The organism is Methylobacterium sp. NPDC080182 (genome assembly GCF_050281105.1).
Classification (GTDB): domain Bacteria; phylum Pseudomonadota; class Alphaproteobacteria; order Rhizobiales; family Beijerinckiaceae; genus Methylobacterium.
This window is the reverse complement of sequence record NZ_JBNNWO010000005.1, coordinates 56139-110392: the sequence shown is the minus strand read 5'-3', so window position 1 is coordinate 110392 and position 54254 is coordinate 56139. Positions and strand designations below refer to the sequence as shown.

The window sequence follows — 54254 nt, the reverse complement described above, 5'->3', positions numbered from 1 at the left end:
CTGCCGGCCTGGGGCCTCGGCGCGCGCCGGGCAGGCGGCGCAGCGCCGGTCGAGGGCCGCGAGGCAGTGCAGGTGGCCGCGGCGCACGAGGCTGCACACCAGGGCGCGCGAGACCCCGAGCCGGGCCGCGATCTCGATCTGCGGCACGCCCTCGACCCGGTGGAGCTGGAAGGCCGTGCGCACCGGCTCCGGCAGCTCGGCCACCGCGGCCTCCACCTGCCGCAGGGATTCCCGCGACGCCGCGGCCGCCTCGGGGGTCCCGGTGCCGGGATCGGCCGGGTCCGGCGCGGCGTCGAGGCCGGTGAACAGGCGCCGCTCGAGGCCCTGCCGCCGCGCCCGGTCCAGGGCGAGGTTGCGCACCATCCGCCCGACATAGGCGGCCTGGATCGCGGTCTCGGCCGGGGGCGGATCGGCGATCAGCCGGAGCAGCACGTCCTGGACCACGTCCTCCGCCTGGGCCGGGCAGCCGAGGATGCGGCGCGCCCGCGCCAGATAGGCGGCGCGATGGCGCTCGAACGCCGCGAGGTTCCATGATCCGCCGGGCGGAGGGCGGCCGGGCCGGCCCGGCGGGACCGCGGCGATCCCGTGGCCGGAGGGACCGGCGTCGCTGTTCCAGGTCGCCACTGTCCCGCTCACAATGTCCCATCGGCACGGCGCGTGCGGGCGGGACGCGTAACACGCGGCTCTTCTGTGTAACAACGTCTATCTTCATGGATTGGAATTATTAAAACTCGAAATATCGACATCGGTTCGAGAGAATAGATGAAAGATCTGGACGTTCGCCCCGGCGCGGGGCGAGAAATCGTTCCGGATTCTGCATTCCACGGTGCCACGCCCGGGATCGGGCCGGCGGCCGCGCCGGATTTCCGGTCGCGCCAGGGTCCGTCGGCGCGTGTATGCTGGCGCTTCCTCGATTCGGCGCGCGGTGCGCGCGGCCGAACCCTTCCCCGCAGGATCGCGGCAGGAGAGCCAGCGCCGCGATGCCGTCCGTCGATACGCTCGTCCCGGTGAGTGCCTTCGCGCTGCTGGTCCTGGCGTTCGCCGTGAAGCACCTCGCGGCGGACTTCTTCTTTCAGACCAACTGGATGGCGCAGGGCAAGCAGCGGTCGTCCGCCTGGCTCGCCCCCCTCTGCGCCCATACCGGCCTGCACGGCCTCGGCACGCTGCTGATCGCGCTGGCGGTGAAGCCGGCCCTGTGGTGGCTGGCGCTCGTCGATTTCGCGATCCACACGGGGATCGATCGCGGCAAGGTGCTGGTCGGTCGGCGGACGAGCCTGCCGGCCACGGACGCCCGGTTCTGGTGGCTGATCGGCATCGACCAGTTCCTGCACCAGGTCACCCATCTCGGGCTCGCCGTGGTGCTGGCGGCAGCCTGACCCCTGACCGGGAGAGCGGGCGCCGCCGGGCGCCTCACTGCATCTCGGCCTCGAGCAGCCGGTTCGTGTCGGAGACCTTGCCGGCCAGTTCCAGGATCAGGAAGCGCTGGAAGGCGAGCGCGAGGTCCGGGCGCTCCCGCTCCATCCGCGCGAGGGCGGCGCGATCGATGACGACCACCCGGCAGGGGCTCTCGGCGACGGCGGTGGCGGTGCGCCGCCCGCCCTGGACCAGCGCGATCTCGCCGATCACCGTGCCGGCCGTGGTGGTGCGCAGGCGCAGGTTGCCGCGGCCGGGGACCTCCATCTCGATGGAGACGAGGCCCTGCTCCAGGAAGTAGAGGGCATCGGCCGCCTCCCCCTGGCGCATCAGCGCCGCGCCCGCCGCGAGTTCGCGGACCGTCAGGTAGGGCGCGAAGTCGTCCGGGCCGAACGTGCTGCCGAGCCGGTCGGCCATGTGCCGGGCGAAGACGGCGACCTCCCCCGGGCCGGCGCCGCCGGCCTCCGCCAGGAGCGTCGCCTCGGCGGCGCGCAGGGCCTCGTCCAGCGTGTCGAGGATTCGGACACGCGGGTCGGCGGTGAGGCCGTTGCGGGTGATCAGCAGGCGCGCGATCGGATCCACGTGGACCAGCAGCACCTCGAAGCGCCGCTGCTCGGCGAGCTGGCCGACCTTGCGGAACGCGATCAGCGCCGAGCTGTCGAGTCCCACGGTCTCGCGGAAATCCAGGATCAGCACGCGCAGATCCCCGGCCTCCGCGGCGGCCCGGCGGAAGATCGCCTGCGCGTTGAGGAAGAACAGGTAGCCCTGCAGGGTGTAGATCCGGGTCCGGCCGCCGGCCGCCTCGAGCCGCGCGGCGGCGTCGGGGCCGCGGATCACGCTGCTGCGCCGGTCCGCCCCGGAGAGCGACCGGCGGATCGCGCCGATCTGCCCGTACTGGACCCCGAAGATCAGGATCGCCAGCAGGACGCCCACGAGGAAGCCCGTGGTGGCCCCGAAATACGCGGTGGCGGTGCACACGACCAGCGCGATGGCGATCTCCCAGCCCGGCAGGGTCCGGCTGGCGACGCCGAGGTTGAACAGGAGCCCGATGCCGATGGCGATCAGGGCGCCGCCGGCCAGCGGGCGGGGCAGCAGCGCCAGGGGACTCGCGCCGACGATGAGGAGCGCCGCCATGACCGCGAGGGTCAGCCACCAGCCGAGCCAGTGGCCGCCGCCGATGTTGTGCAGCAGCAGCGTCGAGGTCCGGCCGAAGCCCATCGCGGAGCTGCCGAACACGCTGCCGACCAGGTTGGTGGCGCCCGAGGCGACGAACATCCGGTCGATGTCGAGGTCGCGCCGGATCTCCAGCTCGACGCTCACCACGTAGAGGATCTGGATGATCACCGCCACGACGACCAGGGTGGCGATCTTGGGCCAGATCGGCAGGAGCAGGTGCGGATCGAAGGCCGTCAGGCTGCCGATGGCGGGCGGCCGCAGCAGCGTGCCCGTCGGCAGCGGCTCGATCAGCCATCCCGATGCCTGCCCGGCGGCGACGCTGGTGCCCGTCCAGGCCAGCCCGATATGGACCACCGCGAGGCTCGACAGGATCACCGTCGGGTAGGTCCCCCAGTGCCGAACGATCCGGGGGAGGTAGAAGGCGCAGAACCCGATCACGAGGGTCAGGGCGATGCGCGCGAGCGCCCCGGCATCGATCCGGCCCGGATCGAGGTTCGCCGGATCGACGGCGTGGAGCAGGGCCGCGAGCGGGTCGTCGACATGGCCGCCGATCTGCACGCCGCTGCGCAGGAACAGCAGGCCGACGCCGCCGAGGAAGCCGGCGAGCACCGGGTAGGGCAGGAGCTGCACCAGCAGGGAGGCCCGCAGGGTGCCGAGCAACGCGAAGATCACGCCGGTAGCGAAGGTCGAGACGCCGCAGGCGACGAGCACGAGCTGGCCGACCGTCTCCGGATCGGTGACGCCCGCGGCCTCGAGCTGCCCGGCGACCGCCGCGGCGATCGCCGCCTGCACGATCGCGGCCGCGCCGATGAAGGACAGCGAGATCCGCGCGGTGCGGCGGAGCGCGATGAAGACGAGGCTGCCCAGCACGTAGGCCGCGAGCAGCGCCGACAGGCCGGCCGCGCGGCTCTCCGCCAGCGGCCCCGAGAAGATGAGCTGGGAGTAGCTGATGAGGTCGAGGAGCAGCACCATCACGGTGACGGCCGCCGCCGCTCCGATGCGGGCCCCGCGCAGGATCGCCGCGCGGCCGCCGACCGGGGATGCGGTCCCGGCGGACGTCAGGTCGGTTGTCGTCATCGGCACGGTACCCGCGTCTCGAAATCCCGATGGGCGCGGAGATCGCAGATCCCGGGGCAGATTCCGTGCGATCACGCGCACGGATCGTCGCCGAATCGCAGGACCTGACCTTGGCCACGCCAGTTCTCAACCGATGGCAGGCGCCGGCTTAAATTATCGTGCAGGCCGCTTCCGCGCGGCAGCATTGTGGGATCGCCGCGGTGGATCGCGCGGCGGATCGGCCGATCCGCCGCGCCGTCGGGGGCTCCCGGGTCGCGGCCGCCGCGACGGGCGTTCGGCCCTCAGCGCGCCTCGCTGACGCGCTTGGTCGCCCGCTGCTCCTTCTTGTAGGCGGTGATCGCCGCCGAGCAGTTCGGGGAGAGCTTCTTGAGGTTGGCCTTGAAGCAGGCCTCGACCTCCGGGCCGCCCGGCGCGTAGGCGCTGCAGAAATCCATGTAGTCGCCGGTGCAGTACTGCTTGAGGGCTTCCCGGGCCGGGGATTGCTCCGCGAAGGCCGCGGCGGGGCCGAGGCACAGACCGATGGCCAGGAGGGCCGTCTTGGTCGAAGTCATCGAAATCCTACGCTCGTCCAGGCCGTGCGAGCGGGTCGCGCGGCGATGGGCGGTGCGGATGGGCGCCAAGGATGGCATGACCATGACGCCCGGGCTGCCCGAACGCAGATCAGCCATGCCCCGTGCCGGCGGGGCCGCCGGTCAGTGCGCGCTGACGCGGCGGGTCGGCACGAGGTCGTTGGCGATGATCTCGCCGAACGGGCCGTCGTTGCGGGCATTGCCGGCCGGCCGCCCGGTCGTGGCGCGCAGCGGCAGCTTCGGGAAGACCAGCTCGGCGAACCGGTAGGCCTCCTCCAGGTGCGGGTAGCCCGAGAGGATGAAGCGGTCGATCCCGAGATCGATGTACTCCTTCATCCGGTCGGCGACCTGGTCGGCCGAGCCGACCAGCGCCGTCCCGGCGCCGCCGCGGACGAGGCCGACGCCGGCCCAGAGGTTCGGCGCCACCACGAGCTTGTCGCGGCTGCCGCCGTGGAGCGCCATCATGCGGCTCTGGCCGACGGAATCCTGCCGCTTCAGGGTCTCCTGCGCCTTGGCGATGGTGGCGTCGTCGAGCTTCGAGATCAGCTGCTCGGCGGCCTCCCAGGCCGCGGCCTCGGTCTCGCGGGCGATGACGTGCAGGCGGATGCCGTACGAGAAGGTCTTGCCCTTCGCCTCGGCGGCCTCCCGGGCGGCGGTGATCTTCTCGGCGACCTGGGCCGGGGGCTCGCCCCAGGTCAGGTAGACGTCGCAATGCTCGGCCGCGACCGCCATGCCGGCCGCCGACGAGCCGCCGAAATAGAGCGGCGGATAGGGCTTCTGCACCGGCGGGAAGATCAGCCGGCCGTTCTCGGTGCGCAGGTGATCGCCCCGGAAGGTCACGGTCTCGCCCGCGAGCAGGCCGCGCCAGATCGTCAGGAACTCGTCGGTGACGGCGTAGCGTTCGTCGTGGGACAGGAACACGCCGTCGCCGGCGAGTTCCACCGGGTCGCCGCCGGTGACGACGTTGATCAGGAGGCGTCCGTCCGAGATCCGGTCGAGGGTCGCGGTCATGCGGGCCGCCGCGGAAGGCTCCATCAGGCCCGGCCGCACCGCCACGAGGAAGCGCAGCTGCTTGGTCAGCGGCGCCAGCGCCGAGGCGACGATCCAGGAATCCTCGCAGGAGCGTCCGGTGGGCAGCAGCACGCCGTAATAGCCGAGCTCGTCCGCCCCCTGCGCGATCTGCCGGAGATAGCTGAGCGAGACGTCCCGGGCCCCCTCCCGCGCGCCGAGATAGCGGCCGTCGCCGTGGGTCGGCAGGAACCAGAGGACGTCGGCGCGCCCGTCATTGGCTGCGGTCATCGGAATCTCCTGTGCGGCCCGGTGGCCGGATGCGGAAAAGCCGGACCCGACTGCGCGGATCCGGTGATCGTCGAGAGCTAGGGCGGGCCGCCGCTTCCGGGAAAGGGCGGCCCCGCGTTCAGGCGGTCGGCTGCGATCCGAGCAGGTGATCGAGGATGCGGCCCTCGAGGCGGGCGAGGTCCGGATCCCCGCGCCGGCGCGGCCGCGGCACGTCGACCCGCAGGTCGAGGGCGATCCGTCCGGCCTCGACCACGAGGATGCGGTCGGCCAGCGCCACGGCCTCGGTGACGTCGTGCGTGACGAGGAGCGCGGTGAACCCCTGCGCCCGCCAGATCCGCTCGATCAGGTCCTGCATGCCGATCCGGGTCAGGGCGTCGAGGGCGCCCAGCGGCTCGTCGAGGGCGAGCAGGCCCGGCCGGCTCACCAGCGCCCGGGCCAGGGCCACGCGCTGGCGCTGGCCGCCCGATAGGGTCGCGGGCCACTGCCCGGCCTTGTCGGCGAGGCCGACCTCGGCGAGCGCCGCGAGCGCCCGCTCCCGACGCTCGGCCCGGGAGCCGTGCCCAGATAGGCCGACCGCGACGTTGTCGACGACCCGCGCCCAGGGCAGCAGCCGCGGCTCCTGGAACATGATCCGCTTCGGCGGCTCGGACCGGCGCGGGGAGCGCTCTGGCCCCTCCAGGTCGATCCGCCCGCCCGTGGGCGTGTCGAGCCCGAGGATGAGGCGCAGCAGGGTGCTCTTGCCGCAGCCGGAGCGGCCGACCACCGCGGTGAACCCGCCGGCCGGCAGGAACAGGTTCAGGCCCTCGATGACGGCGGTGCCGTCGAAGCTCTTGTCCAGGTCGCGGACGGTGACGGCGATCCCGCGGGCTGGCGGCGAGGGGGGCGAATCCGCGGGCAGATCCGCGGGCAGATCCGCTTGCCTGTGCCCCGGGGCGGGGCCGGGCGCCGGGCGCGGGTCCGTGCCCGGGTCGGGAAGCGCCTCGCGGCGGACGGCGTCGAGCAGCATCAGGCGCTCCTGTAGGCGGGGTTCCAGGCGAGGCAGGCGCGCTCGAGCTGGCGGGTCAGGGCGTCGGCGAACTTGCCGAGGGCGGCGTAGATCAGGATCGCCAGCACGACGACGTCGACCAGCATGAACTCCCGGGCCTGCATGGCCATGTAGCCGAGCCCCGACGAGGCCGAGATCGTCTCGGCGACGATCAGCGTCAGCCACATGATGCCCAGCGCGTAGCGCAGGCCCACGAAGATCGACGGCAGGGCGCCGGGCAGCACCACGCGGGTGAACAGCTCGGTGCGGGACATGCCGTAGACCCGGCCCATCTCCACGAGGCCCGGATCTACCGAGCGGATGCCGTGCAGGGTGTTCGCGTAGATCGGGAAGAACACGCCGAGCGCCACGAGGAACAGCTTGGCCTCCTCGCCGATGCCGAACCACAGGATCACCAGCGGGATCAGCGACAGGTGGGGCACGTTGCGCACCATCTGCACCGAGGTGTCGGTGAGCCGCTCCGACAGGCGCGACAGGCCGTTGGCGAGGCCGAGCCCGAAGCCGATGCCGCCGCCGATCACGAAGCCCGCCAGCGCCCGCAGGGTGCTGACGCCGAGATTGGTCCAGAGCTCCCCGGTCCGCCCGGCCTCCCAGCCGGCCCGGACCACGTCGAGGGGCGCCGGCATGAAGCGGTTGGAGACGAGGCCAGCCGAGACCGCGGCCTGCCAGCCCAGCAGGATGGCGGCCGGCAGCAGCCAGGGCACCGCGGAGTCGCGCAGGCGAACGAGCTTCGAGGGGCGCATCAGCGGTTCTCCGTCCGCTTCTCGGACTTGAGGGCGTCCGCGGGCCGGGGGGGCGTCCAGACCGCGTCGGCGACCCGGACGGGCTTCGGCAGGAGCCCGAGACGGTGGAAGCTGTCGGCGACCTTCTGCTGGTCGGCGATCGCGGCCGCGTCGAGGGGCGCGACGCCGTAGGACAGGCGGCCGAGCGCCACGGCGAGGACCGGCGCGGGGATGCCCACCGAGGGCGCCAGTTCCGCCGCCACGGCGTCGGCATGGCCCTCGGCCCAGGCGTCGATCTCCCCGATCGCCTTCAGCACGGCCGAGACGATCGCGGGGCTGGTGTCGGTGAAGCCGCGCCGGGACAGGTAGAACTGGCGGTTGGGGGCGAGCGCGTGCCCGTCGACCCCGCGCCCGTCGACCAGCACCCGGGCGCCCGTGGCGCGCTCGGCGGCGGCCTGGAACGGGTCCCAGATCACCCAGGCATCGACGGAGCCGCGCACGAAGGCGGCGTTGGCGTCGGCCGGCGCGAGGTAGGCGAGCGTCACCGCGTCGTAGGGGACGCCCGCCTGCTCCAGGGCGCGCACCAGCAGGTAGTGGACGTTCGAACCCTTGTTGAGGGCGACGGTCTTGCCGCGCAGGTCGGCGACGCTGCGGATCGGGCTGTCCTTGGGCACGAGGATCGCCTCGCCCCGCGGCGCCGGCGGCTCGGCGGCCACGTAGCGCAGCTCCGGGCTCGCGGCCTGGGCGAAGATCGGCGGCGCCTCGCCGGCCGAGCCGAGATCGATCGCCCCGGCATTCAGCGCCTCCAGGAGCGGCGGGCCGGACGGGAACTCGGACCACGCCACCGCGGTGCCGAGGGGCTGGAGGGCCTTCTCCAGGGTGCCGCGGGCCTTCAGCAGCACGAGGGACCCGTATTTCTGGTAGCCGATGCGGATGGTGCCGGCCGCGCGGGCCGGCCGCAGCAGCGCGGCCGCCGCGAGGCCGAGGCCGGCGGACAGGAGGAGGCGGCGGTTCGGGGCGCCGTCGGATGACAGGGACAGCGCGCGGGGCGATCGGTCGGTCATGGCTCTCTGCAGTCGGTCTCAGCCGTTGCGGGCGGGGGGCGTCCAGACCGCGTCGGCGATGCGGATCGGCTTGGGGATCAGCTTCAGGGCGTGGAAGCGGTCGGCGACCCGCTGCTGCTCGGCGGCGACGCGGTCGGTCATCGGTCCGATCACGTAGTCGGTCCGGTCCACCGCCCGCCGCGTCGCGGCCAGCGGCACGCCGGTGCCCTGCGACAGGAGGTCCGCCACCGCGCCGCGATTCTGCGTGCACCAGGCCGCCACCTCGCCCAGGGCGTCGATCGCCGCGGTGAGGACCGGGGCCCGGCTCTCCGCGAAGGGCCGGCTCGCCAGGAAGAAGTTGTTCTGCGGGGTGACGTCGGTGGCGCGCACCAGCACGCGCACGCCCTCCCCCTGCTCGGCGATGGCGAAGTACGGGTCCCAGATCGTCCAGGCGTCGATGCTGCCCCGGGCGAAGGCGGCCGCGGCATCCGCGGGCGCCAGCGTCACCGGCTCGATGTCGGCGTAGCTCAGGCCGGCCTTCTCCAGCGCCGCGATGGTCAGGTTGTGGGAGCTCGACGCCTTGGCGAAGGCGACGCGCTTGCCCTTGAGCTCGGCGAGGCTGCGGATCTCCGAGCCCTTCGGCAGCAGGATCCCGGCGCCGGAGCCGCCGGCCTCCTGGGCGGCCGCGTAGACGAGGTTGGAGCGCGCGGCCTGGGCGAAGATCGGCGGGGCGTCGCCGGTCTGGCCGAGATCGATCCCGTCCAGCGACAGGGCCTCCAGCAGCGGCGGCCCGAAGGAGAACTCGACCCAGCGCACCGCGTATCCGAGGGGCTCCAGGCGCTTCTCGATGATCTTCTGCTGCTTGGCGACGACCAGGATGCCGTTCTTCTGGTAACCGATCCGCAGCACGCCGGGCTCGGCCGCCCGGGCGCCCGGGGCGAGGGCCGGCGCGAGGGCCGGTGCTAGGGGCAGGGCCGCGAGGGCGGCCAGCAGGGCGCGACGGTCGAGCATCGGCCGGCTCACTCGGCGGCGGCGAGGGTGAGCGGCGCCGCGGCCGCCCGGTGCACGAGCAGCGCGGCGAGCTGCCCGCCGGCCTCGCGGGCGCGGGCGCGCACCCCGGCCTCGGTCAGCGCGCCGTCGCTGAAATCGGGATCGGAGGCGTAGACCGCGGTCGGGATCTGGAGCGCCCCGAAGAAGCCGAAGAGCGGCCGGAACGCGTGCTCGACCACGAGGGCGTGGCGCGCGCCGCCGCCCGTGGCCACGATCGCCACGGGCTTCCCGGCGAGCGCCCCCGGATCGACCAGGTCGAACAGGTGCTTGAACAGGCCGGTATAGGCGCCCTTGTAGACCGGCGAGCCGACGACCAGCCCGTCCGCCTCCTCGATGGCCGCGAGCACGCCGCGCGCGGCCGGCGCGAGCTGGTCGCGGGTCCAGGCGGCGCCGAGGCCGGTCCCGGCATCGACGAAGTCGAGGATCTCCGCGTCGAGGGAAGCCTGGGCGCTGGCCTCGCGGAGCACGGCATCCACCAGCGTGCGGGTCTTCGAGGGCCGCTGCACGTTGGCGCTCAGCCCGACGAGTCTCGGTCGTGTCATTCCGGATGCCTTGCTGTGAGACAGGATGACGGACCGCCCCGTCTCCGAAGAGCGGAGGTTGCGCGGCCGGACATCCGAACAGGCCGCTAGAATTGATGGCTGCGACTTCCGCCGTCAATGAAACGGCGTTCCCAATTGCCCGGTGAAGGAAAAACGTTCTCCCCGAAATCGGGCGTCCAATATGGACTTTCATCTCGACCGCCGCGCGGGATGGGCGCGAGATCTTGCGTGTCGGCGGTTCATCGACGCGAGAGACGGGGTTTTATTCTCTCAACGCGCCCGGCGGGAGAAGCGTGTTCTCGATACGTGGGCGGACTCGGAACCGAATCGCCAGGCCCGGGATCCGGGGCGGCGGGGGAGGCCGAGGCGACCGGAACGCCGCCCGCGCTGACACCCTCGCGGTCGCCAGCGTCGTCGTCGTCGACCCGCCCTGCGGCTCCGGATCGACAGGCGGTGCCTACTTGCGGACGAGGAGGTGCTGCACGGTGCCGTCGTCGCCGTACTTGGTCCACATCTGCGCGCAGGCCTCCTCGGGACGCTCGCGGAGCTGCGCCAACTCCGCGTCGAGGTCGTGCTGCAGGGCGACCGAGCGCTTCTTCGTGAAGAAGTCCGCGTGGTTCAGATGGTTCTCGCGCGAGAACTGACGGAAGCGCTCCGTGTCGATCCGGACGGCCGCACAGTGTCTCGCGGCCAGATCGGCCTCGATCCCCGGGCGGAGTGCCGGAATGTCCTTCTGCAAGGACGAGCGACGGGCTTCGGCCCAGGTGCCGAACACGGCCCAGGCCAGTGCGGCCGCCACGAGAGGAGCAAATCTATTCATCGCAAGACGTATCGCTGTGCTGCGACATCCCAAATCTCGCACCTGCGATAAGTTCGATCAGGACCGCAGAACGCAAGACACTTCTGTGTGAAAGCGCACACCCCGCGACAGGCGCGGCGTCGGGTCCGGAACCCTGACCGCCTCAGTACGCCGGGACGACGCGCGTCTCGGGCAGCGGCGCCCGCATGGTGAAGTGCAGCCCGGCCGGCTGGAAATCGAAGGCGATGTCCGCCTGGCACTGGACCTTCAGGACACGCTGCAGCAGCGTCGAGCCGAAGCCCTTCCGCGTCGGCACCGCCGTGGCCGGACCACCCCGCTCGGTCCAGTCGAGGTGCAGCATGCGGGCGGCCGGCGTCTGCTCGATATCCCACCGGATCGCGATCCGGCCCTCCGGGACCGACAGGGCGCCGTGCTTGGCCGCGTTGGTCGTCAGCTCGTGGATGGCCATGCCGGTCGGGACCGCGAGGTCGCCCATCAGGTCGATCGCGGGGCCCTCCAGCTGGATGCGGGCGCCCTCGACGTCGTTGTAGGGCCCGAGCTCGTTCATCAGCATCTCGCGCAGGGGCGCCTGCTGCCAGTAATCCTCGGTCAAGAGATTGTGGGTCTTGGCCAGCGAGATCACCCGCGCCGAGAACGACGCGTAGAAGGCGTCGACGCTGGTCGCGGACCGGGCCGAGGCCCCGAGCAGCGCCTGCACGGTGGCCAGCGTGTTCTTCACCCGGTGATGCAGCTCGCGGATCAGGAGCGCCTGCCGCTCGGTCGTGCGCTCGCGCTCCTCGAGATGGGCGCGCGCCTCGAGCTGCCGGCGCTTGGCGCGATGGGCGGAGCGGGCCGCCATGACCAGCGTCGCCGGGTGGAACGGGCGTTCCAGCACGCTGACGTTGCCGAGCATGTCGGTCAGCTGCGCGTTGGGCTCGGCGCCCCGCAGCCGCAGGAGGATGAACGGGAAATCGGACCAGGGCGGCTGCGCGGCGATCCAGTCCGCCAGGGCCTGGCGGTTCGAGGACAGCAGCGCCTCCTCGGTGAGCACCGCGCAGGCGGCCGCGTCGAGCCGGGAGACCACGTCCGCGAGGCTGGCGCACACCTGTGCCGCGATCCGCGCCTCGCCGAGGATCGCCGCGGCGACGGCGGCGTCGCGGCCACCCGGCGCGAAGATGAGAACCGGCAGTTCAGCCTCGGTCATCAGCCGCGCGGGTTGGCAGGAGCGACGACCGCTCACCCTCGAATGTCGGAACGCCGGTCATGATACCTCGGAACGCGCTGAGCGGTTCGCCAACGCGGATCCCGCCGGAGTCGATCCGCAATTCGCGGATCGTGTCCTCGTGGCTGCCGGTCCGCTTCTTCACGACCGAGATCGCGCGCCGCAGCCGCCCGTCGGCCTCGAAGGTGCGGAACAGCAGGATCGTGTCGCTGAGGTAGGTGAGGTCGACAGTCGCGCCCATCGCCCCGATCATGCCGTGCTGGGCCAGGACGAGGAGCGAGAGCACGCCCTGCTGGTTCAGGTAGGTCAGCATCTCGTGCATCTGCAGGAGCAGGTAATTCTCCTCCGGCATGGCGTTGTGATAGCCGGTCAGGGAGTCGATCACGACCGTTGTCACGCCCCGGTGCTCGACCGCGTTCTGGACGATGTCGGCGAGTTCGCCGGGCGAGACCTCGGCCGGGTCGATCTGCTCGACGATGAGCGATCCGGCGGCGATCGCGTCGTCGACCGGCATGGCGAGGCCGCGGGCCCGGCGACTGAGGACGCCGGTGGTCTCGTCGAAGCTGAGGATCAGCGCCCGCTCGCCGCGGGCGATCGCCGCGGTGACGCAGGTGAGCGCCACCGTGGACTTGCCGACGCCGGACGGGCCGATCAGCATGGTGCTGGTGCCCCGGTCGAGGCCGCCGCCGAGCAGCTGGTCCAGTTCGGGGCTGCCCGTGCCGCACCGGTCGTCGGGGAAGGTGCCGAGATGCTCGGCCGCGACGAGGCGCGGGAACACCGTGAGCCCGCCGCGCCGGATGACGTAGTCGTGGAAACCGCCCCGGAACGGCGTGCCGCGCATCTTGATCACGCGCAGGCGCCGCCGCTCGCCGCCGTACAGGGGCGCGAGCTGCTCCAGCCGGATCACGGCGTGGCTGAGGCTGTGCAGGTTCAGGTCGTCCGTCTCGGCGGTGAGATCGTCGAGGAGCAGCGCCGTGGTGTTCTGGATGAGCAGGAAGCTGCGCAGGGCGTGGACCTGCCTGCGGTAGCGCAGCGATCCCTGCGAGAGCAGCCGGATCTCCGAGAGGCTGTCGAACACCACGCGCTGCGGCTTGAGCCGCTCGATCTCGGCGATCGCCATCCGGACGGTCTCGCCGAGCTCGAGGTCGGACGAGTGGACGAGGCTCTGCTGCTGCCCGGGGTCGAGGCTGAGTTCCGGCGCGACGAGCTCGCAGATCTCGATGCCGTCGAGGGACCAGCCGTGGCGCTCCGCGACGTTCAGGAGCTCGCGCCGGCTCTCCGAGAGCGTGATGTACAGGCAGCGCTCGCCCCGGCGCACGCCGTCGAGGAGGAACTGCATCGCCAGCGTCGTCTTGCCGGATCCGGGCCGCCCCTCGATGAGGTGCGAGCGCTGGGACGCGTAGCCGCCGGCCAGGATGTGGTCGAGGCCGGTCACCCCGGTGGAGACCGGTGCCGCGTCGTGATCGGTCACTGCCATGTCGAGGTCTCTGCCGTCGTCCCACGGGCGGGCGGCCCGTCGACCGCGCGACGGAACGCGGAGCCCGGTCTCGTACACGAAGCCGCGCGCGGCGCGAAACGCCGCCGCGCGGCCGGCACGGCGCGCCTGCCCGACGGGCGCGCGGCGAGGCGCTGCCCCCGCAGGTCCGGGAACCGGCGCGTACGGGCCTCGCGGCCGCGGGACGGCTCCTCCCCCGGTCAGGTCGGTAGGCCCGGCGTCCGCAGGGAGCGGGCGCCGGGGCGGTCAGGGCGTCACTGGCTGCCCGGGCCCTTCGCGAGGCCGGCCAGGGTGAACAGGTCCACCGACAGCTTCGCGCCGATCACGAAGGCGTCCGGGATCGGCTTCGGGCGGAACGGGAAGCGGGTCTGGTCCGGGTCGATCACGTATTGCAGGTTCGGCATCAGCCGCACCGCCGGGGTCAGCTGGATGCCGTAGCTCAGCTCGAGGATGGTCTGCAGGGACTCGACGGTCCGGGTGCCGAGCCCCAGCGACGCGCGCGCCGCCCGGATGTTGGCCGTGCCCAGTGGCGAGAGCTTCTCCATGGCGAAGACGAGGCCGAGGGTGTCGTAGGGCCGGCCCGGGAAGGTGCCGGTCAGCACGGCGCCGCCCTCCAGGAAGTAATCCTGGGTCTGCCGTCCGCCGGTCCCGCCGATCGCGACGCCGAACACCGACAGGCCCTGGACGCCGTTCGGATCCGGCCGCCAGACCATCTGGTCGAAGCGGGCGTAGACCGCCGACCGCCCGAACCGGGTCAGCGGATCGAGGCCGCTGAAGACCTGCGCGCCGCCCCGCCGGTCGAGCACGGGATCCGTGTAGTCCGACCGGTCGAACACGGCGCCGATGCTGTAGTTGCGCGGCAGCGGGTCGTTGCCGAAATTGGTCGAGTAGCCGACCTCCACCGGCACCAGGTATCCGGTGGCGCCGCTGGTCGACCAGTCGACGCCGTTCCGGGTCGGCAGCTGGTCGCGCGGGTTCACCTCGTAGATGCCGGCGTGCAGGAACACCGTGTCGGTGACCCAGGCCTTGGCATGGCCGCCCCAGGTCGCGATCGGCCAGTAGGTGAAGTTCGTCAGCTTGAAGATGGACTTGGGCGCGCCGCAGGTCGCGTTGTTCTGGAAGTTGCAGTAGAGCGGCGAGGCCAGGAAGTTGGGGTTGGCGAGCAGGCGGCCCACCTCGATGTCGAGGCGGTTGTCGAGCAGCTTCTGCTCGTAGGACAGCAGCGTCAGGTGGGCGGTCTGGCCGCCGCCGTAGATCTCCTGCACGCTGCCGTTGAAGCCGATGTCATCCTGCGCCAGGCTCCGGCCGTGGCGCTGGGTGACGATCGTGTGGACCGAGCCGCCGTCGATGCCGGCGAGGCGGCCGAGATCGGCGTCGAGGCCGAACGCGATCTGGCCCGCATAGGCCGATCCCTGCCGGATGCCGCCGGACGGGTTGGCGGCGAACTCGCCCGTGTAGTTCAGGACCATGCTGATCCCGTTGCCGAGATCGAGGGTGCCCGGCGGCAGGCTGGGCGGCGTCGCGCTGCTGCCCTGCACGTCGAGGCTGGCGGCGGCGCTGCTAGCGCCCGAGAAGCTCCGCGCCTCCCGGATGACCCGCCGCCGGGCGCGGTTCGCCCGGTACCGGGCCTTCTGCGCCGGGCTCGCCTTCGGTCCCGGATTCACCGGGGCCGGTCCCCCGTCCGGTGCCGTCGCCTCGACCTGCGCGACCGCCGGGCCCGCGCCCGCCGTGACCGACGCGGCGCAGAACGCCAGCGCGGCCCATCGCCAATGCTTTGCCCGATGCTTGCCCCGATGCTTGCCCCGATGCTTTCCCCGATGCTTTCCCATGTGTGACTCCCCCTTAACCGCGCGGCCTTGCCTGGCTCTGTCGCGTTCGTGTCCCGCAGGGGGCCTCCCGGTCAGTCCGTGAAGGCCTCCACCGTGCGGCGCTCGCCGCGCATGAAGGCGTCGGCGGCGTGGATCAGCGGATTCAGGTCGACGTCGCTGGTGCCGGAGCGGACCAGGGCGGCGAAGCGGTCGTAGAGGCCGCGGTACTCCGCCTCGGGCGGGAGCGGCTGGTCGCGGCCGGCGATCGTGAGGGCGGCCCCGCCCCGCGACAGGACCAGGGGGCCGTCGTCGGTCTCGACGCGGATGTCCCAGGTCTGCGGCCCGGTCTGGCGCCAGTCGAACCGGGCGCGGATCGGAGTGCCGGCGGCATCCGCGAAGTGCAGGTCGGCGGCGATCGGCGCCTGCCGGTTCTCCGGCACCGACAGGGTCGCGCCGGTCAGGAAGAACGGCGGCAGGATGTGGGTGGCGATCGACAGGGCGTTGATCCCCGGATCGAACACGCCCATCCCGCCGGTATCCCAGATCCAGTCCTGGCCCGGGTGCCAGTGCCGGACATCCTCCAGCCACGCGATCTCCACCGACCGGATCCGCCGGCCCGACAGCCACCGGCGGGCGGGCTCCACCCCCGGCGCGCAGCGGGAGTGCCAGCTCGCGAACAGGCTCACGCCCCGGTCCCGCGCGGCCGCGACCAGGAGCCCGACCTCGGCCAGTGTCGCGCCCGGGGGCTTCTCGAGGAAGACGTGGCGGCCCGCCGCGATCCCCGCCAGGGCCGCCGCGAACCGCGCCTGAGGCGGCTGGCACAGGGCGACGGCGTCGAGGTCGCCGTGCGCCGCCAGCATCGCCTCCAGGGTGGCGTAGCTCGGCACCCCGTCGAGGCCGCCGTGCCGGCTCGCCACCGCCACGAGCGCGTAGTCCGGCGAGGCGGCGATGGCCGGCAGGTGCTGGTCGCGGGCGATCTTGCCGACGCCCACGAGGCCGATACGGATCGGGGCCGCCATGTCAGAGCACCCGCACGGACGGCGCGTCCGCCGGCGCGATCGCCAGCGGGTTGCGCAGGGGCCGCGTGAACGGCGCCGCCGCGATTTCGAAGACGTCGCCCGGCCGGGTCGCGACGCCGTCGCTGAACGACAGGGTCGCGGTCCCGAAGAAGTGGACGTGCACGTCGCCGGGGCGCCGGAACGGCGCGTATTTGAAGTGGTGCCGCTCCAGGTTGTCGATGCTGTGGGACATGTTGGCCTCCCCGGACAGGAACGGCTTCTCCCAGAGCACGGCGCCGTCGCGCAGGATGCGGCTGGTCCCGCGCACGTCCGGCGGCAGGGCCCCGAGCCACAGCTCCGGGCCGAGGGCGGCCGGGCGGAGCTTGGAATGCGCGAGCCACAGGTAATTGCCGCGCTCGGTCACGTGGTCGGAGAACTCGTTCGCCAGGGCGAAGCCGAGGCGCACCGGGGTCCCGTCGGCGTCGATCAGGTAGATCCCGGCGATCTCCGGCTCCTCGCCGCCGTCGCGGGCGAAGGCCGGCGAGACCAGCGGCTCGCCGGAGGCGACCAGGCAGGAGCCGTCGCCCTTGTAGAACCATTCGGGCTGCACGCCGTCCTCGCCCGGCGCCGGCTTCCCGCCCTCGACGCCCATCCGGAACATGCGCATCGAATCGGTCGGCGCCGGGTCGGTCGCGGCCGCGCGGTGCATCGCGTCGCGGCCCTCGGCGGAGCCGAGATGCGTCAAGCCGGTGCCGCTCAGCAGGAGGTGCGCGGGATCGGCGTGATCGACGGGCGGCAGGAGCCGGACCGCGTCGAGATCGACGGGCGCGCCGAACCCCGCGCGCTCCGCCGTCGCGGCCAGATCGTCCCCCGCGGCGAGGGCCCTGTGCGCCAGGGCGAGCACGCTGTCGACGCCGAGCACCCGCCGCGCCCGGCCGTCGGCGAGCAGCGCGACGGCCCGCTGCCCGTCGGCCGCGCGGAATTGTAGGAGTGATCGTCCCATCTGTGTCCTCCCGGGGATGCCCGCTTCGGGGCGTCCTGAACGCGCGGCCGTCGAGGGTCGCGCGGCGGCCTGTCAGCGGCCGGGTTGCGGGGCGCGAGCGCCGTCGATCCGGCGCGCGCGGTGCCGGGGATTGTCCGGGCGCAGGGGCGGCGGCGCGTCGGGCAGGTCCTGGGGGCGGACCGGGCGCAGGAAGCGCTCGATCGCCGGCGGTCCGACCGCGCTGCTGCGGCCGTCCGAGGTCGCCGGGAACGGGCCGCCCTGCACCGTCGCGGGGGCGACCTCCGCGCCGGTCGGCCAGCCCTTCGCCAGGACCCGGCCGGACCTGCGGGCGGAGCGGACCGGATCCGCGAACAGGCGCGGCTGCCCAACCGCGCGGGCGCGCTCGCCCTCGACCCGCGCGCGCGGCTGGCCCGCCTCGGCCATCGCCCGCTCGATCGGCGGCGCACCGAGTTCGGCGATGCCGTCGGCGACAGCCTCGCGACAGCGCGCGCGTGTTTCCAGGGGCGCCCCGGAGACGTGCGGGAACGCCGCCTCCGCCGGGGCGCAGGCGGCCTCGACCTCCGCGGGGCCGGCGGCCCGGAAGACCGCGGCCGTGGCCGATTCGGCGGCGCCGCTCGGGACGCCGCCGCGGACCGAGACGGGCCCAGGCGGTTCACTACTCATACAAATAAGCTAGAGCAGTTCGCTCCCGGCCGCAAGCGCGCCCGCGGTCCCGGTGCGGCGGGCGTTCCTCTTTGCGCTCCTACAACTTCAGGATACGATCACGCCGTTCCTGCCCCGACCCGGTGGCCCGGACCGGAGGTGGATGCGGTGAGGCAGGAGCGGAGCTCGGAGAACGTGACGCTGCCCCTCGCCTCGGGGTCGCGCCGCATCCACGGCTCGGTCGCCCGCGATCTGGGCGCGGCGATCCTCGGCGGCCGCTACGCGCCCGGGGACGTGCTGCCCGGCGAGATCGAATTCTCTGAGAAATTGAACGTCTCGCGCACCGCCTATCGCGAGGCGATCCGCATCCTGAGCGCGAAGGGGCTCGTCGAGAGCCGCCCGCGCACCGGCACCCGCGTCAGCCAGCGCAGCCGCTGGAACCTGCTCGATCCCGACATCCTCGCCTGGGCCTTCGAGTCGGAGCCGAGCGAGTCCTTCATCCGCGACCTGTTCGAGCTGCGGATGATCGTCGAGCCGGCCGCGGCCGCGCTCGCGGCCGAGCGGCGCTCCGGCCTCGACATCGCCCGGATGGGGCACGCCCTGGAGGAGATGGGCCGCCACGGCCTCGCCACCGAGGCCGGGCGGGCCGCCGACCAGGCCTTCCACAACACGATCCTGGAAGCGGCCCGCAACGGCGCGCTGATCGCCCTGTCGAGCTCCATCGCCGCCGCGGTCACGTGGACGACGATCTTCAAGCACCGCCGCCAGGGCCTGCCCCGGGACCCGATGCCGGATCACCGTGCCCTCTACGACGCGATCGTGGCGGGCGACCCGGACGCCGCCCGCGCGACGATGACCGAGCTGGTCCGCCTCGCCCTCGCCGACACCGAGCTGGCGATGCGGCCCTGACGGTGCCGGCGGCGGGGTGCCGCCGGCCCGGACATTGCCCGAGTGGCCCGAGTGGCCTCAGTGGTTGTCGCGTGGCACGCCCCGCGTCTGCGCGATGCGCTGGAACGCCTCGGCGCCCTCGAGGATGGCCCCGGTGTGCATCTGCCCCACCGCGGCGCGCTGCATCGCCTGCCAGGGGGTCTGCGAGGCCGGATAGGCGTAGCCGCCGGCCGCCTCCAGGGCCGCGCGCCGCCGCGCGATCTCGTCGGCGTCGACCAGCATGTCGGCGGTGCCGCGGCGCAGGTCGATCCGCACCCGGTCGCCGGTGCGCAGGAGGGCGAGGCCGCCGCCGGCCGCCGCCTCGGGCGAGGCGTTGAGGATCGACGGCGAGCCGGAGGTGCCGGACTGGCGCCCGTCGCCGAGGCAGGGCAGCGCGTGCACGCCGGCCCGGATCAGCTGCGCGGGCGGGCGCATGTTCACCACCTCGGCCGCCCCCGGGTAGCCCACGGGCCCGGCCCCGCGCATGACCAGCAGGGTCTCCTCGGTGATGCCGAGGCTCGGGTCGTCGATCCGGGCGTGGTAATCCTCCGGCCCGTCGAAGACCGCGACGGGGCCCTCGAAGGCGTCCGGATCCTCCGGGTTCGACAGGTAGCGGCTGCGGAACTCCGCGCCGATGACGCTGGTCTTCATCACCGCGGCGTCGAACAGGTTGCCGCGCAGGACCAGGAAGCCCGCCGCCTCCTTGAGCGGCCGGTCGATCGGCCGGATCACGTCCTCGTCCTCGATCGCGGCGCCGCGGCAATTGTCGCCGAGGGTGCGCCCGTTCACGGTGAGGGCGCCCTCGCGGATCAGGCCGCGGCGCATGAGCTGCGCCACCACCGCGGGCAAGCTGCCGGCGCGGTAGTAATCCTCGCCGAGATAGGTACCCGCCGGCTGCAGGTTGACGAGGAGCGGCACGTCGAGCCCGTGGGTCTGCCAGTCCGCGATGTCGAGCGCGACCCCCATGTGGCGGGCGATCGCCGCGAGGTGGATCGGCGCGTTGGTCGAGCCGCCGATCGCGGAATTGACCGCGATGGCGTTGAGGAAGGCGTCGCGGGTCAGGATGTCGGAGGGCTTCAGGTCCTCGGCCACCATGGCGACGACGCGCTTGCCCGTCAGGTAGGCGGCCTCCTGCCGGTCGCGGTAGGGCGCCGGGATCGCGGCCGAGCCGGGCAGCATCATGCCGAGCGCCTCGGCCAGCGTGTTCATCGTGGTGGCGGTGCCCATCGTGTTGCAGAAGCCGGTCGAGGGCGCCGACGAGGTCACCAGCTTGATGAAGCCGTCGTGGTCGATCTCGCCGGCCGCCAGCATCTCGCGGGCCTTCCAGACGATCGTGCCGGATCCGGTGCGCTGGCCCTTGAACCAGCCGTTGAGCATCGGCCCCACCGACAGGGCGATGGCCGGGATGTTCACGGTGGCGGCCGCCATCAGGCAGGCCGGGGTGGTCTTGTCGCAGCCCGTGGTCAGCACGACCCCGTCGAGGGGGTAGCCGTAGAGCAGCTCCACGAGCCCGAGATAGGCGAGGTTGCGATCGAGGCCCGCGGTCGGCCGCTTGCCGGTCTCCTGGATCGGGTGGACGGGAAACTCCAGGACGATCCCGCCCGCCTCGCGGATGCCCTCGCGGATCCGCTCCGCGAGGACGAGGTGGTGGCGATTGCACGGGGACAGGTCCGAGCCGGTCTGGGCGATGCCGATGATCGGTTTGCCCGAGCGCAGCTCCTCCAGGCTGAGGCCGAAGTTCAGGTAGCGCTCCAGGTAGAGCGCCGTCATGTCGATATTGTCGGGGTTGTCGAACCACGCGCGCGAGCGCAGGGGCCGTGCAATCGGTCGGTCGGTCATTTCTGGGTCCGGTGGGCGGGGCTGGTCGAGAAGCGGTAGGTGATCACGTTCCGGTAGGTCTTGCCGGGATCGAGCCGGGCCGAGCCGAAGGCCGGCTGGTTCGGCGTGTCGGGGAAGAGCTCCGGCTCCAGCGCCAGGGCGTCCGACTGGCGGTAGGCGAGGCCGGACTTACCGACCGCGGTCCCGTTGAGGAAGTTGCCGGCGTAGAACTGGAGGCCGGGCTGGTTGCTCGCCACGTCGAGGACGCGGCCCGATCCCGGATCCTCGACCCGCGCCACCGGGTGCGGCTCGGCCGTGGGCGCGTCGGTCACGACCCAGTTGTGGTCGTAGCCGCGCCCGCGCACGATCTGCGCGTCCCGCCCGTCGCGGATCCGCGCGCCGATCACCGCGGGCTCGCGGAAGTCGAAGGGCGTGCCGGCCACCGGCAGGTGTTCCCCGGTCGGGATCAGGGTGGCGTCGACCGGCGTGAAGCGCTCCGCCGGGATGGTCAGAATCTGGTCGAGGATCGAGCGTCCCGAGCCCTCGCCCGCGAGGTTGAAGAAGCTGTGGTTGGTCAGGTTGACGATCGTCGGCTTGTCGGTGGTCGCCTCGTAGGTGACCGTGAGGGTGTTCGTGTCGTCCAGCGCGTAGGTGGCGGTCGCCGTCAGCGTGCCGGGATAGCCCTCCTCGCCGTCCGGGCTGACGTAGCGCAGGGTGACCGAGGGGGCCGCGCCGCCCTTGACCGCGGTGATCGTCCAGAGCCGCTTGTCGAAGCCGGTCGCGCCGCCGTGCAGGGCGTTCGGGCCGTCGTTGGTGGCCAGCGTGTAGGTCCGGCCGTCGAGGGTGAAGCGCCCGGCGCGGATGCGGTTGGCATAGCGCCCGACGCTCGCGCCGAAATAGTTGCCCTTGGCCAGGTAGGAGGCGAGGTCATTGTAGCCGAGCACGACGTCCGCGGCCTTGCCGGAGCGGTCCGGCACGTCGAGGCTCCGCAGGAGCGCCCCCCACGACAGGATCCGCGCCGTGACGCCCTTGCCATTCGTCAGCGTCACCTCCTCCACCGTCCGGCCGTCCGGCAGCGTGCCGAACACCGCCCGGGTCGGCTCGGCCGCCCGGGCCGGTGCCGGCGTCAGGCCCGGCAGGGCCGCACAGGCGCACAGCGCCAGGGATCCCACTCCACGCATCGCGCTCTCCCCCTTCGTGATTCCGCCCGCCGCGCCGGTCGTGCGCCGGACCGCGACGGGCCTCGCGGTTGACGTCCGCGAACCCGGTATATACTCAGACAAATAAAAGGAACAACACGGGACCCCGACAAGGTGGCCCGAGAGGCAGAGGACAACGCCGGATGGCAGGACCGATCGCGACCGCGGGGACCGCGGCGCCCCGGACGGGGGCGGAGGCCGCGCGCGACCGGGGCGGCTACCGCCCGGCCCTGTCGCTGCTGGCGAGCCTGTTCTTCATGTGGGGCTTCATCACGGTCATCAACAACACGCTGCTGCCGCACCTGCGCAGCGTGTTCGACCTCGACTACACGCAGACCACGCTGATCGAGTCCGTCTGGTTCATCGCCTACTTCGTCGCCTCGATCCCGGCGGCCAAGCTGATCGAGCGCGTCGGCTACCAGCGCGCCCTGGTGACGGGACTGGGCATCATGGCGCTGGGCACGCTCGGGATGATCCTGGCCGCCCACCGGGTCTCCTACGCGATCACGCTCACGGCCCTGTTCGTGATCGCCAGCGGCATCACCCTCCTGCAGGTCGCCGCGAACCCCTACGTGGCAGTAGTCGGCCCGGCCGGGAGCGCCCCGGCGCGGCTCAACCTCGTGCAGGCGTTCAACTCCCTCGGGACGACCCTGGCGCCGCTGTTCGGGGGCTACCTGATCCTCGGCCGCTCGGCCTCGGGCAACGCCGCGGCCGGGGCCACCCTGACCCCGGCCGAGCGCCTGGCCGACGCGCAGTCGGTGCAACTGCCCTACCTGATCGTGGCGGTGGTGCTCGTCGTCCTCGCCGCGGTCATCGCCCGCTTCCCGCTGCCCGCCATCAGCGGTTCCGGCGGCACCACCGCCCGGGCCGCCAGGGCCGAGCGCGCCGGCCTGTCGCTCTGGCGCCACCGCAACCTCGTGCTCGGCGTGCCGGCGATCTTCATCTACCTGATCGCCGAGATCGGGGTGTCGAACCTGTTCATCAACTTCGTGTCGCAGCCCGAGATCGGCGACCTGACCCACGCCCAGGCCTCGCGCTACCTGTTCCTGCTCTGGGGCGGCATGATGGTCGGCCGCTTCGTCGGCAGCTACCTGATGCAGCGGCGCCCGGCCGAGACCGTGCTGGCCGGCGCGGCGATCGGCGCCTGCGCGGTGATGCTGGTGGCGACCTTCGCGACCGGCCACCTCGCCCTGTGGGCGCTGATCTCGGTCGGCCTGTTCCACGCGATCATGTTCCCGACGATCTTCACCCTGGGCATCCGCGGCCTCGGTCCGCTCACCGAGGAGGGCGCCGGGCTGCTGATCATGGCGATCGCGGGCGGGTCGCTGGTGGTGGTGCAGGGCTGGGCGGCGGACCGGTACGGGCTGCAACACTCCTTCCTGATCACCGCCGCCTGCGAGCTCTACGTCCTGTTCTACGCGCTCTGGGGTTGCCGGACCGGCGCCGCAGCGCGGCCGGCCGGCGCCTGAGCGTCGGCCAGATCGGGGAGCCCGCCATGGACCCGCGGATCCGCGTCCTGGACCGGCCCCGGCGCGACCGGCTCGGCGAGGGCCCGGTCTGGGTTCCGGAGCGGGGCGCGCTGTTCTGGGTCGATATCGAGGCGCCGGCCCTGAACTGGCTGGACCTCGCCGACGGCGCGACCGGCACGCGCCCGTTCCCGGAACCGCTCGGCTGGATCATCCCCCGCGCGGGCCGGCGCGACTTCGTCGTCGGGCTGAAGAGCGGCTTCGCGACCTACGACCTGGAGGCCGACCGCCTCGCGCCGATCGGCGACCCCGAGCCCGACGATCCCGACAACCGCCTGAACGACGCCAAGGTCGATGGCGCCGGCCGGATCTGGGCCGGGAGCATGCACCAGGCCGAGACCGCGGTGTCGGGCGCCCTACACCGGCTCGACCCGGACCTGACGTGGCGGCGGATGGATACCAGCTACGGCGTCGCCAACGGGCCGACCTTCAGCCGCGATGGCCGGATCCTCTACCACAGCGACAGCGCCGCCCGGACGGTCTACGCCTTCGACCTCGCCGCCGACGGGGCGCTGACGGGCAAGCGGCCCTTCCTCCGCTTCCCCGACGATTGGGGCTGGCCCGACGGCATGACCACGGACGAAGAGGGCTGCCTGTGGATCGCCCACTGGGGCGGCGGCCGGCTCAGCCGCTTCGATCCCGCGGGGCGCCTGCTGCGCGCGATCCCCCTGCCCGCCCCCAACATCACGAGCTGCGCCTTCGCGGGTCCCGGCCTCGACCGGCTGTTCGTCACCTCGGCGGCGCAGGGGGCGGAGCACGTGCCGGAGGCCGGCGCGCTGTTCGAGCTCGACGTCGGCGTCGCCGGCCTGCCGCCCCGCGCCTTCGCGGGCTGACCGACCCGGCGCCGAGGACGTGAGTCCCCTGCGCAGATCTTTCCTCCAGCGGGGCGGGCCCTCCGGCGGCCGGGCTGCCGCGGCGGGCGGTCGCGGGTCGGCAGTCGCGGGCAGGCGGTCGCGGGATCGTGCGTCGGCGTCCTCCGGATGGGGGATGCGGTCGCCCTGTGGCGGGTCTACGGTCGGGCCTTCTCCGAGACGAGATCACCTTCAAGCCCGCCCGGCCAGGCCGCGGCGGGCTTCTTGTCGGGCGCTACCGCCGGATCGGCAGCCGGTGGCGGGCGTACCCGGCGGCGTCGCGCACGACCAAGCTCCAGGACCGGTCGGGATCGGCGGCGCAGACCTCGTCGGCCATCTCGGCGATGACGCTGCGCGCCTCGGCCATGGCCTCGGCCAGGCTGCCGACCTCCACGCCGTCGTCGTCCCGGATCGTCTCCTCGCCGCTCTCGAGGTCGAAGTAGAAGCGCTCGGACACCGACCTCCCCCCTGCTGCAGCCCCGCGGCGATCGTCCGGATATCTCTACGTAGTGCGATACACGACTGGGAAAGGTCTTCGGTCGGATAAACCTTAATGCATCTAAAACATGGAGTTTGCTCGGATCTGCGCCGTCCTCCCGAGATTCCGCTCACGTTATCAAGTACAAGAATCCCCAGCGTCCCCCCGCCGTCGTCCGACGGCCCGGAGCGGTGGCGCGCCTGAGCCGGGGCCCCGTGACATGTCGACCTCCGCCAACCCGCCAGACCCGTGCGCCGAGACGGCCGCGCTCCGCAAGGACAAGCTGCGCGCGCACATCAGGAGCGTGCTGTCGACGATCCGGTCCCATCATACGGGCCGCGGGGCGCCGTCGATCCGGGCCACGGGCTACGTCCTTGGAGGGTGGTTCTGCGGCTCGGCCGCGGCAACGATCCCGCTTTTTACGTAGCAACGGTCCGTCCAAGGGATGTGTTTCTCGAGGTGCCGCGATCCGGCGCTTCGAACGGCGTCCCATGGCAGAGAACACCCAGCTTCGATCCCATATCCGCGGCGTGCTGCTCAGATTGGTGCGGCGCCTGCGCGATCGGGCCGGCTGACGGGGTCCTGTTCGAGGCCGGTGGGACAATTGCGAGACAACTGCGAGACAACCGCGAGGAGGCCGGTGCGCCGCGCGGCGCACCGACCCCGTCGTCCGGCCGCTCACCCCGCCTGAGCGCCCATCATCGCCTGCATCCGATCGAGCCGGGCGATGTGCAGGTTGATCAGCGGCAGGGCGCCGCGGGCGATCGCGCGCAGGCCGGGATCCTCGCCCGACCGGGCGTAGGCGCCGTGGATGCCCAGCGCCTCCCGATGGCCCTGGAGCGAGGCGTTCACGAAGGTGGCGTCGTATTGCGGCCCCGGCGGCATGGCGCTGAGCTGCGCCAGGATCTGCGCCTTCTGCGCGTCGGTGGTCATGCCCTGGGCCGGAGCCGGTCCGCCGAGCACGCCGCCGACGACACCGCCGGCGACGCTGCCCGCCGCATTCACGGCCGTGCCGGCCACCGCCACCGGCGCCGCGACGAGGCCGCCGATCAGGCCACCCGGGCCCGCCGCGGCCGGGCCCGGGATCGGGGCGCCGCCCGTGTAGGCGCTGATCTTGCGGGCGAGGTTCACCTGTTCGACCACCTCCGCGCGGGCGAACTTCTTGACGGCGGGATTGGTGGTCTTCGCGTGGGCGTCGCGGGCCGTGTTCTCCAGGAACAGGCCGCCGCCGGTGGCCATCTGGAGATAGGCGCCGGTCGGAATCGCGCCGGCCGGCGTGACCTGCGCGAGGGCTGTGCGGGTGACCGCCAGGGCCGCGGTGGCGCCCAGCATCGTGGTGAGGAGAGCGCGTCTGTGCATGCGACGGTGCATCATGGGAATGGCATCCGGATTGGGTGAGGCACCCGACGCCCCGATCATCGCTTGAGGTGCTGCCCGGCGAACCGCACAGGGGGGACAAGGTTCCTGCCCGGCGGGCCGTCCGAACGGCGGGATCGGGGCACCGAGAAACCGCAGGATGGATCGGATTTCGCGCGCGAATGACCGGTCCTGCGCAGCCTTTGCGCGGGAATACGCCGTCTTCGCCGCCCGGCCCGCGGCTTTATCTCCGATCGATACAGATCTAGATTGGCGCACCGAACGAGGCGGCGCCGCGCGGGGGGCGCGGCCATCCGGACCGGCTCTCGAGGTGACGATGGGCCAGACGACGATCAAGGACGTCGCCCGACGGGCCGGCGTGAGCTTCCAGACGGTCTCGCTGGTCCTGAACCACCCGCAGAAGGTCGCCCGGACCACGCGCGAGACCATCGAGACGGCCATGCGCGACCTGGACTTCGTGCCCAGCCTCGCCGCCCGGTCCCTGCGCAAGAAGCCCAGTCGCAGCATCGCCTGCGTGTTCGCTCCGGCGCCGGAGCCCGCCGCCGACGGGGGCCGCCCGGGGGAGACGGCCGATCACGGCCACGTCCTCCGGACCTTCGGCACCGTCACCGATCGGCAGGGCTACACCCTGGTCCACCGCTGCCGCCGCGCCGACGACCCGGACGGCCCGGGCCGGATCGCCGGCCTCGTCAGCGAGGCCCGGGTCGACGGCCTCGTGGTCTTCGCCGAGGATCGGGACGACCCGCTGATCGGCCTGCTCCAGGCCAAGCGATGCCCGTTCGTGGTGTTCGGCCTGGAGGTGCCCGGCACGCACTACGTCGCGCTGGCGGAGCGCGACGCGGTCCACGGGGCCGTCCGCCACCTGATCGCGGCGGGGAGCCGGTCGATCTGCCTGCTCGCGGGCGACGCGCGCCGGCCCGCCGCCGCCACCGAGCGGTTCCGCGGCTACCGGGATGCCCTCGCGGAGGCGGGGCTGCCCCTGCGCGACGCCCTCGTGGTCTCCTGCGACGGGACCGGCGCGGGCGGCTACCGGGCCGCGCGGGCTCTCCTGGAGGCCGGACCCGGCGCCCGGCCGGACGCCGTCGTGGCCGCCAGCGACCGGGTGGCGTTCGGCGTGCTGCGGGCGCTGCACGAGGGCGGCGTGCGGGTCCCCGCGGAGATCCGCGTCGTCGGCTTCGACAACCTCAGCCAGGGGGCCTACGCGGTCCCGAGCCTGACCTCGGTCGATGTCCCGGTGCTCGACATGGTCCGGTCCGCCTTCGCGACGCTGGTCGAACTGATCGAGGGGACGCGGGCGCCGGACGACCTCGCCCAGACGCTGTTCCCCGCGCGCCTCGTCGTGCGCGAGTCGAGCGCGCCGGCGGCACCCTAGCGAGGCCGGCTCTCACTCCGCCGCGAGGACGCCCGCGCCGGCTTCGCCGCGCCCGAACTGCGCCGCGTGCAGGCGGCTGTAGGGGCCGCCGGCGGCGAGCAGAGCCGCGTGCCGGCCCTCCTCGACGACCCCGCCCTCCCCCAGGACCACGATGCGGTCGGCGTCCCGGATGGTGGCGAGGCGGTGGGCGATCACCAGGGTCGTGCGCCCGCGGGCGAGCTCGGCGAGCGCCCGCTGGATCTCCCGCTCGGTCTCGGTGTCGAGCGCCGAGGTCGCCTCGTCGAGGATCAGGATCGGCGGGTTCTTGAGGAAGACCCGCGCGATGGCGATGCGCTGCTTCTGGCCGCCCGACAGGCGCACGCCGCGCTCGCCCACCACGGTGTCGAGGCCCTCCGGCAGGCTGTCGATCAGCCCGCCGAGACGGGCGCGCCGCGCGGCGGCGTCGATCTCGGCCTCGGCGGCGTCGAGGCGGCCGTAGGCGATGTTCTCCCGGATCGTGCCGGCGAACAGGAACACGTCCTGCTGGACGATGCCGATCTGGCGGCGCAGGCTCGCCAGGGTGATGTCGCGGATGTCGATCCCGTCGACGGTGATGCGGCCCGCCTCGACCTCGTAGAAGCGCGGCAGCAGGGCGCAGAGGGTGGTCTTGCCGACCCCCGAGGGACCCACGAACGCCACCGTCTCGCCGGCCGCCACCGCGAGGTCGAGGCCGGCGAAGACCGGGCGGCCGGGCCCGTAGCCGAAGCCCACCCCCTCGAAACGGATGTCGCCGCGCAGGGCGCCGACCGCGCGGGCGCCGGGCCGGTCGGTGATGTCGGGCTCGGTGGCCAGCAGTTCCTGGTAGCGGCGGAAGCCCGCGACCCCCTTCGGATACGTCTCGACCACGGCGCCGATCTTCTCCAGCGGCCGGTAGAACACGCCCACCAGCAGCAGGAAGCCCACGAAGCCCCCGGGCGTCAGGTCGCCCCGGACCACGAAGGCGGCGCCGCCGAGCAGCACCGCGATCTGGACGAGGCGCAGGCCCAGGTAGTTGATCGACAGGCCGGCCGCCATCAGCCGGTAGGCCTCGAGCTTGGTGTCCCGGTAGCGGGCGTTGTCGAGGGCGAAGAGGGCGCGCTCGTGGGGCTCGTTGGCGAAGGCCTGCACCACCCGCATCCCGCCGACATTCTCCTCGATCCGCGCGTTGAAGGCGCCGACCCGGCCGTACTGGGCCTGCCAGTTGCGGGTCATGCGGCCGCCGTAGCGGATCGACACGAACGCGATCAGCGGCAGGATCGCCGCGGTGATCAGCGCCAGCGGCGCGTGGACGTAGAGCATCAGCGCGAAGGCGCCGAACAGCGTCATCACGGCGATGAACAGGTCCTCGGGCCCGTGATGGGCGACCTCGCCGATCTCTTCCAGGTCCTTGGTCACCCGGGCGACGAGGTGGCCGGTCTTCTGGCCGTCGTAGAACCGGAAGGAGAGCTTCTGCAGGTGGTCGAAGGCCCGCGCCCGCATCGTGGTCTCGATGTTGATGCCGAGCACGTGGCCCCAGTAGGTGACGACCACCATCAGGCCGGCATTGGCGACGTAGACCAGCGCCAGCGCGGCCGCGGCGAGCAGGATCAGGCCCCAGTCCTGCCGGGGCAGCAGGCTGTCGATGAAGCCCTTCACGGCGATGGGGAAGCCGAGCTCCAGCAGGCCCGACAGCACCGCGCAGCCGAAATCGACCAGGAACAGCGTCCGGTACGGCCGGTAATAGGCGAGGAAGGCCTTCAGCATCGCGCGGCTCGGATCAACGTTGGGCGGCGCACTCGACGGGGCAGAGCGCGCCGCAGGACGGCACCCCCGGCAGGCGGTGGCGCAGGCAGCAGACGCGCCGCCGCCGGCAGCCCGAAGGTCCCGGGCAGAGCGCCTGCGCAAGAGGACTCTCGAGCGGGCTCCTAGCGCAGCCGGGGCCGGCGCGCCATCCGAGGCAGGCCGCGACGTCGTCACAGGCGGCGGCGCGGGCGGCGGATCGGGCAGTGGGGCAGGCCGTGGGGCAGGCGCTCGCGCAGGCGGTGCCGGGCCCCTCCCCGTCCCCGAGTTCCCGGGCGACGTAGTCGAGGATCACCGCGGCGTTGCCCCAGAGGACCCTGGGGGCGATCCCGCACCGGGCGTGGCAGAGTTCGACGAACGGGCGCAGATGCGCCTCCACCAGCCCGGTCAGGCCGGGCGCCGGGCAGGCCGCGCGGGCCGGCCCGTCCGCGGGCAGGCGGAAGCGGCGCGGCCGGCCGGCCGCGTCGAGCTCGAGGCTGACCGCGTCGAAGGCGAGCGGCAGCGGCCGGCCGAGGCGCACCAGGGCGGTCAGCGCCGGCGTCGCCAGGGCCGCGAGGTAGAACTGGCTCCAGTAGGAGACCTGGACCCGCGGGTCGGCGGTCCGGAACGCCGCGCCGAACCCGGCCCCGAAGGCGGCCAGCGTCGCGTCGAACACGGCCCCGTCGCGCAGGGCGCCGAGGGGCAGCGCCTCCGGGCCGCCGGGGCCCTCGGCGATCCCGTCCCGGTAGGCCGCGAGCGTGTCGGGAACCTGGGCGGCGACCTCGGCGATCATCGCGCCGCCCCGTCGTCGCGCAGGGTCCGGTCCACGGCGACGGCGAGCCACGCCACCGCGGCGGCGTAGAGCGGCAGGGTGGTGGCGAAGTAGCCCGGCCAGCCGATCCAGCCGGCGAGCGCCGGGGCCGCCACCCGCAGCGGCATCGCGGCGAAGAAGGCGGCGCCGAACAGCAGCGCGTAGTCGGTGGCGGGCTTCGGCCCCTGGGCCCAGCGGTAGATCATGTTGAAGACCGGCACGCCCAGGAACCCGCCCGCGACGAAGCCCAGCACGGCGGCGGTGATGCCGAGATCCGGCACCCGGCCCGCGCAGGCGACGACCATCAGGCCCCCGGAGGCCAGGACGCCGAGGGCCCCCACGGCGATCAGCCGGACCGTGCCGAACCGCGCGGCCAGCCATCCGGCCGCCAGCGCCATGACGAGGTTCACGGCCGGGAGCACGGTGCCGGTGAGCGTGCCGACCTGCCCGAGCGGGACGCCGAGATCGAGGAGCGCCAGGGTGTTGGGCCCGCCCACGAGGTAGGAGGCGGCGAAGTAGGCGCCGAGCACCAGCACGCGACCGCCCAGGCGGCGCAGCCGCGCCAGGGAGCCCGACCAGCGTTCCGGGCCCGCACCGGCCGCGGTGCCGGCACCCGCGCTCCGGATCTCGCGCAGGCGCGACTCCCGGTAGCCCAGGATCGGCAGCAGGCAGAGGGCGTCGAGGGCCGCGCAGGCCAGGACCGCCCCGCGCCAGCCCAGGCTGTCGTAGGAGCCGACCAGCACGCCGACCCCCAGGATCCCGCCGAGGGAGGCGCCGCACAGCTTGGCCGAGGCCACGAAGGCGCGCCGCTCCGCCGGCACGGTCTCGACCACCAGGGCCTCGAGGGCGATGTCCATGGTCGCCACGCAGGCGCAGGCGGCGATCGCCAGGGCGAGCAGCGCCGGGAGCGGCCAAGCTTCGCCGAGGCTCAGGACGACCAGCAGGAGCACCGAGGCGGCCTGCGCGGCCGCGATCCAGCCGATCCGGTGGCCGAGGATCGGCAGGCGGAGCCGGTCGAGCAGGGGCGCCCACAGGAAGGTGAGCCCGACCGGCAGGTTGATGAGCTGCAGCAGCCCGACCTCGGCCAGCTCCACGCCCCGCGCCCGCAGGATCAGCGGCGCCCCGCCGGACAGGAAGCCGAGCGTCGCCCCGAAGGTCACGTACAGGCAGAAGAACGGCGCCAGCGGCCGCAGGGCCGCCAGGGTGTCGACGACCCGGGTGCCGATGGCGGGTCCGGCGGAACCGGTCATCGCCCCCCGCACGCCGTACCTCGACCGGTGCCGCGATCCGGGCCGGTCCGGAGACCGCAGTTTATAATCACACTAATCTATTGATTTACCTCGGTTTTCGCTGTTTAGAGAGGCCTGTGCCGGGGATCAAGCCGGCGGGTATTCGCGGCGCGCCGCCCCGCCGGATCCGGCGTTAACCTTTCGTCAACCATGCCCCCGACAGAGTCCCCGGCGGAGGGCTGAGCCATGACCCGACGCCGGGATTTCGACGCGCTGAGCGAGGCGCAGATCGCCGCGGACCGCACGCAGGGACGCTGGGTCGAGCCGAGGGCGGGCTTCCGGCCGGCCGGGCCGCGGGCCGTGTCCGATCTGCTCGACACGATCCAGCACGTGGCCGAGGCCGCGACCGGCGAGCGCAGCTTCCTGCACCTGCGTCCGGAGGCCGGCCGGCCCCGCGGGCGCTGAGGCGAGCCGGCCCACGCTCCCGCCGCCCCGACCGCGCGGCGCACTGGCAAGGGCCGACCGGTTCTGCAACAACGCCGACATGAGACGGCGTCCGGCCCTCGAATCCGCCAACGCGCGCGCCGATCGCATCCGCCCGATCCGGCGCCGCCCCATGGGCGCGGACGCGGCGGCCGGGCGGCTGGTCGGCCATGGCGGCCTGCCCGGTGGCCGCGACCCCCGGATCCGAGGGGCCTGCGCGTCGCCGGCTCCGCCGAGAACGCGACCTTCGCCACCTGCGGACTCGAATCGGGGATTCGGATGATCACCGAGCCGTGCTCCGTGGAGACCCTGGCCGCGCGGGCGCCCGCGCCGATCGCCGGTCGCGACTGACCGCCGATGCCGCTGTCACTGACGACCCGCATCCTGCTGCTCGTCCTGCTCGCCCTCGCCCCGGCGCTGGCGATCCAGGGCTACAACGAGGTCGCCCTGCGGGCGAGCCGCGACGCGGCCGTGCGGGCCGACGCCCGCGCCACAGCGCGGGACGTCGCGGAGGATTTTGCCCAGATCTCCGAGCGGATGCAGCAGGCCCTCGACCTGATCTCCGAGGATGCCACCGTGCAGGTGCGGGAGCCGGCGGCCTGCACCGCCTACCTGCGGCGGGCTGCCGCGCGGCTGCCGCACGTGCTGCTGATCGCCCTCACCGACCCCGACGGGGCCGTGATCTGCGACAGCGCCGGCGCGCCCGCGGGCTCCTACTCGAGCCGCGGCCGGGCCTATCACCGCCGCGCCCTGGAGCGGGGCGGCTACGCGATGGGCGGCTACGCGGTCGGCTTCCAGACGAAGCGGCCGTCGATCCACTTCGCCCGGGCCGTCCATGTCGGCGAGTCGGCGGGGGCCCCGGCGGGCGTCCTGCTCGCCGCCGTCGACCTCGACTGGCTCTCCGATCACCTGGAGCAGGCGCTCCATCAGCCGGAAACGGCGATCACCGTGACGGACCGGGACGGCCTGATCATCGCCCGCCGCCCGGACGAGGCGGCCTGGATCGGCAGGCCGATCCCGCCCGACCGGGCCGCCATGCTGGAGGCCCAGGGCAGCGACGTCCGCGTCGCCGCCGGCCTCGACGGCCGGAAGCGGATCATCGCCACCGCGATGCCGGACGGCCCGCTGGCCGGGGTGCGCGTCGTCGTCGGGCGCGACTACGCCACCGCCTTCGCGGATATCGACGCCGCCACCCGCCGCGGGCTGGTTCTGATCGCCTTGGGGGCGGCCCTGGCGCTCGCCGCCGCCCTCGTGGCCGGGCGGGTGTTCATCCGGCGACCGGTCGACCGGCTCCTGCGCACCGCGGCGGCGTGGCAGGCCGGCGACCTCGCCGCCCGCACCGGCCTGCGCGGGGCCGCGGAGTTCGACAGGCTCGGCAGCAAGCTCGACGCCATGGCCGGCACCCTCCAGCGCAGCACCGCCGAGCTGCGCGCGGAGATCCAGCGCGGGCGCGCCCTGCAGGCGCAGCAGGGCACGATGCTGCACGAGCTGAACCACCGGGTGAAGAATACCCTGGCCACCGTCCAGGCCCTCGCCCGGCAGTCCCGCGGCTCCGCGGAGGTCCTGGAGGCGCGGATCCTGGCCCTGTCGAAGACCCACGACCTCCTGACCCGCGAGGACTGGAGCGGGGCCCCCCTGCGCGAGGTGCTGGAGAGCGAGCTCGGACCCTACCGGACGGGCGACGACCAGATCCGCCTGGACGGGCCTGACGTGTCGCTGAGTCCCCGCGAGGTGCTGGCCCTCGGCATGACGGTCCACGAGCTGACCACCAACGCGGCCAAGTACGGCGCCCTCTCGGTCCGCGAGGGCCGCGTCCGGGTGGCGTGGTCGCTCGCCGCCGGCGCGGCCGGGGAGCGGCGCCTGCAACTCAGCTGGGAGGAGCGCGGCGGCCCGCCGGTGCGGGCGCCGACCCGGGTGGGCTTCGGGACGCGGCTGATCGCCGGCGGCGTGCGGCGCGAACTCGCCGGCACCGTCGACCTCGCCTTCGAGGCCGAGGGCCTGCGCTGCCGCCTCGACGTCCCGCTCGATCCGGGTCTCGGCACCATGCTGGCGCCGACGGGCTAGGTGCAGACCGGCTCGGACGGATTCAGTCGTCAGAGCAGAGCTTTGAGCACGGATCCTGGCAGATCGGTTGAACGCGCTCCTCCGCACGCCGCGCGTCGCGCGCGGTCGACCCGCGCTCAGGCCGCGCGCGAGCATTCCTCTGAAACACGTTGATATTTTTAGGTTTTCCGGTCCCGGTCTCACGCGCCGGCGCGCGTCACCTCCCGGACGTCGCGCTTCACCTGCCGCCACGTCCGCCAGGGCTCGAGGTTCGAGAGCGCCATCCGGCGGGCGCCCATCCAGCCGAGGCCGAGCGCGATGACGAGGAACGGCGCGGCGACGATCAGCGCGGCCGGCGCCTCGGCACCGAACGGCACGGCCAGCAGCTTCACCACGGCGTCGAGGCCGAGGAAGAAGGTGATGATCAGCAGCACCGGGATCGTGCCGACGATGGCGATCAGCGACACGAGCGCCCGGAAATTGCCGTCGACCTCCGTCCGCGCCAGCGTGAGCAGCGCCTCGACATGCGCCGTGCCCTCACGCAGGGCCGCGATCAGCAGGGCGAGGGTTCCGTCCGGGGTCTGACGCATGGATACGAGAATCCTCGGGGCCGTCACCGGCCGGCTCTCGCCAACGGGGCCGCGGCCCGAAGCGTTCCGCGCCGGTTGCTCACAGCATCAGGAGCAGGGCGCCGAGGATCAGCACGGTCGCCAAGCCGGCCAGGAGGACGGCCCAGCCGGCATCGGCGCCGTCGTCCGGGACCGGCTCCGGGGCGGCCGGCGCGGCGGATGCGGGCGGCGCGAAGGCCGCGCCCTGCCCCGCCTCCGCGGCCCGGACCGGCGGCGTGCCGGGCCGCGGCGCCGGAAGCGCGACCGAGACCGGGACCGCCCGGTCATTCGGGGGGCCGAAGGCCTCCGGCTCGACGCTCACGCCCGCCGCCTCCAGCTCCAGCATCACGAGGACCAGGGCGTCGACGTCCATGCGCTCGACGGGCAGCGCGGCGCGCAGATCATCGGCGGTGAGGAGGCCCCGGTCGCGGCCGAGGGCGACCAGCCGGTCGAGCGTCGCGCGATCCAGAGCCTGCCTCATGTCCCGCCTCCGCGGCCGCGTCCCGATGGTCCATCGAGAACGCGCCGGGGTGGCGCCGGTTACCGGCGGCCGCGGGCGTTCCGGCGCTAGGCCCCGAGGGCGGCCCCGGCCGCCGGGATCGCGCCGGGCTCCGGCGGCGCGCCGCCCGGTCCCGGCCGGAACCGGAGCATCGGCCGCTCGATCAGGTACCAGCTCAGCAGGCCGAGCGGGATGGCGGCCGCGAGGGCGAGGGCGGCGACCGTCCAGGGCGAGATGCCGGGGATCCGCGCGACCAGCAGGTTCTGCACCGGCCACGCGTAGAGGTAGAGCCCGTAGGACGGGTCGACCTGGGCGGTGGCGCGGCTGAGGGCGGTGGGGCGCACCGCGAAGGCGAACCAGAAGATCAGGTAGCCGCCGAGGATCGCGAAGGCCGGCTCGGCCAGCGGTCGGCTGAACATCAGCGGCAGGAGCAGCAGGGCGGCGCGGGTCGCGCCGCGCCGCGTGTAGGCGATCCGGTCGGCGAACAGCCGGAAGGCGCCGCCGCAGCAGAACACGAAGGTGAGGCGGATCATCTCCGACAGGGATCCGAGGGTGTCGCCCGGATGCCCGACGGGCAGGAAGAGCCAGCGCAGGGCGAGGAGGCTGCCGAGCCCCCCGAGCAGGCCGAGATAGCGCCCGCGGCGGCGCAGGGCGCGGGCGGTGCCGACGAGGCCGAGCAGCAGGTAGCAGCCGAACTCGCACGGAATGGTCCACATCGAGCCGTTGAGCAGCGGGTAGGGCAACTCGGCGAAGGCGCCCGGGACCACCGGCATCAGCAGCAGCGACAGCCGCAGCAGCGTCTCGAGCGGCGAGGCGGCCGCGAGGTTGCCGCCGCCGAGGGGCGCGACGACGGCGATGCAGAGCAGGGACGCGACCACGAAGGCCGGGTAGATCCGCAGCGCCCGCCGCGCGAGATAGTCGCCGAAGGAGCGCTTGGCGCGGTAGCTCGCGGTGATCAGGTAGCCACTCACGAGGAAGAAGCCGTCGACGGCGATCTCCCCCAGGGACAGGGTTCCGAAGACCTGCGTCAGCAGCTCCCGGGACCGGTTCCCGTCCACGAGTTCGGGGGCGTGCGCGAGGATCACGAGGCCCGCGAACAGGAGGCGCAGGGACCCGAAATTGTTCGCCCGCGGATCCCGGCCGCCCGTCGCCTCTACCACCCCTGCCCGCTCCGCGACGCCTCTGCCCGGCGCTTAGGGGTCGGGAAACGGCGCGCGAAGGCAAGGACGCCGGGGCAACACGCGCCGGAGATCTGGCCGCGTCGCCCGCGTCCGCACGCGACGGTGCGGGCGCCGTTGCGCTCCCGGCGCGGTTGGGCTAGGGAATGGCCACGGCCAGCACCCGTAGCTCAGCTGGATAGAGCGTTGCCCTCCGAAGGCAAAGGTCACACGTTCGAATCGTGTCGGGTGCGCCAATCTTCTCAAGACGTTAGCGGGGCTCGGCCCTGCCCCTCGGGCGAATCGTGTCGCCCGCTTGCGCCTCGGTGCGGGCGGCGTGATCCGCGGCTGCTCTTCCCGCTCTCATGACGCTGCCCGGCCACGCACAGGACGCGATCTCGAGGGCCGAACTGGCCCCGACCGGCACGCTCCGGGTCGGTCTCGTCGAGGCGCCGTCCGCCGGTCTGATCTTCGTCGCCCGCGCCGCCGATGGAGGGCTCGACGGTGTGACGGCCGATCTGAGCGCGGATCTCGCCCGGAAGGTCGACCTGCCGCTGGCCGTCACGCTGTTCCCGAACTCGGGCGCTGCGGCCGACGCCCTGCAGGCCGCGGCGATCGATGTCAGCTTCATGCCGGTCGACGCGACCCGCCGGCAGGTGATCGCTTTCGGGCCGGGCTACTACGACCTGGAGAGCACCTATCTGGTCGGCGCCGGGTCGGGCATCACCGACGTGGCGCAGGTGGACAGACCGGGTCTCCGGGTCGTGGCGATCGAGGGCACGACGACGTTCCGCGCCTCCGCCCGCACGCTGACCCGGACGAAGCCCCGCCCCGTCCCGTCCGTGGCCGAGGCTGTCGCGCGCATGCGCGCCGGGCAGGCGGACGCCTTCGCCCTCTCGCGCGACACGTTGCGGCCGGTGGTCCTGCAGGTCCCGGGCTCCCGGATCGTCGCGGGCGGCTTCCAGCAGACGCAGGTCGCCGTCGCCGTCCCGAAGGGCCGACCGGTCGCCCTCGCCTGCGTCACGGCGTGGATGAATGAGGCGAAGCGCACCGGCGTCGTCCGGCGGATCTTCGATGTCCGCGGCTTCCGCGACGACGCGGTCGCGCGCTGACGGATACGCCCGCGCCAGTCCGAACTGCAGTTCTGAAGTGTTCGCCGAGGCGGCGCTCGTGAGGCGTCGGCGACCGAGGTCGCCAAGACATCGACGGTGAGCGGGTGGCCGGCATGGTCGCCCGATCGGCACTTCTGCGCCGAACATCGGGTCCGATGAAGGTCGACAGCGGACCTTAGTGCGTCTCGATGGAGCCGGACCGCTGGGCCTACGAGAACGGCATCACTCCGGACGTTCCGCGGTTTGGCATGCCGACCGACAACGCGCTGGTCGAGGCATTCAATGACGGCCTGCGCCTGAGCGCGACTGGGGCCTCGTCCCTCGCCGAGACGAGGAGCAGGATCGAGACGGGGCGGCGGCGAGTACAACCAGTGCCGTCCTCACACAGCCCTGGGGAGTGGCTGACGCCCCAGGTCTTCGCCTTGGCGTTGCTCCAACTGGCCGCCGAGTGGGACCCGGAACTCACCTCTCGGCCCGACCGAGGTCGGGGGATCCTCGATCGCGGCCGGGTGAGAACGGCCCCGACTTGGCTCAGGCCAGCGTCGGAACCGGGCCGGTGAAGCCCGTGGCCGGCTTGTCGGCGTCGAAGTGATTGGCCAGCGCCACCACGAAGGCGAAGTTGGCGATGGCGGCGAAGGGGAGAAGGGCGAGGGCAGTGAGGAGGGTCATCGGCGGCGTCCTTTTGTGCGGTGCGTGAGAAGCTATATCGCACTGCACGCGAATTCTTGGTATGCCACATGCCTCACGCCAGATATGCGGCGCATGCATGAAGGTGTCGGGAATAAGATCGACCCTTGCAACGATCGGGCTGTAGATCCTCGGCCCGCAGGCGAGCGGAGTGCGGGTCGTCGACGTGCGCGACGCCGCCGCCTGTTCGAGATGTCGAGTTCTCATCCTCTGCAGCGAACCCCAACCCTCGGCAGTCGAGCCGCCGCACAATCGCAGCTGAGACATTCGGGCATTTCAACCGCGCTCTCCCAGAGCCGAATGTGCCGGATGGCCGACGAATGGCCGCGTTCGGCCGCAACACCCCGGACCCGTCGCGCCATTCGGCGGATTGACTCTGAAGAGACGGGGTGCGGGCCGATCCAGTTCGGCACGCGGACCGCTCGCCGCAAGCCGAGTGGGAGACCGTGTGGACGGATCCGGGGAGGTGGAAAAGCCCGACCTCAAAGCCCCTGGTGATCGCGCTCGTCGTCGTGGAACGCGTCTCCGCGGGGTCCATCGCGGGCAACTGGACCTGGCAGGCCGGCAGCCGGCAGCATACTGCCCCGCAGCGGAGCGACGGATCGGCGACGGCTCTCCCGACGTGAGCGGGTGATCCGGGCCGCAGGTCCGGCGGACACTGTCGTCTTGGTCGAGGCGGACGCTTGGGCGGGTGGAGCGCCAGTATCGAGACAGCGCTTAAAGAAAAGCTCCAGCGATACGGGCAATCGAGACGGTCCGTGACACCCGGCCTTCAGCCGAGGGCAGGTATTCGGTCAGTGCCGACGGAGATCGGCTCAGCCAAGACCTGGAGATCGGTTGATGCTCAAGTCCCTCGCCGCCGCGACGCTGCTCGCCTTCGGCTTCGCCGCGCCGGCCTCGGCGCTGCCCGTCGCGGGTTCTCCGCTCCCCGCCGCGCAGGACGGGCTGATCCAGCACGTCTACGGCGGCTGCGGGCCCTACGGCCATCGCGGCCCTTACGGTGGGTGCCGCGCCGGCGGCCAGTGGGGCGGCTATGTCGGTCGGGCCTGTCCGCGCGGCTTCCACCTCGGTCGCGGCGGGCGGCGCTGCTGGCCGAACCGGTACTGGTAGCGGCGCTCCCGCTGTTCGGGGCGAGCGGCTGACCGCCGTGGCGCACCGTGACGGAACGCAGGAACACCCTGGGAGCGTGCGCTCCCAGGGTGTTGCCGACCTCGCGGCCAGTTTGATCGGGCTGGGGATGCGAAGGCCAACCGGAAGGCTGCTCTTCGGCGGCGGAGGGCGATGAGGCGGACCTGCCCCCCTCGCCCGCCGCCGCGTCTCCCGGCACGGAGGCCGGGAGCGGCGCGACCCGATCTCAGTAGGAGCCGAACTTGTAGTTCAGGCCGGCGCGGACGACGGCGAACTCGGTCTTGGCGGCGGCGCCGTTGAGATAGGCCGTGCCGTTCGGGGGCAGGAGGTTGCCGTAGAACACGCCGCCGGCCGAGTTCTTCTGGCGGTCGAGGCTGACGTACAGGCCTTCGACCTTCAGCGTGACGGCCGAGGAGCGGAAGAAGTTCAGGAACGAGTCGGTGGGCAGGGCGTACTCGACGCCGCCGCCGGCGGCCCAGCCGGTGCGGAAGCTGTCGCGGAAGCGGTTGCCGGAGAAGTTCTGGTCGTCCTGGCCCGAGCCGTAGGCGAAGCCGCCGGTGCCGTACACGAGGGTGCGGTCGAAGGCGTAGCCGAGGCGGCCGCGCACGGTGCCGAAGTAGTCGAGGCCGTTGCCGCTGGTGGCGACGAAGGCGGGCGGGTTGGAGAAGGCGACGCCGGGGAAGCCGAGGAAGCTGTAGTTCTGGGTGGCGTTGGCGCGGCGGGCGAAGTCGACGTACTGGGCGTCGGCCTCGAAGCCGATCACGACGCCGGAGCCCGGGGTGAACTGGTAGTTGTAGCCGATCTGGGCGCCGCCCGAGAAGCCGTCGTTGTTGTTGCGGTTGTTGACGCTGACGACGCCGGCGGTGCCGGGGGAGTTGATCAGCGAGCCGCCGGGCAGGGCGTAGCTGGTGGTGTTGCGGCTGTTGGCGTCGAAGCCGTAGCCGGCGTTCACACCGATGTAGAAGCCGGTCCAGGTGAACACCGGCACCGGCGTGAACACCGGCGGCGGCGCGGCGCGGCGCGGAAGGTCGGCGGCGGACGCCGCGGCGGTCAGCGCAGTGAAGGCAGTCAGGGAGGCGAGGAGCTTGGCCATGAGGGCGATCCGGGTTTCGATCTGGTGATAAGACTACCAAGCTCTGAGCAGAATAGCTGTAGTTTTACGGACACACAGGCTCGCTGCGTCGGAGGAAACATAGTAAATGGCGGATTAACTCCGGTTAGATCTGTTAAATACTGATGAAGTTCTGGCGGTGTGCTCGGGGCCTGCGCCCAGGGCGCGTGCTTCGGTCCGCGGCGCGGCCGCGCGGCCATGGGGCGACGCGCCGACATTCCTGCGGGCGGCGCTGCCGGCCGCCCGCGCGGGGAGGGTTTGTCGTCGCTGCGGGTGCGCTGCGGACGATCCTGGCGCCGCCCGCGCCGGATCCGTCGGGCGGTAACATGGGATCGAGAGCCGGCTCACCGGCGGGTGGCGCCGAGGTGGCGGACGGCGCGCGGGGACCTGTCCGGCGGTCCCCGCGTCCGGGGCCGCGCTAACCCGTCCGGTCGCGCCGGGTGATGTGCTTGACCAGCTCGGCCAGCTTCTCCTCGGCCTTCTTCAGCGCCACGCGCGAACTGTGTCCGGGCGGCGTTCCGTCGGCAGCCTCGCGAAGCTTCGCGATGGTGTCCTGGGTATCCTCTACCTCGGTATCGAGCGCGGCACGCTCACCGGATCTATCGATGGCCATATCGATCCTCCAGGTGTTCTGCCCCTGGCGGCCGCCAGGGCGCCAGGCCCTGAGGTAAGGCGGCATCCCGACCGTGGCGAGATTCGCGGGCCTCGCCGGAGGCCGTTTCTGGCACGGATCCGGGTCCGGCGACCCCGTCGCCGCCTGTGCGCCACGGCACGCCGCAGCGTGATCCCGGCGCCCGCGGACGGCGTTCTACCGTCACACACACCGGAGACCACCGCCATGCTGATCCTCAATCCCCTCACCGGCCAGACGGTCGACGTGCGCGTGCCCCGCCCGCAACCCGGGAAGGCGTGAGGAACAGCGCGAGTCCGCCCCCGCCCGGGCTCCCGCCGATGCGCCCCGGGGCCCGAGCGCGCCCTCCCCGGTCGCGCCCGCCCGCAGGTTCGGCACGCCGAGTGCTGCGAGCGCTCACAGGGAACGCGGGGGCCGGCGCGCCAAGCGCTCGGCCTCCGCCTGCCACGCGTCGCGCTCGGCCTGAAGCGCCTCGATGCGGGCGTGGAGATGGCCGGCGTCGATGGCGGTCTCCATCAGCATGTCCTGCGCGGTGGCGAGCTGCTGGCGCAGCTCGGCGTTCTCGGTCGCGAGCGCGAGGAGCAGGGCCGCCACGTCATCGCTCATCCGGGCCCCTGCGCCGCCACCGAGCCGGCGCGTTTAGCCCCAGCACGACCGGGCCACAACCGCCCCGCGGGCACCCCGGACCGATCGCCGCTTCGGGCCGCGCGCGTCAGGCGGCCTCGTCGGACAGGAGGCGCCCGACGTAGTGGCGCCCGACCGACTCGATGACGGGCGCGAACAGGCTGGCCATCCAGGGCACCAGCGCCTCGACCTCCAGCGCGTCATCCGCCACCTGGATGGCGACGCGCGCCGACTGCCCGTAGCCGCTGCCCGAGAAGGAGCGGCGATTACCCAGCCAGTCCTCGGCCTCGACGCGGATCTTCTCCGCCTCCAGGCGACGGAAAGCCCAGTCCATGTGCAGGTCGATGCGCCGGCGAACCTCGGCTGTCCCGAGGTCGTGCGGGACGGTGATGGTCAAGCGCTTCGGCATCGGCATCTCCTCGCGAGCGGGCCCCGGGAGGTGCGGCCGGAAGGTTAACGCCCGGTGATCGGCGCCACCCGATCGACGCGCCGGGCGAACCGCCGGCGGTCAGTACCGGACCGTGCGGACGCCGCCGGCCCCACCGCTCAAGACGCTCCGGATGACCTCCTTGGTCGACGGGCTGATCCCACCGTCACCGCGCAGCCGGCGCCCGTCCGCCCGGTCGAGGCGCGCGACGTCGTCGGAGCATCGCTCCAGGGCGCGGCGGACCTTGGACGACAGCGGCCCGCCGCGTTCCGCCGGGGCGCCGGCCATCTCGAACCGCAGGCAGGACGCCAGATAGCCTTTCAGGTCGTCGAAGGCGGCGGCCTGGGCCCCCGACGTCAGGACGATGAAGATCAGGGCGGATCGGGCGAGCATCACGCGCTCCAGGGAAAGCGGTCCGCGCGGACAACGCGCGAGCGGGGCGTTGGTCCCGGGGGCCGCGCCCTCGCGGCCGCCGCACTCAGCCGCTGCGGCGGGGCGCCTGGGCCGCGTCGCGCCGCTGGTCCTGGGTTCCCCGACACTGCACGTATTCCGGCGTTCCCGGCTCGGCGCCGTAGCCCCGGCAGATCGCGTCGTCCTTCGCGGCGACGTCGGCCTCGCTCATGAAGAGCTCGCCGCGGCCGGGCCGGTTCGCCGCGTTGCAGGCCGTCAGGGCCGTGGCCGCGATGGCCAGAACGATGATGTGCTTCATGGGACTCCTCGCCGCCGATCAGCACCACAGCGGCAGGACGCTGTCGATGACGCTGTCGACGACGCTGCCGCCGCGTCCACAAGCCGGCGGTCGACATGGTTATCCAAGGATGGCCGGACCTTCGGCGCCACGCCGCGGTCCCGGCCGTCCACCGCACGGGGCGGGGCCGGCCCGGCATGCAAGCCTGACGCCGCCGTGACCGGCGGTCCCTGCGGGGCCGACATGTCGTGTCGCCGGTGCAGCGTCGGCGCAACGCCGGCTAAGCATCTGCCTCTGCATCCTCCCAAGGCAGACCCACCTTCGGCCCCGCCGGCAGCGCCGCGCGGGGCCTTTTCGTGCGCCGATCCGGAGGGTTGGCGCGCCGCTCCCGGGCGAGACCCTGCGCGCCGGGCGCGGCCGGGCGCGGCCGGGCGCGGCCGGGCACGACGATCGGCGGCGCACGACGACGACGTGTGTCGGAAACCGGGTCCGCGCTCCCGCGTTCGGGCACGGAGGCCCGTGCGTGAGGCACAGTCGGGCCGAGATGCCAAGGAGCACATGATGCGTCATGCCCTCTTCGCCATCTTCGCGCTGGTCGCGGCGTCGCCCGGTTCGGCGCAGACCAGCACCGGTCCCGCACCGATCCGGCAACCCGGACCAGCCCAGCCGGTGACGCCGGGCACCCCGGCCGGAACCGTCGTCGTTCCCGGCGGCAGCCAGAATAGCGGTCCGGGCAGCACCGCCGTCGTCGCGCCCACCGGGACAGGGGCGACGACCATCACGACGGATTCGGCCGCCGGCGGGAATGCCGGCCAGCCGGAGCGCGGCGTACCCCAGGTCGGCAAGGGGAGCGGGGATGGCAGCGGCGGCAGCTGATCGCCGGACCCCGTCCTGAGGATCCGTCCCGCCCCGTGCCGGATCGGGGCGGGACAGGTGGACCGTCCCACCGCCGCCGACCGACGCGGCGGGCGGCGGCGCGGGCACGGGACCAGCGCACCGTTGACCCGCGGCCCGGGACCGCCCGTCGCCTTGGAGCGATGATCCCGCACGGCGTTCAGTCCAGATGTCGGGCAAGCCTGTTGTGGGCCATAGAATTTTGATCGCTATATCTAGCTCAGGTTATGCTATCAATCTAAGATAATTACCGGTCGCCAAATCATTGGTATCTATATACCAGTAAAATTTATTCCCGATTTATTGATGCGATTGTCGCATTTTCACGATATGGATATATTTAGATTTCACGCGACGCCGCCGTGCGTCGGTCGGAGATTGCGTTGGCGGATCCTGAATTCGAGGATGGAAAATTCGGGCCGAACGACAAGAGATCGATGCTCCGGCAGATCGCGCACGCCCTCGGCGTGCCCGAAGACGCTTTCCTCGACGAATCCGAGGCGCTCGCCACGATCGACATGACGGGGGAATTGCTGCGCGTCTGGCACGCGCTCACCTGTCGGACCGCCGCTTGTTGCTGCAGATGGCGCGCGGGATGATCTCCCGCGGCTAGAACGGCCACGGCTCCTCCTGCGGCCCCGGCGCCGCCCGCTCGCCCGGCGCCACGAGGTCCACGATCTCGTCGAGCGGCTGCGTCACCCGGATCGTCCGCCCCGCCGCGGTGATGAACGTCTCGTTGCGCATCAGGTCCGTGTCGCTCAGCGCCTGGACGCTCGTCACGCGCAGCAGGTGCCGGCAGCCGTCGCCGTCCTGCACCTGGAGGAAGTTCCCGACCCGCCGAACCGCCGACATGGCGCTCTCCCGCCCCGCTGGTGATCTGTGGCCTAGGCGCCCTGCAGGCTCTCGGCGAAGTCGTCGGGGATCTCGCCCCACTGGCCGAGGATCGTGACGCCCTCCAGCTCGCCGGTCTCGTCGTCGGCCACCACCTTCAGCGCCGCCGCGCCCGGCATTCGCCTGGCCATGTTCTCGGCCTTCTTCACCGCCCCGCTCTCGGTCTGCGCAGGCTCCTGCCGGGCCGGCCGCAACCGCTTCCGGTGCAGCTCGAAGGGCTGCACCACGAACGCCGTCCTCATCGCCATCGTCGTCCTGCACCCCGGTTCGTCACAGGTTCTCCACAGACCGCACGGGCCGCCCAAGGGCGCGCCACGACAGGAGTTTTCGAGCCGTATCCACACGCGTCCACGGGGCCGGAAGAAAAGTCTCGCCCGCAGATTGTGCCCGGCCCGCCCGTATGATCTGTTCCGCTTTCGTTCTAGCATGGCGAGGCCGCGGGTGCACCTCTCCCGGATCGACGCGCGGCGGATCTCGGGCGCCGATTCCGTCAGCGGGCCGCCGCCGCACCGGCTTCCCCGCGCCTGCCCGACGGCCTTTGGGCATGCCGGCCGGGTCATACCAAGGTATGGCGTCGCCCCGCATCCGTATAAATGTAAGCCTCCGTCGCGATCGCTACGCTTTCCGTCATTCAGCAGCACAGACGGAGAGTTGTCATGACGGAACGTACCAAGGGAACTGCTCTGATCACCGGCGCTTCGGGCGGGATCGGCGCGATCTATGCCGAACAGCTCGCCGCGCGCGGCCACGATCTCATCCTGACCGCCCGGAACGCGGATCGCCTGGAGGCGGTCGCCGAGACGGTGCGCGGGGCTTCGGGCCGCACCGTCGAGGCGCTCGCGGCGGACGTCAACGACCGTGCCGGTCTCCGGCGCGTCGAGGACCGGCTGCGGAGCGACCCGGCGATCACCCTCCTGGTCAACAACGCCGGCTTCGGCTCCGCGGCCCCGCTGCTCCAGGCGGATCCGGACGAGATGGAGCGCATGATCGGCGTGAACGTCACGGCCGTGACGCGCCTCGCCTACGCGGCGTCGCCGGCCTTCGTCGCGCGGGGGCACGGGGCGATCATCAACGTCGCCTCGACCGTCGCCCTCAATCCCGAACTGCTCAACGGCGTCTACGGGGCGAGCAAGGCCTACGTTCTCGCCTTCACGCAGGCGCTGCAGTACGAACTCGCCCCCAGGGGCGTCCGGATCCAGGCGGTCCTGCCCGGCGCGACGGCCACCGAGTTCTGGACCGTGGCCGGCGTCGGCGGCCACCGGAACCTCCCGGCCAGCATCGTCATGACGCCGTCCGACCTGGTCGCGGCCGCGCTCGCGGGGTTCGATGCCGGCGAGGTCGTCACGATCCCGCCCCTGGAGAACGGTGCGGCCTGGTCCGCGCTGGACGCCGCGCGCCTCGAACTCGCTGCCCAGCTCGGCGCGGCGACGCCGGCGAGCCGGTACCGGACCGCGCGCGCCGACGCCGCCTGAGGCCCTCGGGGGGCGTCCCGGCCGGGGCGCCCCTGCCCGCTCCCTGCCCGCTTCCCGCGGCCGCCCGGTCAGGACCGGGCGAGCGGCAGGCACACCGAGAAGCGGGCGCCCGGCGTCCCGTCGCGGGGCCTCGCGTCGATCGAGCCGCCATGGGCCGCCACGATGGTCCGGCAGATCCGGAGACCGAGGCCGAGCCCCTCGGCCCGCGTCGTGAAGAAGCCGTCGAACAGCCGGTCGAGGGTGCCGGGATCGAGGCCCGGCCCGTTATCGACGACGTCGACCGTGATCGACCCGTCCCGGCAGACGGTCTCGACCGCGATCTCGGGCCCGGAGGTCCGCGCCTGCCGATGGATCTGGATGGCGTTCATCAGCAGGTTGACGAAGACCTGCTGCAGCTGGATCCGGTCCGCGACGACCTGCGCGGCCGCGTCCGCCGGGGCGACGGTGAGCCTGATCTCGGTGCGGTTCAGGTCGTGCGCCACGAACCGCGCGGCCTCGGCCAGGACCTCCGCCACGGCGACGGGCGCGCGGACGCTGTCCCGCTTGGCGGCCATGCGGCGGGTGCGATCGATGATGTCCCCGGCCCGCGTGACCTGATCGACGATGCGCTGGCATTGCCGCCGGAGCAGGTCGCGGTCGAGGTCCGCGCGATCGAGCAGGCGCAGCATCGCCCCGGCGGTCATGCCGATCGACGACAGGGGCTGCCCGAGCTCGTGCGCGATCGACGCCGACAGCTCGCCCAGCGTCGAGATCCGGGAGACGTGGGCCAGCTCGTCGCGCAGCACCTCCAGCGACATCTGCCGCGCGACGTGCTCGGTGATGTCCACGAAGGAGGCGAGCCACAGGCCGGAGGTGGCGCCGTCCGCCCGCGGGACCACGCAGAACAGCGTCTCGAAGCGCGATCCGTCGAGCCGGACGCTGTGCGCCTGCTGCTGGAACGAGGTCGCGCCCGCCGCGAAGGCCCGGGCGGAATTGACCTGGGCGGTGCAGAGCGGGTCGAAGAAGCGCTGGGTGCGCTGCCCGATCATGTCCGCGCGGCCGCCCGCGCCGAACATCCGCACCGCCGCCTCGTTGACGTCGAGGATGACCATCCCGTGCCGCAGGCGGTCGGCCACGTCCGGATGCGCGTCGAGGTGGGCGGCGATGTCGGTGATTCCGGCCGCCCGCAGCGCGTCGAGGGTGGCGACCCGCTCGCGGGCATCGACGACGACGAAGCCGATCGTCGAGACCTTCATGCAGACGAGGTACCACGCGTCGTTCCAGTCGGCCTCGCTGGCCACGACGATCCGGTCGGCCGTCGGCGTCAGACCGTTGCTCATGTCGGCGGTTCCCGGGGCCGGCCCCGATGCAGGCCCGCCGCGCCCCCGCTATACGGCATCCGAAAATCCCGCTTCCAGTCGGGACGCGGGACTTTCGGGGGCTGACCCGGGGGGCGTCGCCCCGGGTTATTGATCGGCGTCAGGTCCCCGAGAGGGTCTCCTTGGCCAGGGGCAGGCTGCGCAGGCGTCGGCCGGTCAGCGCCGCGACCGCGTTGACCACCGCCGGCGGCACGCCGGGCAGGCCGGGCTCGCCGATGCCGCCCATCGGCGCCCCGCTCTCGACGATCGCCACGTGCACCCGCGGCATCCGCTCCCGGTCGAGGATCGGGTAGGCGTCGAAGTTCCGGGCCTGCCGCTCCCCGTTCTCGTAGACGACCTGCTCCAGCAGCGTCGACGAGAGGCCGAGCGCCGCCGCGCTCTCGACCTGGCGCTTCACGATCGCCGGGTTGACCACGCGGCCCGGATCGATGGCGATCCAGAGATCGTGCACCCGCGCCTCGCCGTTCTCGAGCGAAACCTCGGCGATCGTCGCCGTCTCCGAGCCGAACGGCGAGGCCATCGACACGCCCCGCGCCCGCCGCGTGCCGTCCTGTGCCCGGAACGGCCCGCGCGTCCAGCCGCCCGCGAGGTCGGCCACCGCCTGCAGCAGGGTGCGGTGGCGGGCGCTGTCCCTCAGGAGCGTCATCCGGAGGGCGAACGGGTCCTGGCCGCCGGCCTGCGCGATCTCGTCGAGGAAGCTCTCGTAGAAGTAATCGTTCATCGAGTGCCCGACCGAGCGCCAGAACGCGATCGTCACCGGGTGCGGCACCTTCACGTAGGTGAGCCGCCGGTTCGGGATCGCGTAGGGCTTCCGGTCGAGGCCCTCCACCACCGAGGAATCCACCGGCCCCTTGAACAGCGCGCCGAACCAGCGCCCGATCGGGCCCTCTCCCACCGCGGTGGTCTCCAGCGCCACCGGCATCCCGTCCGGACCGAGGGCCGCCCTGAACCGGGCGAAGCTCAGGGGGCGGACGGCGTCCATGCCGAACTCCTCCTCCCGCGACCACAGCACCCGCACCGGCTTGCCCGCCGCCTTGGCGAGCAGGATCGCCTGCGGGAACGGGCTCGCCGGCCCGTAGTGGAAGTGGCGCCCGAAGAAGCCGCCGAGCATCGGCGAGTGGATCCGGACCTGATCCGGCTGCAGCCCGGCCGTCTTGGCGGCGACCTGCTGGAACAGCTCCGGCATCTGGTTCGGCACCCAGAGGTCGAGGCTGCCGTCGGGGGCGAAGCGCGCCACCGCCGAGGGCGGCTCGAGCTGCGCGTGGGCGAGGTAGGGGGCGTCGTACGCCGCCTCCACCACCTTGGCCGCGCCCGCGAAGGCGGCGTCCGGGTCGCCGGCCTGCTCGGCCGGGACGCCGGGGCCCGCCGCGTCCCGGAGGGCGGCCAGCATCGCCGCCGAGGAGAAGCCCGCCGAGACGGTGGCGACGCCGTCGGGCGCCGGCCGGGTCCAGGTCACCTGCAGGGCCTCGACGGCCCTGCGGGCCCGCCACCACGTGTCGGCCACCACCGCCACCGCGCCCGGCAGGCGCTCGACCGCCTGGACGCCCGGCATCGCCCGGACCTCCGCGGCGTTGGCGATCGCCTCCGGCTCGGTGCCGAGATGCGGCGCGTGCCGGATCGCGGCGTGGACCATGCCGTCGAGCCGGATATCGATGCTGTAGACGGCCCGGCCGGTGGACTTGTCGCGCATGTCGAGGCGCGCCACCGGCTTGCCGATCCAGCGGAAATCTTTGGGATCCTTCAGGGCAACATCGTCCCGCGGCTGCAGCGCCAGCGCCGCGGCGGCCAGCGCGCCGTAGCCGAGGCTCCGGCCGGAGGCGGCGTGGATCACGCGCCCGTTCTCGGTGGTCAGGCTGGCCTGCGGCACGGCGAACTCGGCGGCCGCCGCCCGCAGGAGCATCTCGCGGGCGGTGGCGCCGAGGCGGCGCATGGCCTCGAAGCTCGAGCGGGTGGAGAACGACCCGCCGGTCATGCGCAGGCCGTTGACGACCGCGTAGTCGGGGCCGGGCGGGGCGCATTCCACCGCGAAGCGCGCCGGGTCGAGGTCGAGCTCCTCGCCGATCGTCTGGGCGAGGCCGGTGTTGATGCCCTGGCCTCCCTCCACGAAGGGGCTGAGCAGGCGCACGGTGTCGTCGGGGCGGATCTCCAGGAAGGCCGTCACGCGGGTCCCGGGTTTCGGCGCGACGGCCGCCGGGCCTTCGGCGCGGGTCTGGGCGGCGGCCGGCGCGAGCCGGAGGCCGACCCCGAGGAACAGCGCGCCCGAGGCGGCCCCCAGGAAGCCGCGGCGGGAGAGGTTGCGGACCGGCTCGCGACGGTCGGCGCGGCGGAGGGGCGTGAGGTCGGTCATCGTGCGCCTCCTCAGGCCGCGGCCTGCCGCACGGCGGCGGCGACGGCGTTGTAGGTTCCGCACCGGCACAGGTTGGTCATGGCGCCGGCGATGTCGGCCTCGGTCGGCTTCGGGGTCTGCTTGAGCAGGCTCGTGGCGGCCATGACCTGACCGGACTGGCAGTAGCCGCACTGGGGCACCTCGATGCCGACCCAGGCGGCCACGACCCGGGCACCGACCGGGTCCTGCTCGATCGCCTCGATCGTCGTGATGGCTTGGTCGCCGACGCTGTCCAGGGGGATCTGGCAGGAGCGGGTCGCCGCGCCGTCGAGGAGCACCGTGCAGGCGCCGCACTGCCCGATGCCGCAGCCGTACTTCGTGCCGGTCAACCCGAGGCTGTCGCGCAGGACGAATAGCAGCGGCGTGTCCGGTTCCGCGTCCACCGTGTAGCGACGCGCATTGATCGTGAGCTGGACCATCGTTCGACCTCGTGGGATGGGGACGCCGCGACGTGTCTCGGCGTGCGAACCGGAAGGGCGACGTGTCTTCGGGGACGGCCGAAGGCGCGGTCCGGATCGTGTGCCGTGTCGCGAGAGGTACCGCCGCCCCCGGCCGCGCGGAATCATACGAAGGTTAGGGGTCGTCACCCGAAACGGTGCCCCTCCGCGGCCCGCCCCCGGGATCAGGGCCGGCCGAGGACAGTCCAGCGCCCCGGGTCTCGGTCCTGAAAGCTTCGCGCGGCGGCGCGCGGGCGGCGGGTCACGCGCCCGGGCCGCGGCCGCGGCGAACCTGCGTGTTCAGGGATCCGAGCCTTCGAAGCGGAGGGCGCGGGATCGCGGCAGGCCGGCCGGCTGAAGCGCCGACCGGAACCGGCGATCGCCCGTCAGTGATGGACGGAACTGCGGTGATGGGCCGATCCGGCTCGGTCAGGCCGAGGTTTCGGTCGGATCATCCGAGACTCGATGCGCACGAAATCTGCGCGCCGGGCGGTCGGGACCGGTCTATCATACCGACGCATGATATCCGTCCGGTCGTGAGGCCTCTACGTTTTCCGCAGATCTCGGGATCGCGGAGGAAATACCATGGACGACCACTACGATGCCCTCGTGATCGGCAGCGGCGAGGGCGGCAAGTTCCTGGCGTGGCACCTCGCCAAGGCCGGCCAGAGGGTCGCGGTGATCGAGCGCCGCTGGATCGGGGGCTCCTGCCCCAACACCAACTGCCTGCCGAGCAAGAACGAGATCTGGAGCGCCGAGATCGCCCACCGCGCCCGGCAGGCCGACCGGTACGGCGTCGAGACCGGACCGGTCGTGGTGGATATGGGCCGGGTGGTCGCGCGCAAGCGGGCGATGGTCCGCGACCTCATCGACATGCACCTCGACCGCTACCGCGAGAACGGCGCGGAACTCGTCATGGGAACGGCCCGCTTCACGGGCCTCAGAGCGCTCACGGTCGCGCTGAACGCGGGCGGCTCGCGCGCGCTGACGGCCGAGCAGATCTTCCTGAATCTCGGCACCCGCGCGACCATCCCGGACGTCCCGGGCCTGCGCGAGGCCGGGCCGCTCACCCATATCGAGGCGCTCAAACTCGACGCTGTGCCAGCCCACCTCGTCGTCCTCGGCGGCGGCTACGTGGGCCTCGAACTGGCCCAGGCCTACCGCCGGTTCGGCAGCGCGGTGACGGTGATCGAGCACGGGCCCCGGATCGCGGGCCGCGAGGATCCGGACGTGGCGTCCGCCCTCGCGCAGCTCCTCGAGGCCGAGGGGTTGGCGATCCGCACCGGCACGGAGGTGGTGCGCGTGCGCGGCCGCTCGGGCGAGGCCGTGGAGATCACGGTGCGCGGCGGCGCCGGTGAGGCGGTCATCGCCGCGAGCCACATCCTCGTCGCGGCGGGGCGCGCGCCGAACACCGACGGCATCGGTCTCGACCGCGCGGGCGTGGCTCTCACCGAGCGGGGCGTCATCGAGGTCGACGACCACCTCCGGACGAGCGCGCCGGGCGTCTGGGCCATCGGCGAGTGCGCGGGCAGCCCGGCCTTCACCCACGCCTCGGCGGACGATTTCCGCGTGATCCGCGACACGCTGGCGGGGATCCCGCGCTCGACCGCGGGCCGGCTGATGCCGTCCTGCCTGTTCACCGACCCGCCGCTGGCGCGGGTCGGGTCGACCGAGACGGAGGCGCGGGCGGACGGTCACGCCGTCCGGGTGGCGCGGCTGCCGATGGCGGCCGTGCTGCGCACGCGGACGACCGGGCAGACCGAGGGGTTCATGAAGGCCGTCATCGGCCCGGACGATCGCATCCTCGGCTTCACGATGCTCGGCGCGGAGGCCGGCGAGGTCATGGCCGCGGTCCAGGTCGCCATGCTCGCCGGCCTGCCCTACACGGCGTTGCGCGACGCGATCCTGGCCCATCCGACCACCGCGGAGGGGCTGAACAGCCTGTTCGCGGCCGTCCCCGCCCGCTGAGGCTCAGCCGGCGGCGCCGGCGACGGCGGCGGGCTCGGCCGCGGCGCCGCCCGCCCCGCCCGGCTCGGCCGCCGGCAGCTCGACCGCGAAGGTCGCGCCCGGCCCGTCATTGTTCCCGCCGGTCAGCGTGCCGCCATGGGACTCGACGATGGTCCGGCAGATCGCGAGGCCGATGCCCATCCCGTCGCGCTTCGTGGTGAAGAACGGGCTGAACAGCCTGGGCAGCTGCTCCGGATCGATGCCGGTGCCGCTGTCGACGACCGCGATCCGCAGCCGGCCCGGCGCGGGGGCGGTCAGCGCGATCCGCAGCGCGCGGCGGGGCTCGGGCAGGTCGCGCACGGCGTGCAGGCCGTTCGTCACGAGGTTGACCACGACCTGCTGCAGCTCGACGCGGTCGGCCAGGACGCGCGCCTCGGTCGCGGCGATCACCGTCCGCACCGTCGCCCCGGCCGCCAGGATCTCCCGGTCGAGGAGGGCCGCGACCTCCGCCAGGAGGGAGCCCAGGTCGAGGATCTCGGGCTGGCTGCGGTCGCGGCGGAGCTGCTCGCGCGTCCGCTGCACGATCCGGCTCGCCCGCATGCCGTCGCGGACGGCGCGCTCGGCCGCCCGCGCGGCCGCCTCCAGGTCCGGCGTCTCGCGCCGCAGCCAGCGCAGGCAGGCCTCGGCGCTCATCACCATGGCGCCGATCGGCTGGTTGACCTCGTGGGCGATGGAGGCGGAGATCGCCCCGACGGTCGAGACCCGGCCCGCGCGGGCGAGCTCGGCCTGGGCCGCGAGCAGGGCCTCCTTGGCGCGCTCCCGCTCGGTCACGTCGATCATCGCGCAGGCAACCCGGTCGAGGGCCGCCTCGTCGTCCGGCAGCGCCACGACGAGGATCGCGGTCACCTCCCGCCCGTCGGCGCGGATCAGGCGGCCCTGGGCCTCGAAGCGGCCGCCCGCCCGGTCGATCCGCTGCAGGAGCGGCAGGACGAGGTCGTTGCCCGGCGGGAGGAAGCGGCTCATCGAGCCGAGCACCGCCTCGCGGGAGCCGCAGCCGAGGAGCCGCACCGTCGCGTCGTTGACGTCGACCAGCGCGATCCGCCGGGCGCATTCGGCGACGAGCGCGGCGTCGGCCTGCCCGCGGAGGTCGGGCCCGAGGGCGCCGGTGGCCCGCGCCTCGGCGAGGTGGGCCTGCGCCTCGGAGAGATCGACCTCACACAGCGCGACGTGGCTCTGCTCGAACAGCGCGCGGTAGCGGCGCTCGCTCCGGGCGAGCGCGTCCAGCGCCCGCCGCCGGGCGCTCGTGTCGAAGGCGATGAGGCTGATCCCACCGGTCAGCGCGAGGTAGAAGCCGACCGCGGTCAGGCCGCTCTGCGCGGCCAGCGCCTGGGCGATCATCGGCGAGAAGGCGCCGCCGATGATGCCGCCGACGTTGAACGCCACGGAGGTCCCCGTGTAGCGCACCTGCGGCGGGAACAGGCTCGGCAGCCACGCGCCGAGCGGCCCGTTGACGAAGCCCATCACCCACAGGGCGAAGGCCAGGAAGGCGAAGATGGTCGCGAGGGAGCCGCTGCCGAGCATCGGCGCCAGCAGGATCCCCGACACGATGGTCCCGGCGCAGCCGACGATCAGGACCCGGGCCGGGTCGAGCCGGTCCGACAGCCAGCTCGCGACGACGATGGCGGCGGCCATGAACAGGATCGCGCCGAGCTCGACCGTCAGGAACGAGGCCCGGGAGTAGCCGAGCGTCGTCGTGCCGTAGCCGAGCGCGAAGGCGGTGGCGGTCCAGAACAGGGAGAAGCACGCGACGACGCCGAACATCCCGGCGACGACCTGCCCGGCATGGTCGCGCATCAGGGCGACGAGGGGGACGCGCGGGGGCTGCGCGTCCTTCACGGCGGCGGCGAACTCCTCGGTCTCGCCGAGATTGGTGCGGACCCAGAGCCCGAGCCAGACCAGGGGCACGCTGAGCAGGAAGGGCACCCGCCAGCCCCAGTCCGCGAACTGCTCCGCGCTGAGGGTCAGGGTCAGGACGAGGAACAGGCCGTTGGCCACGAAGAAGCCGAGGGGCGCCCCGAGCGGCGCGAACATCGCGTAGCGGGCGCGCCAGCCCGGCGGGGCGTTCTCCAGCGCCAGCAGCGCGGCCCCGCTCCACTCGCCGCCGAGCGCCAGCCCCTGCCCGAACCGGAGGAGGCAGAGCAGGACGGGGGCGAGCCAGCCGGCCAGCGCGAAGGTGGGCAGCAGCCCGATGGCCGAGGTCGTGAGCCCCATCAGCAGGAGCGAGGCGACCAGCGTCGCCTTGCGCCCGATCCGGTCGCCGAAATGCCCGAAGACCGCGCCGCCGATCGGCCGGGCCACGAAGGCGAGGCCGAAGCTCGCGTAGGCGCTGATCAGCTCCGCCGAT

51 protein-coding genes, 1 tRNA gene and 3 pseudogenes (2 of these 55 cut by a window edge) are annotated in these 54254 nt (G+C 72.9%); 15 read left to right on the top strand and 40 right to left on the bottom strand.

Annotated features, from left to right (window positions below):
- Positions 1 to 636: the 5' portion of a sigma-70 family RNA polymerase sigma factor gene (locus ACQKQD_RS11090; RefSeq protein ID WP_427508373.1), read on the bottom strand. The gene continues 84 nt to the left of window position 1, outside the view; the window shows 636 of its 720 coding nt (coding positions 1-636); it begins with the start codon at positions 634 to 636; its stop codon lies beyond the left edge, outside the window.
- Between the two features lie 344 nt (positions 637 to 980).
- On the opposite strand from ACQKQD_RS11090, the gene ACQKQD_RS11085 reads away from it, so the two are divergent.
- Positions 981 to 1376 (top strand): DUF3307 domain-containing protein, encoded by a 396-nt coding sequence (locus tag ACQKQD_RS11085; protein ID WP_427508372.1) that lies wholly within the window; start codon positions 981 to 983, stop codon positions 1374 to 1376.
- A 34-nt stretch (positions 1377 to 1410) separates the two neighbouring features.
- On the opposite strand, the gene ACQKQD_RS11080 is transcribed toward ACQKQD_RS11085, so the two are convergent.
- The 16 genes and pseudogenes from ACQKQD_RS11080 to ACQKQD_RS11005 all read right to left on the bottom strand — a co-directional run.
- Positions 1411 to 3666: a cyclic nucleotide-binding domain-containing protein gene (locus ACQKQD_RS11080; protein ID WP_427508468.1), complete on the bottom strand. Its 2256-nt coding sequence runs from the start codon at positions 3664 to 3666 to the stop codon at positions 1411 to 1413.
- Positions 3667 to 3947: 281 nt separating this feature from the next.
- Entirely contained in the window at positions 3948 to 4217 is a 270-nt protein-coding gene (locus ACQKQD_RS11075) for a hypothetical protein (RefSeq protein ID WP_012318328.1), read from the bottom strand.
- Between the two features lie 141 nt (positions 4218 to 4358).
- A complete protein-coding gene (gene ssuD, locus ACQKQD_RS11070) occupies positions 4359 to 5534 on the bottom strand; it encodes an FMNH2-dependent alkanesulfonate monooxygenase (protein ID WP_331298189.1) in 1176 nt (391 codons plus the stop codon).
- Positions 5535 to 5652: 118 nt separating this feature from the next.
- The gene (locus ACQKQD_RS11065) at positions 5653 to 6540 is read right to left on the bottom strand and encodes an ABC transporter ATP-binding protein (RefSeq protein ID WP_020094783.1); all 888 of its coding nucleotides are present in this window, start codon (positions 6538 to 6540) and stop codon (positions 5653 to 5655) included.
- Entirely contained in the window at positions 6540 to 7322 is a 783-nt protein-coding gene (ssuC, locus tag ACQKQD_RS11060; protein WP_056527222.1) for an aliphatic sulfonate ABC transporter permease SsuC, read from the bottom strand. Before ssuC ends, ACQKQD_RS11065 begins: the two co-directional genes overlap by 1 nt.
- Positions 7322 to 8365 carry a sulfonate ABC transporter substrate-binding protein gene (locus ACQKQD_RS11055; RefSeq protein ID WP_427508371.1) on the bottom strand — a complete coding sequence of 348 codons (1044 nt, stop codon included), beginning with the start codon at positions 8363 to 8365 and terminating at the stop codon, positions 7322 to 7324. Before ACQKQD_RS11055 ends, ssuC begins: the two co-directional genes overlap by 1 nt.
- Positions 8366 to 8383: 18 nt before the next feature.
- Entirely contained in the window at positions 8384 to 9355 is a 972-nt protein-coding gene (locus ACQKQD_RS11050) for an aliphatic sulfonate ABC transporter substrate-binding protein (protein ID WP_427508370.1), read from the bottom strand.
- Between the two features lie 8 nt (positions 9356 to 9363).
- Positions 9364 to 9936 carry an FMN reductase gene (gene msuE, locus ACQKQD_RS11045; protein ID WP_091928616.1) on the bottom strand — a complete coding sequence of 191 codons (573 nt, stop codon included), beginning with the start codon at positions 9934 to 9936 and terminating at the stop codon, positions 9364 to 9366.
- Positions 9937 to 10393: 457 nt separating this feature from the next.
- Entirely contained in the window at positions 10394 to 10756 is a 363-nt protein-coding gene (locus ACQKQD_RS11040; RefSeq protein WP_427508369.1) for a hypothetical protein, read from the bottom strand.
- A gap of 142 nt (positions 10757 to 10898) precedes the next feature.
- Complete coding sequence (locus tag ACQKQD_RS11035) at positions 10899 to 11939, bottom strand: sensor histidine kinase (RefSeq protein ID WP_042672097.1); 1041 nt, start codon at positions 11937 to 11939, stop codon at positions 10899 to 10901.
- On the bottom strand, positions 11926 to 13434 hold the full coding sequence (locus tag ACQKQD_RS11030) for an ATPase domain-containing protein (protein WP_427508368.1): 1509 nt from the start codon (positions 13432 to 13434) through the stop codon (positions 11926 to 11928). The genes ACQKQD_RS11035 and ACQKQD_RS11030 overlap by 14 nt, the downstream gene beginning before the upstream one ends.
- Before the next feature lie 272 nt (positions 13435 to 13706).
- Positions 13707 to 15281, bottom strand: coding sequence for a carbohydrate porin (locus tag ACQKQD_RS11025; RefSeq protein ID WP_427508367.1), 1575 nt, complete (start codon positions 15279 to 15281; stop codon positions 13707 to 13709).
- 71 nt (positions 15282 to 15352) lie between these two features.
- On the bottom strand, positions 15353 to 16279 hold the full coding sequence (locus tag ACQKQD_RS11020; RefSeq protein ID WP_427508366.1) for a Gfo/Idh/MocA family protein: 927 nt from the start codon (positions 16277 to 16279) through the stop codon (positions 15353 to 15355).
- 1 nt (position 16280) lies between these two features.
- Entirely contained in the window at positions 16281 to 17261 is a 981-nt protein-coding gene (gene araD1 / locus ACQKQD_RS11015) for an AraD1 family protein (RefSeq protein ID WP_427508365.1), read from the bottom strand.
- Positions 17262 to 17333: 72 nt separating this feature from the next.
- Positions 17334 to 17588: pseudogene (locus ACQKQD_RS11010) on the bottom strand (aldehyde dehydrogenase (NADP(+))); the annotation flags it as partial.
- 15 nt (positions 17589 to 17603) lie between these two features.
- Positions 17604 to 17924: pseudogene (locus ACQKQD_RS11005) on the bottom strand (aldehyde dehydrogenase family protein); the annotation flags it as partial.
- Between the two features lie 174 nt (positions 17925 to 18098).
- Here ACQKQD_RS11005 and ACQKQD_RS11000 point away from each other — a divergent pair.
- A complete protein-coding gene (locus ACQKQD_RS11000; protein WP_244491948.1) occupies positions 18099 to 18812 on the top strand; it encodes a FadR/GntR family transcriptional regulator in 714 nt (237 codons plus the stop codon).
- A gap of 57 nt (positions 18813 to 18869) precedes the next feature.
- Here the strand turns inward: ACQKQD_RS11000 and ACQKQD_RS10995 are convergent, their stop codons facing one another.
- The gene (locus ACQKQD_RS10995; protein WP_427508364.1) at positions 18870 to 20669 is read right to left on the bottom strand and encodes an IlvD/Edd family dehydratase; all 1800 of its coding nucleotides are present in this window, start codon (positions 20667 to 20669) and stop codon (positions 18870 to 18872) included.
- Positions 20666 to 21829 (bottom strand): aldose epimerase family protein, encoded by a 1164-nt coding sequence (locus ACQKQD_RS10990; RefSeq protein ID WP_427508363.1) that lies wholly within the window; start codon positions 21827 to 21829, stop codon positions 20666 to 20668. The genes ACQKQD_RS10995 and ACQKQD_RS10990 overlap by 4 nt, the downstream gene beginning before the upstream one ends.
- Positions 21830 to 21990: 161 nt before the next feature.
- Between ACQKQD_RS10990 and ACQKQD_RS10985 the strand changes: the two genes are divergently transcribed.
- A complete protein-coding gene (locus tag ACQKQD_RS10985) occupies positions 21991 to 23316 on the top strand; it encodes a sugar MFS transporter (RefSeq protein ID WP_427508362.1) in 1326 nt (441 codons plus the stop codon).
- A gap of 26 nt (positions 23317 to 23342) precedes the next feature.
- Positions 23343 to 24206 carry an SMP-30/gluconolactonase/LRE family protein gene (locus tag ACQKQD_RS10980; RefSeq protein ID WP_427508361.1) on the top strand — a complete coding sequence of 288 codons (864 nt, stop codon included), beginning with the start codon at positions 23343 to 23345 and terminating at the stop codon, positions 24204 to 24206.
- Positions 24207 to 24459: 253 nt separating this feature from the next.
- Here the strand turns inward: ACQKQD_RS10980 and ACQKQD_RS10975 are convergent, their stop codons facing one another.
- Together ACQKQD_RS10975 and ACQKQD_RS10970 are read right to left on the bottom strand one after the other, a co-directional pair.
- On the bottom strand, positions 24460 to 24681 hold the full coding sequence (locus tag ACQKQD_RS10975) for a DUF6894 family protein (protein WP_056527261.1): 222 nt from the start codon (positions 24679 to 24681) through the stop codon (positions 24460 to 24462).
- Between the two features lie 699 nt (positions 24682 to 25380).
- Positions 25381 to 26061, bottom strand: a complete 681-nt coding sequence (locus ACQKQD_RS10970) for a DUF4142 domain-containing protein (RefSeq protein ID WP_427508360.1) — start codon at positions 26059 to 26061, stop codon at positions 25381 to 25383.
- Positions 26062 to 26395: 334 nt separating this feature from the next.
- Here ACQKQD_RS10970 and ACQKQD_RS10965 point away from each other — a divergent pair, with 334 nt between their 5' ends.
- Entirely contained in the window at positions 26396 to 27451 is a 1056-nt protein-coding gene (locus tag ACQKQD_RS10965) for a LacI family DNA-binding transcriptional regulator (protein ID WP_427508359.1), read from the top strand.
- Positions 27452 to 27463: 12 nt separating this feature from the next.
- Here the strand turns inward: ACQKQD_RS10965 and ACQKQD_RS10960 are convergent, their stop codons facing one another.
- Genes ACQKQD_RS10960 through ACQKQD_RS10950 form a run of 3 tightly spaced genes read right to left on the bottom strand, consistent with a single transcriptional unit; the run spans position 27464 to position 31288 of the window.
- The gene (locus ACQKQD_RS10960; RefSeq protein ID WP_042675783.1) at positions 27464 to 29212 is read right to left on the bottom strand and encodes an ABC transporter ATP-binding protein; all 1749 of its coding nucleotides are present in this window, start codon (positions 29210 to 29212) and stop codon (positions 27464 to 27466) included.
- A 13-nt stretch (positions 29213 to 29225) separates the two neighbouring features.
- A complete protein-coding gene (gene fhuF / locus ACQKQD_RS10955; protein ID WP_427508358.1) occupies positions 29226 to 30020 on the bottom strand; it encodes a siderophore-iron reductase FhuF in 795 nt (264 codons plus the stop codon).
- Positions 30017 to 31288: an MFS transporter gene (locus ACQKQD_RS10950; RefSeq protein ID WP_427508357.1), complete on the bottom strand. Its 1272-nt coding sequence runs from the start codon at positions 31286 to 31288 to the stop codon at positions 30017 to 30019. The genes fhuF and ACQKQD_RS10950 overlap by 4 nt, the downstream gene beginning before the upstream one ends.
- A 225-nt stretch (positions 31289 to 31513) precedes the next feature.
- Here ACQKQD_RS10950 and ACQKQD_RS10945 point away from each other — a divergent pair, with 225 nt between their 5' ends.
- Together ACQKQD_RS10945 and ACQKQD_RS10940 are read left to right on the top strand one after the other, a co-directional pair.
- On the top strand, positions 31514 to 31732 hold the full coding sequence (locus tag ACQKQD_RS10945) for a hypothetical protein (protein WP_020094759.1): 219 nt from the start codon (positions 31514 to 31516) through the stop codon (positions 31730 to 31732).
- Positions 31733 to 32107: 375 nt separating this feature from the next.
- Complete coding sequence (locus ACQKQD_RS10940) at positions 32108 to 33814, top strand: sensor histidine kinase (RefSeq protein WP_427508356.1); 1707 nt, start codon at positions 32108 to 32110, stop codon at positions 33812 to 33814.
- Between the two features lie 179 nt (positions 33815 to 33993).
- Here the strand turns inward: ACQKQD_RS10940 and ACQKQD_RS10935 are convergent, their stop codons facing one another.
- The 3 genes from ACQKQD_RS10935 to ACQKQD_RS10925 all read right to left on the bottom strand — a co-directional run bounded on the left by ACQKQD_RS10935 (position 33994) and on the right by ACQKQD_RS10925 (position 36060).
- Entirely contained in the window at positions 33994 to 34383 is a 390-nt protein-coding gene (locus ACQKQD_RS10935; RefSeq protein ID WP_427508355.1) for a phage holin family protein, read from the bottom strand.
- Positions 34384 to 34462: 79 nt separating this feature from the next.
- Positions 34463 to 34882 carry an RNA polymerase sigma factor region1.1 domain-containing protein gene (locus ACQKQD_RS10930; protein ID WP_427508354.1) on the bottom strand — a complete coding sequence of 140 codons (420 nt, stop codon included), beginning with the start codon at positions 34880 to 34882 and terminating at the stop codon, positions 34463 to 34465.
- An 86-nt stretch (positions 34883 to 34968) separates the two neighbouring features.
- Positions 34969 to 36060: an acyltransferase family protein gene (locus tag ACQKQD_RS10925; protein ID WP_427508353.1), complete on the bottom strand. Its 1092-nt coding sequence runs from the start codon at positions 36058 to 36060 to the stop codon at positions 34969 to 34971.
- A 177-nt stretch (positions 36061 to 36237) separates the two neighbouring features.
- Here ACQKQD_RS10925 and ACQKQD_RS10920 point away from each other — a divergent pair.
- The 3 genes and pseudogenes from ACQKQD_RS10920 to ACQKQD_RS10910 form a co-directional block, all read left to right on the top strand.
- A tRNA-Arg gene (locus tag ACQKQD_RS10920) sits at positions 36238 to 36314 on the top strand.
- A 108-nt stretch (positions 36315 to 36422) separates the two neighbouring features.
- Positions 36423 to 37169, top strand: coding sequence for a transporter substrate-binding domain-containing protein (locus ACQKQD_RS10915; protein ID WP_427508352.1), 747 nt, complete (start codon positions 36423 to 36425; stop codon positions 37167 to 37169).
- A 57-nt stretch (positions 37170 to 37226) separates the two neighbouring features.
- A pseudogene (locus ACQKQD_RS10910) lies at positions 37227 to 37618 on the top strand (integrase core domain-containing protein); the annotation flags it as partial.
- An 82-nt stretch (positions 37619 to 37700) separates the two neighbouring features.
- On the opposite strand, the gene ACQKQD_RS10905 reads toward ACQKQD_RS10910, so the two are convergent.
- Positions 37701 to 37838 carry a hypothetical protein gene (locus ACQKQD_RS10905; protein WP_170863024.1) on the bottom strand — a complete coding sequence of 46 codons (138 nt, stop codon included), beginning with the start codon at positions 37836 to 37838 and terminating at the stop codon, positions 37701 to 37703.
- A gap of 858 nt (positions 37839 to 38696) precedes the next feature.
- On the opposite strand from ACQKQD_RS10905, the gene ACQKQD_RS10900 reads away from it, so the two are divergent.
- Complete coding sequence (locus ACQKQD_RS10900; RefSeq protein ID WP_427508351.1) at positions 38697 to 38966, top strand: GCG_CRPN prefix-to-repeats domain-containing protein; 270 nt, start codon at positions 38697 to 38699, stop codon at positions 38964 to 38966.
- A 244-nt stretch (positions 38967 to 39210) separates the two neighbouring features.
- On the opposite strand, the gene ACQKQD_RS10895 is transcribed toward ACQKQD_RS10900, so the two are convergent.
- From ACQKQD_RS10895 to ACQKQD_RS10870, 6 genes are all read right to left on the bottom strand, one after another.
- A complete protein-coding gene (locus tag ACQKQD_RS10895) occupies positions 39211 to 40077 on the bottom strand; it encodes an outer membrane protein (RefSeq protein WP_427508350.1) in 867 nt (288 codons plus the stop codon).
- A gap of 436 nt (positions 40078 to 40513) precedes the next feature.
- Positions 40514 to 40708 carry a hypothetical protein gene (locus ACQKQD_RS10890; protein ID WP_020094731.1) on the bottom strand — a complete coding sequence of 65 codons (195 nt, stop codon included), beginning with the start codon at positions 40706 to 40708 and terminating at the stop codon, positions 40514 to 40516.
- A gap of 414 nt (positions 40709 to 41122) precedes the next feature.
- Positions 41123 to 41332 (bottom strand): hypothetical protein, encoded by a 210-nt coding sequence (locus ACQKQD_RS10885; RefSeq protein ID WP_026605187.1) that lies wholly within the window; start codon positions 41330 to 41332, stop codon positions 41123 to 41125.
- 106 nt (positions 41333 to 41438) lie between these two features.
- Positions 41439 to 41759, bottom strand: a complete 321-nt coding sequence (locus ACQKQD_RS10880; protein ID WP_056526667.1) for a polyhydroxyalkanoic acid system family protein — start codon at positions 41757 to 41759, stop codon at positions 41439 to 41441.
- 99 nt (positions 41760 to 41858) lie between these two features.
- Entirely contained in the window at positions 41859 to 42170 is a 312-nt protein-coding gene (locus ACQKQD_RS10875) for a hypothetical protein (protein ID WP_427508349.1), read from the bottom strand.
- An 85-nt stretch (positions 42171 to 42255) separates the two neighbouring features.
- A complete protein-coding gene (locus ACQKQD_RS10870) occupies positions 42256 to 42486 on the bottom strand; it encodes a hypothetical protein (RefSeq protein ID WP_020094727.1) in 231 nt (76 codons plus the stop codon).
- A gap of 537 nt (positions 42487 to 43023) precedes the next feature.
- Between ACQKQD_RS10870 and ACQKQD_RS10865 the strand changes: the two genes are divergently transcribed.
- Both ACQKQD_RS10865 and ACQKQD_RS10860 read left to right on the top strand, forming a co-directional pair.
- Complete coding sequence (locus ACQKQD_RS10865; protein ID WP_091928387.1) at positions 43024 to 43341, top strand: hypothetical protein; 318 nt, start codon at positions 43024 to 43026, stop codon at positions 43339 to 43341.
- A gap of 401 nt (positions 43342 to 43742) precedes the next feature.
- Entirely contained in the window at positions 43743 to 43958 is a 216-nt protein-coding gene (locus tag ACQKQD_RS10860; protein WP_427508348.1) for a hypothetical protein, read from the top strand.
- A gap of 10 nt (positions 43959 to 43968) precedes the next feature.
- Here ACQKQD_RS10860 and ACQKQD_RS10855 read toward each other — a convergent pair whose 3' ends face one another.
- Both ACQKQD_RS10855 and ACQKQD_RS10850 read right to left on the bottom strand, forming a co-directional pair.
- On the bottom strand, positions 43969 to 44211 hold the full coding sequence (locus ACQKQD_RS10855; protein ID WP_427508347.1) for a hypothetical protein: 243 nt from the start codon (positions 44209 to 44211) through the stop codon (positions 43969 to 43971).
- Between the two features lie 32 nt (positions 44212 to 44243).
- Positions 44244 to 44498: a hypothetical protein gene (locus ACQKQD_RS10850; RefSeq protein ID WP_020094723.1), complete on the bottom strand. Its 255-nt coding sequence runs from the start codon at positions 44496 to 44498 to the stop codon at positions 44244 to 44246.
- Positions 44499 to 44906: 408 nt separating this feature from the next.
- Here ACQKQD_RS10850 and ACQKQD_RS10845 point away from each other — a divergent pair, with 408 nt between their 5' ends.
- Positions 44907 to 45722 (top strand): SDR family NAD(P)-dependent oxidoreductase, encoded by an 816-nt coding sequence (locus ACQKQD_RS10845; protein ID WP_427508346.1) that lies wholly within the window; start codon positions 44907 to 44909, stop codon positions 45720 to 45722.
- A 68-nt stretch (positions 45723 to 45790) separates the two neighbouring features.
- Here the strand turns inward: ACQKQD_RS10845 and ACQKQD_RS10840 are convergent, their stop codons facing one another.
- The 3 genes from ACQKQD_RS10840 to ACQKQD_RS10830 all read right to left on the bottom strand — a co-directional run bounded on the left by ACQKQD_RS10840 (position 45791) and on the right by ACQKQD_RS10830 (position 49885).
- On the bottom strand, positions 45791 to 47041 hold the full coding sequence (locus ACQKQD_RS10840) for a sensor histidine kinase (RefSeq protein ID WP_427508345.1): 1251 nt from the start codon (positions 47039 to 47041) through the stop codon (positions 45791 to 45793).
- A gap of 139 nt (positions 47042 to 47180) precedes the next feature.
- The gene (locus tag ACQKQD_RS10835) at positions 47181 to 49427 is read right to left on the bottom strand and encodes a molybdopterin cofactor-binding domain-containing protein (RefSeq protein ID WP_427508344.1); all 2247 of its coding nucleotides are present in this window, start codon (positions 49425 to 49427) and stop codon (positions 47181 to 47183) included.
- An 11-nt stretch (positions 49428 to 49438) separates the two neighbouring features.
- Positions 49439 to 49885, bottom strand: a complete 447-nt coding sequence (locus tag ACQKQD_RS10830; protein WP_427508343.1) for a (2Fe-2S)-binding protein — start codon at positions 49883 to 49885, stop codon at positions 49439 to 49441.
- A gap of 603 nt (positions 49886 to 50488) precedes the next feature.
- On the opposite strand from ACQKQD_RS10830, the gene ACQKQD_RS10825 reads away from it, so the two are divergent.
- On the top strand, positions 50489 to 51871 hold the full coding sequence (locus tag ACQKQD_RS10825; RefSeq protein WP_427508342.1) for a mercuric reductase: 1383 nt from the start codon (positions 50489 to 50491) through the stop codon (positions 51869 to 51871).
- A gap of 3 nt (positions 51872 to 51874) precedes the next feature.
- Here the strand turns inward: ACQKQD_RS10825 and ACQKQD_RS10820 are convergent, their stop codons facing one another.
- Positions 51875 to 54254, bottom strand: the 3' portion of a protein-coding gene (locus tag ACQKQD_RS10820; protein ID WP_427508341.1) for an MFS transporter. The gene runs 155 nt beyond the window's last position; the window shows 2380 of its 2535 coding nt (coding positions 156-2535); its start codon lies off the right edge, out of view; it ends in the stop codon at positions 51875 to 51877.

Bases quoted from the DNA above. Each gene is read 5' to 3' on its own strand.
- fhuF (WP_427508358.1), bottom strand. From the start codon at position 30,020: ATGATCGCCGAGGTCGCCGCCCAGGTTCCCGACACGCTCGCGGCCTAC.
- ACQKQD_RS10995 (WP_427508364.1), bottom strand. From the start codon at position 20,669: ATGACCGACCGACCGATTGCACGGCCCCTGCGCTCGCGCGCGTGGTTC.
- msuE (WP_091928616.1), bottom strand. From the start codon at position 9,936: ATGACACGACCGAGACTCGTCGGGCTGAGCGCCAACGTGCAGCGGCCC.
- ACQKQD_RS11050 (WP_427508370.1), bottom strand. From the start codon at position 9,355: ATGCTCGACCGTCGCGCCCTGCTGGCCGCCCTCGCGGCCCTGCCCCTA.
- ACQKQD_RS10865 (WP_091928387.1), top strand. From the start codon at position 43,024: ATGATGCGTCATGCCCTCTTCGCCATCTTCGCGCTGGTCGCGGCGTCG.
- ACQKQD_RS11065 (WP_020094783.1), bottom strand. From the start codon at position 6,540: ATGCTGCTCGACGCCGTCCGCCGCGAGGCGCTTCCCGACCCGGGCACG.
- ACQKQD_RS11025 (WP_427508367.1), bottom strand. From the start codon at position 15,281: ATGGGAAAGCATCGGGGAAAGCATCGGGGCAAGCATCGGGGCAAGCAT.
- ACQKQD_RS10990 (WP_427508363.1), bottom strand. From the start codon at position 21,829: ATGCGTGGAGTGGGATCCCTGGCGCTGTGCGCCTGTGCGGCCCTGCCG.
- ssuC (WP_056527222.1), bottom strand. From the start codon at position 7,322: ATGCGCCCCTCGAAGCTCGTTCGCCTGCGCGACTCCGCGGTGCCCTGG.
- ACQKQD_RS10895 (WP_427508350.1), bottom strand. From the start codon at position 40,077: ATGGCCAAGCTCCTCGCCTCCCTGACTGCCTTCACTGCGCTGACCGCC.
- ACQKQD_RS10930 (WP_427508354.1), bottom strand. From the start codon at position 34,882: ATGAGGCAGGCTCTGGATCGCGCGACGCTCGACCGGCTGGTCGCCCTC.
- ssuD (WP_331298189.1), bottom strand. From the start codon at position 5,534: ATGACCGCAGCCAATGACGGGCGCGCCGACGTCCTCTGGTTCCTGCCG.
- ACQKQD_RS11085 (WP_427508372.1), top strand. From the start codon at position 981: ATGCCGTCCGTCGATACGCTCGTCCCGGTGAGTGCCTTCGCGCTGCTG.
- ACQKQD_RS11030 (WP_427508368.1), bottom strand. From the start codon at position 13,434: ATGGCAGTGACCGATCACGACGCGGCACCGGTCTCCACCGGGGTGACC.
- ACQKQD_RS10835 (WP_427508344.1), bottom strand. From the start codon at position 49,427: ATGACCGACCTCACGCCCCTCCGCCGCGCCGACCGTCGCGAGCCGGTC.
- ACQKQD_RS10960 (WP_042675783.1), bottom strand. From the start codon at position 29,212: ATGCTGAAGGCCTTCCTCGCCTATTACCGGCCGTACCGGACGCTGTTC.
- ACQKQD_RS11020 (WP_427508366.1), bottom strand. From the start codon at position 16,279: ATGGCGGCCCCGATCCGTATCGGCCTCGTGGGCGTCGGCAAGATCGCC.
- ACQKQD_RS10950 (WP_427508357.1), bottom strand. From the start codon at position 31,288: ATGACCGGTTCCGCCGGACCCGCCATCGGCACCCGGGTCGTCGACACC.
- ACQKQD_RS10945 (WP_020094759.1), top strand. From the start codon at position 31,514: ATGACCCGACGCCGGGATTTCGACGCGCTGAGCGAGGCGCAGATCGCC.
- ACQKQD_RS10890 (WP_020094731.1), bottom strand. From the start codon at position 40,708: ATGGCCATCGATAGATCCGGTGAGCGTGCCGCGCTCGATACCGAGGTA.
- ACQKQD_RS10825 (WP_427508342.1), top strand. From the start codon at position 50,489: ATGGACGACCACTACGATGCCCTCGTGATCGGCAGCGGCGAGGGCGGC.
- ACQKQD_RS10980 (WP_427508361.1), top strand. From the start codon at position 23,343: ATGGACCCGCGGATCCGCGTCCTGGACCGGCCCCGGCGCGACCGGCTC.
- ACQKQD_RS10840 (WP_427508345.1), bottom strand. From the start codon at position 47,041: ATGAGCAACGGTCTGACGCCGACGGCCGACCGGATCGTCGTGGCCAGC.
- ACQKQD_RS10905 (WP_170863024.1), bottom strand. From the start codon at position 37,838: ATGACCCTCCTCACTGCCCTCGCCCTTCTCCCCTTCGCCGCCATCGCC.
- ACQKQD_RS11040 (WP_427508369.1), bottom strand. From the start codon at position 10,756: ATGAATAGATTTGCTCCTCTCGTGGCGGCCGCACTGGCCTGGGCCGTG.
- ACQKQD_RS11080 (WP_427508468.1), bottom strand. From the start codon at position 3,666: ATGACGACAACCGACCTGACGTCCGCCGGGACCGCATCCCCGGTCGGC.
- ACQKQD_RS11035 (WP_042672097.1), bottom strand. From the start codon at position 11,939: ATGACCGAGGCTGAACTGCCGGTTCTCATCTTCGCGCCGGGTGGCCGC.
- ACQKQD_RS10885 (WP_026605187.1), bottom strand. From the start codon at position 41,332: ATGAGCGATGACGTGGCGGCCCTGCTCCTCGCGCTCGCGACCGAGAAC.
- araD1 (WP_427508365.1), bottom strand. From the start codon at position 17,261: ATGGGACGATCACTCCTACAATTCCGCGCGGCCGACGGGCAGCGGGCC.
- ACQKQD_RS10970 (WP_427508360.1), bottom strand. From the start codon at position 26,061: ATGCACAGACGCGCTCTCCTCACCACGATGCTGGGCGCCACCGCGGCC.
- ACQKQD_RS10900 (WP_427508351.1), top strand. From the start codon at position 38,697: ATGCTCAAGTCCCTCGCCGCCGCGACGCTGCTCGCCTTCGGCTTCGCC.
- ACQKQD_RS11055 (WP_427508371.1), bottom strand. From the start codon at position 8,365: ATGACCGACCGATCGCCCCGCGCGCTGTCCCTGTCATCCGACGGCGCC.
- ACQKQD_RS11075 (WP_012318328.1), bottom strand. From the start codon at position 4,217: ATGACTTCGACCAAGACGGCCCTCCTGGCCATCGGTCTGTGCCTCGGC.
- ACQKQD_RS10940 (WP_427508356.1), top strand. From the start codon at position 32,108: ATGCCGCTGTCACTGACGACCCGCATCCTGCTGCTCGTCCTGCTCGCC.
- ACQKQD_RS10845 (WP_427508346.1), top strand. From the start codon at position 44,907: ATGACGGAACGTACCAAGGGAACTGCTCTGATCACCGGCGCTTCGGGC.
- ACQKQD_RS10965 (WP_427508359.1), top strand. From the start codon at position 26,396: ATGGGCCAGACGACGATCAAGGACGTCGCCCGACGGGCCGGCGTGAGC.
- ACQKQD_RS10985 (WP_427508362.1), top strand. From the start codon at position 21,991: ATGGCAGGACCGATCGCGACCGCGGGGACCGCGGCGCCCCGGACGGGG.
- ACQKQD_RS10855 (WP_427508347.1), bottom strand. From the start codon at position 44,211: ATGTCGGCGGTTCGGCGGGTCGGGAACTTCCTCCAGGTGCAGGACGGC.
- ACQKQD_RS10875 (WP_427508349.1), bottom strand. From the start codon at position 42,170: ATGCTCGCCCGATCCGCCCTGATCTTCATCGTCCTGACGTCGGGGGCC.
- ACQKQD_RS10870 (WP_020094727.1), bottom strand. From the start codon at position 42,486: ATGAAGCACATCATCGTTCTGGCCATCGCGGCCACGGCCCTGACGGCC.
- ACQKQD_RS10935 (WP_427508355.1), bottom strand. From the start codon at position 34,383: ATGCGTCAGACCCCGGACGGAACCCTCGCCCTGCTGATCGCGGCCCTG.
- ACQKQD_RS10850 (WP_020094723.1), bottom strand. From the start codon at position 44,498: ATGGCGATGAGGACGGCGTTCGTGGTGCAGCCCTTCGAGCTGCACCGG.
- ACQKQD_RS10915 (WP_427508352.1), top strand. From the start codon at position 36,423: ATGACGCTGCCCGGCCACGCACAGGACGCGATCTCGAGGGCCGAACTG.
- ACQKQD_RS10830 (WP_427508343.1), bottom strand. From the start codon at position 49,885: ATGGTCCAGCTCACGATCAATGCGCGTCGCTACACGGTGGACGCGGAA.
- ACQKQD_RS10880 (WP_056526667.1), bottom strand. From the start codon at position 41,759: ATGCCGAAGCGCTTGACCATCACCGTCCCGCACGACCTCGGGACAGCC.